Annotated in this window: 54 protein-coding genes (1 of these 54 only partly in view); 28 read left to right on the top strand and 26 right to left on the bottom strand. The window is 70.6% G+C overall.

Annotated features, from left to right (window positions below; genetic code table 11):
• Positions 1–673, top strand: partial view of a LysR family transcriptional regulator gene (locus AB6A69_RS08670; RefSeq protein ID WP_371037491.1) — the 3' portion only. Its footprint begins 209 nt before the window's first position; the window shows 673 of its 882 coding nt (coding positions 210–882); its start codon lies off the left edge, out of view; it ends in the stop codon at positions 671–673.
• A 54-nt stretch (positions 674–727) separates the two neighbouring features.
• On the opposite strand, the gene AB6A69_RS08665 is transcribed toward AB6A69_RS08670, so the two are convergent.
• Complete coding sequence (locus AB6A69_RS08665) at positions 728–2,818, bottom strand: 3-hydroxyacyl-CoA dehydrogenase NAD-binding domain-containing protein (protein WP_371060475.1); 2,091 nt, start codon at positions 2,816–2,818, stop codon at positions 728–730.
• A 127-nt stretch (positions 2,819–2,945) separates the two neighbouring features.
• On the opposite strand from AB6A69_RS08665, the gene AB6A69_RS08660 reads away from it, so the two are divergent.
• The 10 genes from AB6A69_RS08660 to AB6A69_RS08615 all read left to right on the top strand — a co-directional run bounded on the left by AB6A69_RS08660 (position 2,946) and on the right by AB6A69_RS08615 (position 11,815).
• Complete coding sequence (locus tag AB6A69_RS08660; protein ID WP_371060474.1) at positions 2,946–3,713, top strand: SDR family NAD(P)-dependent oxidoreductase; 768 nt, start codon at positions 2,946–2,948, stop codon at positions 3,711–3,713.
• Between the two features lie 83 nt (positions 3,714–3,796).
• Complete coding sequence (locus AB6A69_RS08655) at positions 3,797–4,513, top strand: ABC transporter ATP-binding protein (protein ID WP_371060473.1); 717 nt, start codon at positions 3,797–3,799, stop codon at positions 4,511–4,513.
• Positions 4,510–6,873, top strand: a complete 2,364-nt coding sequence (locus AB6A69_RS08650) for an FtsX-like permease family protein (RefSeq protein ID WP_371060472.1) — start codon at positions 4,510–4,512, stop codon at positions 6,871–6,873. The genes AB6A69_RS08655 and AB6A69_RS08650 overlap by 4 nt, the downstream gene beginning before the upstream one ends.
• A gap of 4 nt (positions 6,874–6,877) precedes the next feature.
• The gene (locus AB6A69_RS08645) at positions 6,878–8,113 is read left to right on the top strand and encodes an efflux RND transporter periplasmic adaptor subunit (protein WP_371060471.1); all 1,236 of its coding nucleotides are present in this window, start codon (positions 6,878–6,880) and stop codon (positions 8,111–8,113) included.
• Positions 8,114–8,137: 24 nt separating this feature from the next.
• Positions 8,138–8,557: a 4-carboxymuconolactone decarboxylase gene (gene pcaC, locus AB6A69_RS08640; RefSeq protein ID WP_371060470.1), complete on the top strand. Its 420-nt coding sequence runs from the start codon at positions 8,138–8,140 to the stop codon at positions 8,555–8,557.
• A complete protein-coding gene (gene pcaH, locus AB6A69_RS08635) occupies positions 8,554–9,282 on the top strand; it encodes a protocatechuate 3,4-dioxygenase subunit beta (protein WP_371060469.1) in 729 nt (242 codons plus the stop codon). The genes pcaC and pcaH overlap by 4 nt, the downstream gene beginning before the upstream one ends.
• Position 9,283: 1 nt before the next feature.
• Entirely contained in the window at positions 9,284–9,910 is a 627-nt protein-coding gene (pcaG, locus tag AB6A69_RS08630) for a protocatechuate 3,4-dioxygenase subunit alpha (protein ID WP_371037483.1), read from the top strand.
• Between the two features lie 7 nt (positions 9,911–9,917).
• Complete coding sequence (locus tag AB6A69_RS08625; protein ID WP_371060468.1) at positions 9,918–10,763, top strand: 3-keto-5-aminohexanoate cleavage protein; 846 nt, start codon at positions 9,918–9,920, stop codon at positions 10,761–10,763.
• Positions 10,763–11,359, top strand: a complete 597-nt coding sequence (locus AB6A69_RS08620; protein WP_371060467.1) for a peroxiredoxin — start codon at positions 10,763–10,765, stop codon at positions 11,357–11,359. Before AB6A69_RS08625 ends, AB6A69_RS08620 begins: the two co-directional genes overlap by 1 nt.
• Before the next feature lie 75 nt (positions 11,360–11,434).
• Positions 11,435–11,815, top strand: a complete 381-nt coding sequence (locus AB6A69_RS08615) for a PAS domain-containing protein (RefSeq protein WP_371060466.1) — start codon at positions 11,435–11,437, stop codon at positions 11,813–11,815.
• 3 nt (positions 11,816–11,818) lie between these two features.
• Here AB6A69_RS08615 and AB6A69_RS08610 read toward each other — a convergent pair whose 3' ends face one another.
• The 13 genes from AB6A69_RS08610 to trpS all read right to left on the bottom strand — a co-directional run bounded on the left by AB6A69_RS08610 (position 11,819) and on the right by trpS (position 23,927).
• Positions 11,819–12,577 (bottom strand): TIGR02186 family protein, encoded by a 759-nt coding sequence (locus AB6A69_RS08610; RefSeq protein WP_371037479.1) that lies wholly within the window; start codon positions 12,575–12,577, stop codon positions 11,819–11,821.
• Positions 12,577–13,497, bottom strand: coding sequence for a sulfite exporter TauE/SafE family protein (locus AB6A69_RS08605; RefSeq protein ID WP_371037478.1), 921 nt, complete (start codon positions 13,495–13,497; stop codon positions 12,577–12,579). Before AB6A69_RS08605 ends, AB6A69_RS08610 begins: the two co-directional genes overlap by 1 nt.
• A 160-nt stretch (positions 13,498–13,657) precedes the next feature.
• A complete protein-coding gene (locus AB6A69_RS08600) occupies positions 13,658–14,623 on the bottom strand; it encodes an ABC transporter permease (RefSeq protein ID WP_371055080.1) in 966 nt (321 codons plus the stop codon).
• 1 nt (position 14,624) lies between these two features.
• Entirely contained in the window at positions 14,625–15,716 is a 1,092-nt protein-coding gene (locus tag AB6A69_RS08595; protein ID WP_371060465.1) for an ABC transporter permease, read from the bottom strand.
• Entirely contained in the window at positions 15,709–17,316 is a 1,608-nt protein-coding gene (locus AB6A69_RS08590) for an ABC transporter ATP-binding protein (protein WP_371060464.1), read from the bottom strand. Before AB6A69_RS08590 ends, AB6A69_RS08595 begins: the two co-directional genes overlap by 8 nt.
• A gap of 70 nt (positions 17,317–17,386) precedes the next feature.
• Entirely contained in the window at positions 17,387–18,382 is a 996-nt protein-coding gene (locus AB6A69_RS08585) for a BMP family protein (protein WP_371060463.1), read from the bottom strand.
• Positions 18,383–18,507: 125 nt separating this feature from the next.
• Positions 18,508–18,939 carry a GNAT family N-acetyltransferase gene (locus tag AB6A69_RS08580; protein WP_371060462.1) on the bottom strand — a complete coding sequence of 144 codons (432 nt, stop codon included), beginning with the start codon at positions 18,937–18,939 and terminating at the stop codon, positions 18,508–18,510.
• On the bottom strand, positions 18,929–19,519 hold the full coding sequence (gene tsaB / locus AB6A69_RS08575) for a tRNA (adenosine(37)-N6)-threonylcarbamoyltransferase complex dimerization subunit type 1 TsaB (protein WP_371060461.1): 591 nt from the start codon (positions 19,517–19,519) through the stop codon (positions 18,929–18,931). Before tsaB ends, AB6A69_RS08580 begins: the two co-directional genes overlap by 11 nt.
• 4 nt (positions 19,520–19,523) lie before the next feature.
• On the bottom strand, positions 19,524–20,087 hold the full coding sequence (locus AB6A69_RS08570) for a NifU family protein (protein WP_371037471.1): 564 nt from the start codon (positions 20,085–20,087) through the stop codon (positions 19,524–19,526).
• A gap of 91 nt (positions 20,088–20,178) precedes the next feature.
• Positions 20,179–20,634: a universal stress protein gene (locus AB6A69_RS08565; RefSeq protein ID WP_371037470.1), complete on the bottom strand. Its 456-nt coding sequence runs from the start codon at positions 20,632–20,634 to the stop codon at positions 20,179–20,181.
• Between the two features lie 80 nt (positions 20,635–20,714).
• Positions 20,715–21,578, bottom strand: a complete 864-nt coding sequence (locus tag AB6A69_RS08560) for a branched-chain amino acid aminotransferase (protein ID WP_371060460.1) — start codon at positions 21,576–21,578, stop codon at positions 20,715–20,717.
• 251 nt (positions 21,579–21,829) lie between these two features.
• Positions 21,830–22,894, bottom strand: a complete 1,065-nt coding sequence (locus tag AB6A69_RS08555) for a hypothetical protein (protein WP_371060459.1) — start codon at positions 22,892–22,894, stop codon at positions 21,830–21,832.
• Position 22,895: 1 nt separating this feature from the next.
• Positions 22,896–23,927: a tryptophan--tRNA ligase gene (trpS, locus tag AB6A69_RS08550; protein WP_371037468.1), complete on the bottom strand. Its 1,032-nt coding sequence runs from the start codon at positions 23,925–23,927 to the stop codon at positions 22,896–22,898.
• A gap of 81 nt (positions 23,928–24,008) precedes the next feature.
• On the opposite strand from trpS, the gene AB6A69_RS08545 reads away from it, so the two are divergent.
• A complete protein-coding gene (locus tag AB6A69_RS08545; protein ID WP_371037467.1) occupies positions 24,009–24,695 on the top strand; it encodes a rhomboid family intramembrane serine protease in 687 nt (228 codons plus the stop codon).
• A 9-nt stretch (positions 24,696–24,704) separates the two neighbouring features.
• Here AB6A69_RS08545 and murJ read toward each other — a convergent pair whose 3' ends face one another.
• The 3 genes from murJ to AB6A69_RS08530 are packed head-to-tail and all read right to left on the bottom strand — an operon-like array spanning position 24,705 to position 30,191.
• Positions 24,705–26,249: a murein biosynthesis integral membrane protein MurJ gene (gene murJ / locus AB6A69_RS08540; protein WP_371055070.1), complete on the bottom strand. Its 1,545-nt coding sequence runs from the start codon at positions 26,247–26,249 to the stop codon at positions 24,705–24,707.
• Entirely contained in the window at positions 26,246–29,026 is a 2,781-nt protein-coding gene (locus AB6A69_RS08535) for a [protein-PII] uridylyltransferase (protein WP_371060458.1), read from the bottom strand. Before AB6A69_RS08535 ends, murJ begins: the two co-directional genes overlap by 4 nt.
• Positions 29,013–30,191: a penicillin-binding protein activator gene (locus tag AB6A69_RS08530; protein ID WP_371060457.1), complete on the bottom strand. Its 1,179-nt coding sequence runs from the start codon at positions 30,189–30,191 to the stop codon at positions 29,013–29,015. Before AB6A69_RS08530 ends, AB6A69_RS08535 begins: the two co-directional genes overlap by 14 nt.
• Before the next feature lie 87 nt (positions 30,192–30,278).
• On the opposite strand from AB6A69_RS08530, the gene rsmI reads away from it, so the two are divergent.
• The 4 genes from rsmI (at position 30,279) to AB6A69_RS08510 (ending at position 33,455) form a co-directional block, all read left to right on the top strand.
• Entirely contained in the window at positions 30,279–31,139 is an 861-nt protein-coding gene (rsmI, locus tag AB6A69_RS08525) for a 16S rRNA (cytidine(1402)-2'-O)-methyltransferase (RefSeq protein WP_371060706.1), read from the top strand.
• Positions 31,136–31,525, top strand: coding sequence for a YraN family protein (locus AB6A69_RS08520; RefSeq protein WP_371037463.1), 390 nt, complete (start codon positions 31,136–31,138; stop codon positions 31,523–31,525). The genes rsmI and AB6A69_RS08520 overlap by 4 nt, the downstream gene beginning before the upstream one ends.
• 86 nt (positions 31,526–31,611) lie before the next feature.
• Positions 31,612–32,556, top strand: a complete 945-nt coding sequence (gene gshB / locus AB6A69_RS08515; protein ID WP_371060456.1) for a glutathione synthase — start codon at positions 31,612–31,614, stop codon at positions 32,554–32,556.
• Between the two features lie 38 nt (positions 32,557–32,594).
• Positions 32,595–33,455, top strand: a complete 861-nt coding sequence (locus AB6A69_RS08510) for an alpha/beta hydrolase fold domain-containing protein (protein WP_371060455.1) — start codon at positions 32,595–32,597, stop codon at positions 33,453–33,455.
• Here the strand turns inward: AB6A69_RS08510 and AB6A69_RS08505 are convergent.
• Complete coding sequence (locus AB6A69_RS08505; RefSeq protein ID WP_371060705.1) at positions 33,425–34,936, bottom strand: YifB family Mg chelatase-like AAA ATPase; 1,512 nt, start codon at positions 34,934–34,936, stop codon at positions 33,425–33,427. The genes AB6A69_RS08510 and AB6A69_RS08505 overlap by 31 nt on opposite strands.
• A 266-nt stretch (positions 34,937–35,202) precedes the next feature.
• On the opposite strand from AB6A69_RS08505, the gene AB6A69_RS08500 reads away from it, so the two are divergent.
• The 6 genes from AB6A69_RS08500 to AB6A69_RS08475 all read left to right on the top strand — a co-directional run bounded on the left by AB6A69_RS08500 (position 35,203) and on the right by AB6A69_RS08475 (position 41,895).
• A complete protein-coding gene (locus AB6A69_RS08500) occupies positions 35,203–36,081 on the top strand; it encodes an RNA polymerase factor sigma-32 (protein WP_371055066.1) in 879 nt (292 codons plus the stop codon).
• A complete protein-coding gene (locus AB6A69_RS08495; protein ID WP_371060704.1) occupies positions 36,069–36,878 on the top strand; it encodes a ChaN family lipoprotein in 810 nt (269 codons plus the stop codon). Before AB6A69_RS08500 ends, AB6A69_RS08495 begins: the two co-directional genes overlap by 13 nt.
• A 162-nt stretch (positions 36,879–37,040) precedes the next feature.
• Entirely contained in the window at positions 37,041–38,237 is a 1,197-nt protein-coding gene (gene coaBC / locus AB6A69_RS08490; protein WP_371060454.1) for a bifunctional phosphopantothenoylcysteine decarboxylase/phosphopantothenate--cysteine ligase CoaBC, read from the top strand.
• A 67-nt stretch (positions 38,238–38,304) separates the two neighbouring features.
• The gene (gene dut / locus AB6A69_RS08485) at positions 38,305–38,766 is read left to right on the top strand and encodes a dUTP diphosphatase (RefSeq protein ID WP_371060453.1); all 462 of its coding nucleotides are present in this window, start codon (positions 38,305–38,307) and stop codon (positions 38,764–38,766) included.
• A complete protein-coding gene (locus tag AB6A69_RS08480; protein WP_371055064.1) occupies positions 38,766–39,845 on the top strand; it encodes a ThiF family adenylyltransferase in 1,080 nt (359 codons plus the stop codon). Before dut ends, AB6A69_RS08480 begins: the two co-directional genes overlap by 1 nt.
• A 28-nt stretch (positions 39,846–39,873) precedes the next feature.
• Positions 39,874–41,895, top strand: a complete 2,022-nt coding sequence (locus AB6A69_RS08475; RefSeq protein ID WP_371060452.1) for a M3 family metallopeptidase — start codon at positions 39,874–39,876, stop codon at positions 41,893–41,895.
• A gap of 58 nt (positions 41,896–41,953) precedes the next feature.
• Here the strand turns inward: AB6A69_RS08475 and AB6A69_RS08470 are convergent, their stop codons facing one another.
• The gene (locus AB6A69_RS08470; RefSeq protein ID WP_371060451.1) at positions 41,954–42,943 is read right to left on the bottom strand and encodes a TraB/GumN family protein; all 990 of its coding nucleotides are present in this window, start codon (positions 42,941–42,943) and stop codon (positions 41,954–41,956) included.
• Between the two features lie 242 nt (positions 42,944–43,185).
• On the opposite strand from AB6A69_RS08470, the gene groES reads away from it, so the two are divergent.
• The 3 genes from groES (at position 43,186) to AB6A69_RS08455 (ending at position 46,458) form a co-directional block, all read left to right on the top strand.
• Positions 43,186–43,497 (top strand): co-chaperone GroES, encoded by a 312-nt coding sequence (groES, locus tag AB6A69_RS08465; protein WP_371037454.1) that lies wholly within the window; start codon positions 43,186–43,188, stop codon positions 43,495–43,497.
• 52 nt (positions 43,498–43,549) lie between these two features.
• The gene (gene groL / locus AB6A69_RS08460; RefSeq protein WP_371037453.1) at positions 43,550–45,190 is read left to right on the top strand and encodes a chaperonin GroEL; all 1,641 of its coding nucleotides are present in this window, start codon (positions 43,550–43,552) and stop codon (positions 45,188–45,190) included.
• A 143-nt stretch (positions 45,191–45,333) separates the two neighbouring features.
• On the top strand, positions 45,334–46,458 hold the full coding sequence (locus AB6A69_RS08455; RefSeq protein WP_371060450.1) for a hypothetical protein: 1,125 nt from the start codon (positions 45,334–45,336) through the stop codon (positions 46,456–46,458).
• Here the strand turns inward: AB6A69_RS08455 and AB6A69_RS08450 are convergent.
• Positions 46,455–46,904, bottom strand: a complete 450-nt coding sequence (locus AB6A69_RS08450) for an NUDIX domain-containing protein (protein ID WP_371060449.1) — start codon at positions 46,902–46,904, stop codon at positions 46,455–46,457. The two genes, AB6A69_RS08455 and AB6A69_RS08450, sit on opposite strands and share 4 nt — an antisense overlap.
• A 108-nt stretch (positions 46,905–47,012) precedes the next feature.
• Here AB6A69_RS08450 and AB6A69_RS08445 point away from each other — a divergent pair, with 108 nt between their 5' ends.
• The gene (locus AB6A69_RS08445) at positions 47,013–48,149 is read left to right on the top strand and encodes an alpha-D-ribose 1-methylphosphonate 5-triphosphate diphosphatase (RefSeq protein WP_371060448.1); all 1,137 of its coding nucleotides are present in this window, start codon (positions 47,013–47,015) and stop codon (positions 48,147–48,149) included.
• A gap of 10 nt (positions 48,150–48,159) precedes the next feature.
• On the opposite strand, the gene AB6A69_RS08440 is transcribed toward AB6A69_RS08445, so the two are convergent.
• Genes AB6A69_RS08440 through AB6A69_RS08430 form a run of 3 tightly spaced genes read right to left on the bottom strand, consistent with a single transcriptional unit; the run spans position 48,160 to position 49,997 of the window.
• Positions 48,160–49,242, bottom strand: coding sequence for a 5-(carboxyamino)imidazole ribonucleotide synthase (locus AB6A69_RS08440; protein ID WP_371060447.1), 1,083 nt, complete (start codon positions 49,240–49,242; stop codon positions 48,160–48,162).
• On the bottom strand, positions 49,235–49,723 hold the full coding sequence (gene purE / locus AB6A69_RS08435; RefSeq protein WP_371060446.1) for a 5-(carboxyamino)imidazole ribonucleotide mutase: 489 nt from the start codon (positions 49,721–49,723) through the stop codon (positions 49,235–49,237). The genes AB6A69_RS08440 and purE overlap by 8 nt, the downstream gene beginning before the upstream one ends.
• A 49-nt stretch (positions 49,724–49,772) precedes the next feature.
• Complete coding sequence (locus AB6A69_RS08430) at positions 49,773–49,997, bottom strand: YdcH family protein (protein ID WP_371037447.1); 225 nt, start codon at positions 49,995–49,997, stop codon at positions 49,773–49,775.
• Positions 49,998–50,155: 158 nt separating this feature from the next.
• Between AB6A69_RS08430 and AB6A69_RS08425 the strand changes: the two genes are divergently transcribed.
• Entirely contained in the window at positions 50,156–50,578 is a 423-nt protein-coding gene (locus AB6A69_RS08425; protein ID WP_371037647.1) for an Hsp20 family protein, read from the top strand.
• Complete coding sequence (locus tag AB6A69_RS08420) at positions 50,575–50,802, top strand: DUF1150 family protein (RefSeq protein WP_371037446.1); 228 nt, start codon at positions 50,575–50,577, stop codon at positions 50,800–50,802. The genes AB6A69_RS08425 and AB6A69_RS08420 overlap by 4 nt, the downstream gene beginning before the upstream one ends.
• A 16-nt stretch (positions 50,803–50,818) precedes the next feature.
• Here AB6A69_RS08420 and AB6A69_RS08415 read toward each other — a convergent pair whose 3' ends face one another.
• From AB6A69_RS08415 to trxB, 3 genes are all read right to left on the bottom strand, one after another.
• Positions 50,819–51,514: a hypothetical protein gene (locus AB6A69_RS08415; protein ID WP_371060445.1), complete on the bottom strand. Its 696-nt coding sequence runs from the start codon at positions 51,512–51,514 to the stop codon at positions 50,819–50,821.
• A 9-nt stretch (positions 51,515–51,523) separates the two neighbouring features.
• Positions 51,524–53,230 carry a bifunctional sulfate adenylyltransferase/adenylylsulfate kinase gene (locus AB6A69_RS08410; RefSeq protein ID WP_371060444.1) on the bottom strand — a complete coding sequence of 569 codons (1,707 nt, stop codon included), beginning with the start codon at positions 53,228–53,230 and terminating at the stop codon, positions 51,524–51,526.
• Between the two features lie 159 nt (positions 53,231–53,389).
• A complete protein-coding gene (gene trxB, locus AB6A69_RS08405; protein ID WP_371037443.1) occupies positions 53,390–54,361 on the bottom strand; it encodes a thioredoxin-disulfide reductase in 972 nt (323 codons plus the stop codon).
• Positions 54,362–54,510: the final 149 nt, after the last annotated feature.

Raw genomic sequence — 54,510 nt, 5'->3', positions numbered from 1 at the left:
CCTGCCGATCGTGCGCGAGGCGTTCGACCTGCTCGCCCACGGCACGCGGGCCTTCACCGGCGGCGACCGGGGCCGGCATCTCGTGGTGCAGTGCAACATGGGCTTCTCGGTGTTCTGGCTCGCCCCGCGCTTGCCGCGGCTCTACGCGGCGCATCCCTGGCTCGTGCTCAACATCGTGACGCCCATCTGGGACCCGGAACGCAACGCGGCGCAGGCCGCGCTCGAGATCCGCTTCGGGCGGGCGGGCGACATGTCGGCCCATGCAAGGCGGCTGACGCAGGATCGCTTCTACCCGGTCTGCGCCCCGGGCTACCAGGAGGGCGCGGTGACGCTCGACACGGCGGCGCTCTTCGACTGCGCCGGCGTCACGGGCAGCTGGGAGGCCTGGTTCGCCACGCAGGGCCGGCCGTTCTCCCGAAGCGAAGAGGTCAACCGCGCCTCTACCTACGTCATCGCGATCAACGCGGCGCTCTGCGGGGCCGGCGTCGCCATGGGCCACGACACGCTGGTCCGCGATCTGATCGCCGAAGGGCGCCTGGTGCGGCCCTTCGACCATGCGCCGCCGCTCAGCGAGGGCTATTTCCTGCTGCCGCCGCCAAGCCACGCCGACACGCCGGCCTCCCGCGCCTTTCTCGACTGGTTCGAGGAGGAAGCCGCCACCGGCCCGGATTGATCGGCCGGCCGCGCGGGCCGGCCTCACCCTCCGGCGTCCCGGGGAAGCCGGCGCTTAGGAGTTCAGATCGGCGAAGCGCCCATCCTCGTCCGCGAGCTTCCGCAGAAGTGGCGGCACCTGCCAGAAATGCGCGTCCTGGGCGGCGTAGCCCTCGATGCGCCGAACCAGCTCCGGCAGGCCCACGCTGTCGGCGTAGTGCATCGGTCCGCCCCGGAAGCGCGGGAAGCCGTAGCCGAAGAGCAGCACGGCATCCACGTCGATGGGGCGTAGCGCCGTGCCGTCCTCGACCACGCGCGCGGCCTCGGCGATCATCGCGGCCATGTAGCGGGCGACGATCTCCTCGTCGGTGAAGCTGCGCGGGGCGATCCCGGCGCGGGCGCGCTCCCCGGCCACGATCGCCTGCGCGTCGGGGTTCGGACGGGTGTCGCCGTCCTCGTGAAGGTAGTAGCCCCGGCCCGCCTTGCGGCCGAACCAGCCCTCCTGGCAAAGCCGGTCCCCGATGGCGACGTAGCGCTCTTCGGGCGGGCGCGTGGCGGCGTGGCGCTTGCGGTAGGTCCAGCCGATGTCGAGCCCAGCGAGATCCTGCACGCGGAAGGGCCCCATGGCGAAGCCGAACGCCTCGAGCGCGGCGTCGATCCGGTCGAAATCCGCGCCGTCGAGCAGCATGTGATCGGCGGCCTTGCGGTAGTGCTGCATGATGCGATTGCCGATGAAGCCGTCGCAGACGCCGCTGCGCACCGCGACCTTGCGAAGCGTCTTGCCGAGCGCGAAGCCCGTGGCGGCGACCTCGGGGGCGGTCTTCGCCGCGACGACCACCTCCAGAAGCTTCATGACATGGGCGGGCGAGAAGAAGTGCAGGCCGAGCACGTCCTCCGGCCGCGAGGTCGCCGCGGCGATCTCGTCGATGTCGAGGTAGGAGGTGTTCGTGGCCATCACCGCGCCCGGCTTCAGCACGCGGTCGAGCGTGCCGAAGATCTCGGTCTTGACGCCCATCTCCTCGAAGGCGGCCTCGACGACGAGATCCGCATCGGCGAGCGCGGAGAGGTCCGTCGCCGTCTCGAGCCGGGTCAGCGCCTCGTCCCGCCCCGCCTCGGTCAGCTTGCCGCGCGTCACCGCGCCGGCGAGGTTCTTCTCCACCGTCCCGCGCCCGCGCGCGAGCGCCTCGGGGTTCACCTCCGCCAGCGTGACGGGACAGCCCGCGAGCAGCAGCGCCGTGGCGATGCCCGAGCCCATGGTGCCAGCGCCGATCACGCCCACGCGGCCGATCTCGCGGGCGGAGTGGGCGGCTTCCGGCACCTTGGCCACCGCGCGTTCGGCGAAGAAGGCGTGCACCAGCCCGGCGCGCTGCGGGCTCGCCTGGCATTCCTCGTAAAGCGCGCGCTCGATCGCGAGCCCCTCCTCGATGGGCTTCGTGCAGGCGGCCACGGCGTCCACGCATTTGTGCGGCGAGAAGAGCAGGGGATGGCGCCGGGCCATGCGCGCGCGCATCTCGGCGATGGCGGCGTCGTCGGGCGCCACCTCGAGCGTGCCGGTGCGCCGCGTTTCGATCCGCCCCTCGAGCGCCTCGGCGCCCGCCGCGAGGGCGATGTCGCGCGGCTCGCCTGCGCGGATCTCGTCGATGAGCCCGGCCTCCAGCGCCTCCTCGGCGGGAACCTGGCGGCCCGAGGTGATCATCTCGAGCGCGAAGGCGATGCCGGCAAGCCGCGGCGCGCGCTGGGTGCCGCCGGCGCCCGGCAGGATGCCGAGCGTCACCTCCGGCAGCCCGACCTTGAGGCCCGGAACGCCGATCCGGTAGTGGCAGCCGAGCGCCACCTCGAGCCCGCCGCCGAGCGTGGTGCCGTGCAGCACCGCGACCACGGGCTTCGCGCAGGCTTCGAGCGCGTTGCACACGGCCGGCAGCCAGGGGTCCTCGGGCGGGCGGCCGAACTCGCGGATGTCGGCGCCGGCGATGAAGGTGCGCCCGGCGGCATAAAGCGCGATGGCGCGCACGTCCATGTCGGCCTCCAGCGCGGCGATGGCGGTCGTCAGCCCCTCGCGTACGGCGTGGCCCGCGGCGTTCACGGGCGGGTTGTCGATGCACACGAGCGCGACCGGCCCCGCGCGTTCCACCGTGATCACGTCGTTGACCGCCTCGATTTCGCTCATGTCCCGCCTCCCCGCTCGATGCGGCGAGACGGTAGCCGGGGGGTCGGGAAGGGTCAACGCGCCGGGCCTCGCCGGTTGACACCGCCATGCCGGGACGGAAAACAGGCGCCGGAGCGAGGAGGGTGCCATGCAGATCGGACAGGACACGGTGGCGGTCGTCACCGGCGGGGCCTCGGGCCTCGGCGAGGCGGTGGCGCGGGGGCTCGCGGCCGCCGGCGCGCGGGTCGCGCTTTTCGACCGCGACGCGGAGAAGGGCGAACGGGTCGCCGCCGAGATCGCCGGCCGCTTCCACGCGGTGGACGTGAGTGACGCCGAGAGCGTCCGCGCGGGCTTCGCGGCCGTTGTGGACGGCGCGGGCGCGCCGCGCATCCTGGTCAATTGCGCGGGCATCGGCCCGGCGGCGAAGACGGTCTCGAAGGGCGCGGCGCACGATCCCGCGCTCTTCGCGCAGGTGATCGGGGTGAACCTCGTGGGCAGCTTCCAGTGCGCCTCGCAGGCGGCGGCGCTGATGGCAGAACTCGCGCCCCTCGGCGCCGACGGCGAGCGCGGCGTGATCGTCAACACCGCCTCCGTGGCCGCCTACGAGGGGCAGGTGGGGCAGGTGGCCTACGCCGCGTCGAAGGGTGGCATCGTCGGCATGACCCTGCCCATGGCGCGCGATCTCGCCGGCCACGGCATCCGGGTCTGCACCATCGCGCCGGGACTGTTCCTGACGCCGCTTCTCAAGGGGCTGCCGCAGGAGGTCCAGGACAGCCTCGGCCGGCAGGTGCCCTTTCCCCCGCGGCTGGGCGATCCGGTGGAGTTTGCCGCGCTCGCCCGGCACATCGTCGAGAACCCGATGCTGAACGGCGAGGTGATCCGCCTCGACGGGGCGATCCGGATGGCGCCACGGTAGCGCCGGCCGCTGCGGGCGGCATTGTTCGGGCCCGCCCGTCGGTGATATCCTGCAGCCGCAGCGCAGAACTGGGGGCGGGATCCGTGGGCGCAGATCCGGAACTGGCCTACGACGCACGCGGGGTGACGCGTGTCTACGGCGAGGGCCGCGCGGCGGTGCACGCGTTGCGCGGTGTCGACCTCGAAATCCCGAAGGGCGAGATGGCCGTCCTTCTCGGCCCGTCGGGCAGCGGCAAGTCCACGCTTCTCAACATCCTCGGCGGCCTCGACCGGCCCAGCGAGGGCGAGGTGTTCTTCGAAGGCCGCGCGCTGCACGAGATGTCCGACCGCGACCTGACACGCTACCGGCGCGATCACGTGGGCTTCGTGTTCCAGTTCTACAACCTGATGCCGAGCCTCACGGCGGAGGAGAACGTGGAACTCGTGACCGAGATCGCCCGGAATCCGCTCGATCCGGGCGAGGCGCTGGGCCTTGTCGGGCTTTCGGAGCGGCGGGAGCATTTCATCAGCCAGCTCTCCGGCGGGGAGCAGCAGCGGGTGGCGATCGCGCGCGCCGTGGCGAAGCGGCCCGACGTGCTCTTCTGTGACGAGCCCACCGGCGCGCTCGACAGCACCACCGGGCGCGCCGTCCTGCGAGTCCTGCGCGACGTGAACGCGCGCCTCGGCACGACGGTGCTGATCGTCACTCACGCCGCGGCGACGGCCGCCATGGCGGACCTGGTGCTGCATTTCCACGATGGCCGCATCGCCGAGCGGACCCGCAACGCCGAAAAGGCGGACCCCGAGGAGATCGAGTGGTGAGCCCCCTCGACCGAAAGCTCCTGCGCGATCTCTGGGCCGCGAAGGGCCAGGTGGCCGCCATCGCCGCGGTGATCGCGGTGGGGGTCATGGTGCTGGTGATGTTCACCGGGCTCGTGCTGTCGCTCGACGAGACGCGGCGCGCCTATTACGAACGTCACGGGCTGGCCGACGTGTTCGCGCCGCTCGAGCGCGCGCCGCGCGCCGTCCTCGACGATCTCGCGGAGCTGCCGGGCGTCGCGCGCGCCGAGGGACGGATCCGCGGCGCGGCGCGCATCGACCTGCCGGGCCGGGCGCTGCCGGTGCAGGCGGTGGCGCTTTCGCTGCCGCAGGACACGCCGGCCGCGCTGAACGGCCTGCGCCTGGCCGAAGGCGGCCGCCCCGCGCCGGGGCGCAACGACGAGGTGCTGGTGCTGGAAAGCTTCGCGCGGGCGAACGGCCTCGGCCCCGGCGACCGGCTCTCCGCCACCATGAACGGCACGCGCCGCAGCTTCGTCATCGCCGGGCTCGCGCAGTCGCCCGAGTTCCTCTACACGACCCCGCCCGGAGAGCTGGCGCCGGACGACGCGCGCTTCGGGGTCATCTGGATGCCGCACAAGGCGGTCGCGGCGCTCTACGACATGGAAGGCGCGTTAAACGAGGCCATCCTGAGCCTGCAGCGCGGCGCGCGGGCGCCACCGGTGCTGGACGCGGTGGACCGGCTTCTCGAGCCCTATGGCGGGCAGGGCGCCTATCCGCTGGCCGAGCAGACGTCGAACCGCTTCGTCAGCGAGGAGATTCGCGGGCTGGAGATGATGTCGCGGGCCGTGCCGCCGGCCTTCCTCGCAATCGCCGCCTTCCTTCTCTACATCGTCGTCTGGCGCATGGTGCAGGCCGAGCGCGAGGAGATCGGCCTGCTGAAGGCGTTCGGCTACACCGACGCCGAAGTGGCGGGACACTACGCCAAGTTCGTGCTCGCCATCGCGCTCGCGGGCGCGCTTCTCGGCGCGCTGGCCGGTCTGGCGCTCGGGCGGGCGACGGTGTCGCTCTACATCCAGTACTTCAAGTTCCCGTTCCTCGTCTTCCGCCTCGACCCGGCGGCGGTCGTGCTCGGCGGAAGCGTCAGCGTGGCCGCGGCGGCGGCGGGCGGGCTCGTCGTGCTGCGCCGCGTCTTCCGGCTTCAGCCCGCCGAGGCCATGCGCCCGCCTGCGCCGCCCGACTACAGCCGCTCGGGACGGATCGGGGCCGGCCTCGCTGCGCGCCTCGACCAGCCCACGCGCATGGTGCTGCGCCGGCTCACCCGCCAGCCGCTGCGCATGGGCGGCGCGGTCGCCGGCATCGCCGTGGGCATGGGGCTCTGCGCCGCCATGATCACCATCCACGCGGGCTTCGAGCGCACGGTGCGCCTCGGCTTCGAGGTGGTGAACCGCAGCGACGTGACGGTCACCTTCACCCACCCGCTTTCCGAAGCGGCCCTTTACCGGATCGACCGGATGGAGGGGGTGCGGGCGGTCGAGCCCCAGCGGCATGTCCCCGTGGCGTTCCGGCACGGGCTCGAGACGCATCGCGGCGCCATCTCGGGCCTCGTGGAGCGGCCCGAGCTGTTCCGCGCGCTCGACGAGGAGGAACGCGCCGTCGCGCTGCGCGCCGACGGCCTCGTTCTCGGCGACGCGCTCGCCGATATCCTCGGCGCGGCGCCCGGCGACGTGATCGAGGCCGAACTGCGCGAGGGGGCGCGGCCGGTGCTGCGCCTGCCGGTGGCGGCGGTGGCCGCGTCGGCCATCGGGACGCCGGCCTATCTCGAACTCTCGGCGCTAAACCGCGCGCTGGGCGAGGGGTTCCGGGCAAGCGATGCGCTGCTCACCGTGGACGCGGCGCAGTCGGACGCACTCGTGCAGGCGCTCGCGGAGATGCCTTTCGTGGCCGGGGCGAGCAGCAAGGCGGAGGCGCGCGCCGCGCTTCAGGAGCTGATGGACTCGGGCATGGGCACCATGCGCTTCATCAACATGGCGCTCGCCTTCATCGTGGCCTTCGGCGTGGTCTACAACGCGGCCCGCATCGCCTATGCCGAGCGCGCGCGCGACCTCGCCTCGCTGAGTGTCATGGGGTTCTCGCGCGGCGAGGTGACCTTCGTGCTCCTGGGCGAGCTCGTCGTCGTGACGCTCCTTGCCTTGCCGATCGGATCGGCGGTGGGCTACGGGCTCACGCTGGTGATCGCGGCGGCCTTCTCGAACGAGCTTTACCAGGTGCAGGCCCTGTTCAGCGCCGCCAGTCATGGCTATGCCGCGCTTGTGGTTCTCGCCGCATTGCTGGTGTCCGGCCTGCTGGTACGGCGCGACATCGCCCGGGCCGACATCCTGGCGGTGCTCAAGACGCGGGAGTGAGCGCATGGCGAAACGAAGGATCGGCCGGGGCGTCCTGGCACTCGCGGCGGCGCTGGTCGTCGGCGGGCTTCTGGCCGCCGCGTTCTGGCCTCGGCCCATGCTCGTCGATCTGGATCGCGTGACACGCGGCCCCCTGGAGGTGCGGATCACCGAGGAGGGCCGCACACGGGTGCGCGACAGCTACGTGGTCTCCGCCCCGGTCGGGGGCAGGCTCTCCCGCGTTTCGGTCGAGCCGGGCGACCCGGTCGAGCGCGGCGCGACCGTCGTCGCGCGGATGAGCCCGGTCAACCCCGCGGCCTATGATCTGCGCAGCCGCGAGCAGGCCGTCGCGGCGCTCGACGCCGCGCGGGCCGCGCTTCGCGTCGCCGAGGGCGAGCGCCGTGCCGCAGAGGCCGCGCTGGAACTCGCCGAAGCCGAGCGGACGCGCGCGGAGCGCCTTGCCGAGCAGGGCAACGCGAGCGAGCAGGCCGTCCAGCGCGCCGTGGCAGAGGCGCGCGCGGCCGCCGCGCGGCTGGAGACCGCGCTCGCCGCCATCGCCATGCGCGAGGCCGAACTCGGCACCGCGCGGGCGCAACTCATCGGGTTCGACGGTATCGCGGGCGATCTCCGGGAAAGTGCCACCGACCGCGAGGATGACATCCCCCTTTACGCGCCCATCGACGGGGTGGTTCTGCAGGTCTTCGAGGAGAGCGAGACCACCCTCGGCGCCGGTGCGCCCATCCTGGAGATCGGCGATATCCGCCGCGACCTCGAGGTCGAGGCGGAGCTTCTGTCGGCCGACGCCGTGCAGGTCGAGGTGGGCGATCCCGTGGTGATCGACGACTGGGGCGGTGCGCCGCTTGCCGGCCAGGTGCGGCGGATCGCCCCCTTCGGCGTGACGAAGGTGTCCGCCCTCGGCGTGGAGGAGCAGCGCGTGCGTGTCCGCATCGCCTTCGACGATCCGGAGGCGCGGGAGGCATCGCTGGCCCACGGCTACCGCGTCGAGGTCAACATCGTCGTCTGGCGGGGCGAGGACGTGGTGCGCGTGCCCGCCGCGGCGCTGTTCCGCGACGGCGACGGCTGGGCGGTGTTGGTGGCGCGCGACGGCCGCGCCACGCTTCGGCCGGTGGGCATCGGCCGCAGGAACGCAGAGGCGGCCGAGGTGACGCAGGGGCTGGCGCAAGGCGACCGGGTCGTGCTTTACCCGGCCGCGGGGCTGGAGGACGGCGCACGGATCGCCGAACGGCCCGAGGGCGGCTGACCGCGCCCGTCCGGTGGACTTCCGATGCCGTTCCGGCCTAGCTGTTGCCATGGGGAGGAAAGGGTGAGCGAACGCTACGATCAGGGCATGGCGACCCGGCGCGAGGTGCTGGGCGACGCACATGTGGACCGCGCCGAAGCGGCCAGGACGTCCTTCGACGCGCCGTTTCAGGATCTAATTACCGAGGCGGCCTGGGGCCATGTGTGGTCCCGCGAAGGCCTCGCACGCCGCGACCGGTCGCTTCTGACGCTGGCGCTGCTGGCCGCGCTCGGCAACGACGCGGAGCTTGCGATGCATGTGCGTGCCACGGCGCGCACCGGCGCACGCCCCGAAGAGGTGATGGAGGCGATGCTGCACGTGGCGATCTACGCGGGCGTTCCGCGCGCCAACCACGCAATCCGCATCGTGAAGGAGACCTACGCCGAGATGGGGGTGGAGACATGAGGCGCCACGACGGAGAATTCTTCCAGCGCGACCGGCAGCGGCACCCGCCCGCCCACGCGCCGCGATACAAGTCCTCCGTGGCGCGCAGCCCGCGTCTGGCCGCTCTCGCCATCGAGAACACGCGGAGCGAGATCACCGGCCCGATCTTCCGGCCCGACGACGTCCAGGAGATCGACCGCGACCTGATCCTGAACTACGCCAAGGACGGCGAGCCGGTGGGCGAGCGCATCATCGTGCATGGCCGCGTCCTCGACGAGGAGGCGCGGCCCGTCCCGAACACGCTGGTCGAGATCTGGCAGGCGAACGCCGGCGGGCGCTACCGCCACCGGAACGACAGCTACCTCGCGCCCATCGACCCCAATTTCGGGGGCTGCGGGCGCACGCTCACCGATGCGGAGGGCTACTATTTCTTCCGGACCGTGAAGCCCGGGGCCTACCCGTGGCGCAACTGGGAGAACAACTGGCGCCCCGCGCACATCCATTTCTCGGTGTTCGGCACGGGCTGGGCGCAGCGGCTCATCACGCAGATGTATTTCGAGGGCGACCCGCTCATCCCGAAATGCCCGATCGTGCAGACGATCCCGGATCCCGCGGCCATCGAGCAGCTCGTCGCCGCGCTCGACATGAACGCCTCGGTGCCCTTCGACTGCCTCGCCTACCGCTTCGACATCGTGCTCCGCGGGCGGCGCTCCACGCTTTTCGAGAACCGGCTGGAGGGCAATTGAGATGGTGCAGAAGCTTCATTACCTGCGGGAAAGCCCGTCGCAGACCGCGGGGCCCTACGTCCATATCGGCCTCGCCCCCGGCGCGGCGGGCTTCGACATCTACGAACGCGAGCTCGGCCACGACATCGCCGGCCCCGAGGCGGCGGGCGAGCGCATCCGGGTCGAGGGCCTCATCCTCGACGGGACGGGCGCGCCCGTGCGCGACGCGCTGATCGAGGTCTGGCAGGCCAACGCCGCGGGCATCTACGCCCACCCGGAAGATCCCCGCCACGGCGAGGTGGAGCCGGGCTTTCGCGGCTGGGGGCGCGTCATCACCGATTTCGAGACCGGTCTCTTCTCCTTCGAGACGGTGAAGCCCGGCCCGGTGCCAGGGCGCTCGGGCCGGGTGCAGGCGCCGCATCTGTCGCTCTGGATCGTGGCGCGGGGCATCAATCTCGGGCTCAACACCCGCGCCTATTTCTCCGACGAGGGCGACGCGAACGCCGCCGACCCGGTGCTGGGGCTCGTGGAGCAGGCGCATCGCCGCGACACGATGGTCGCCAAGCGCGAAGAGCGCGACGGCCAGCCGCTCTACCGCTTCGACATCCGCCTTGCCGGCGCGCACGAGACCGTCTTCCTGGATATCTGAGAACATCATGACCAAACCCTGCATCATCTGCGTGGCGATCACGGGCTCCGTGCCCACCAAGGCCAACAACCCGGCCGTGCCGATCACCGTCGAGGAGCAGATCGAATCGACTCAGGCGGCCTTCGAGGCGGGCGCCGCGATCTGCCATGCGCATGTGCGCAACGACGACGAGACGCCGAGCTCCGACCCCGAGAAATTTGCGCGCCTGAAGGAGGGTCTGGAGAAGCACTGCCCCGGCATGATCCTCCAGTTCTCCACGGGCGGGCGCTCGGGCGCGGGCAAGGCCCGGGGCGGGATGCTGCCGCTGCGGCCCGACATGGCCTCGCTCTCGGTGGGCTCCAACAACTTCCCCACCCGCGTCTACGAGAACCCGCCCGATCTGGTGGACTGGCTCGCCGCCGAGATGCGGGAGTACGACATCAAGCCGGAAATCGAAGCCTTCGACCTCTCCCACATCTTCCAGGCCGCGAAGATGAACCGCGAGGGAAGGATCCCCGGGCAGCTTTACGTCCAGTTCGTCATGGGGGTGAAGAACGCCATGCCGGCCGACCGGGACGTCTTCGACTACTACATCCACACGGTGAAGCGCCTTGCACCCGACGCGGAATGGTGCGCGGCCGGGATCGGGCGGCACCAGCTCGAGGTGAACGAGTGGTGCATCGCCGCGGGCGGGCACACGCGCACGGGGCTCGAGGACAACGTGCGCCTCGATCGCGACAGGCTCGCCCCGTCGAACGCCGCGCTGGTCCAGCGCACCGTGGAGCTTTGCGAAAAGCACGAACGGCCCGTGGCGACATGGCGCGAGGCGCGCGAGATCCTCGGGCTGCGCATGCCTGCCACCGAGGCCGCCTGATGTCCCTGACCGAGGTCGACTGGTCCGCCATCCCCGCGCCCGAGGACGACGGCGCCGCGGCGCATCTCGAGGGCATGGCTTTGCCGGCGGTCGCGTTGCCCGCGACCTCGGGCGGAACGGTCGATCCTTCGCGGCTCGAGGGGCGGGTCGTTCTCTACGTCTACCCGCGGACCGGACGGCCGGGCCGGGCGCTGCCCGAAGGCTGGGACGAGATCCCCGGTGCGCGGGGATGCACGCCGCAGACCTGCGCCTTCCGCGATCATTTCCGGGAGTTGCGCGCGGCCGGGGCGGACCACGTTTTCGGCCTGTCCACCCAGGATACGGAATACCAGCGCGAAGCCGCGGCGCGGCTCGACCTGCCGTTCCCGCTGCTTTCGGACGTAGATCACCTGTTCGGCGCCGCGCTCCGGCTGCCCTCCTTCGAGGTCGAGGGCGCGCTCTTGTGGAAACGCCTCGCCCTCATCGCCGAGGCCGGGCGCATCGTGAAGGTCTTCTACCCGGTCTTCCCGCCCGACCGGAATGCCCGCGACGTGCTGGACTGGTTGACGTATCGGCAAGGCGGCGGCTTGGCGCTGGAAGGAATCTCCCGCCCCTGATACGACCGGGGTTGCGGTCGTGCGCGAAGGTCCGCGGCCCGATCCTGTCCGTGATGCCGCCAGGGAAAACGCCCGATGAACGATCCTGCGTTCGACGACGCCTATCTGCGCTCGCTTCTGGAAGAGGACGAGCATGAAATGAGCGTCGTCTTCTCCGACCCGTTCCAGCCGCAGAACCCGATGATCTTCGTGAGCGAGGAATTCGAGCGCCAGACCGGCTATGCGCCCGAGGAGGTGATCGGCCGCAACTGCCGCCTGCTGCAGGGACCGAACACGGATCCGAACGCGATCGCGGCGATCAGCCACGCGCTCCGGGCCGAGACTCGGTTCTCGATCGATATCCTGAACTACCGCAAGGACGGGACACCCTTCCTCAACCGGCTGCGGATCCGGCCGATCTACGACCAGGACGGGGCGCTGCTGTTCTTCGCCGGGGCGCAGAACCCCGTGGAATGAGCCCTAGCCCGGCCTGAAGATGCGGAACGCCGCGGAGGCGCCCCAGCCCGCGGCGATGGCGATGGCCAGCGACATAAGCCCGTAGACCAGCGGCTGCTGGCGCGAGAGCGTGTAGAGAAAGCGCTCCAGCCCGACCTTGCGCACCTCGATCTGGGTTTCGAACGCGGCGACGACCTCGCCCCCGCGCGTCAGGAAGATCCGCGTGGCGTAGGCGCCTTCGGTCAGGTCCGCGGGCATCGCGATGGCGGTCGAGAAGAGCGTCTGGTCCGTCACCTCCACCGCGCCCTCCAGAAGCTGGTAGAGACCCTCGCGCGTCCGGATCCGGATCAGCGCGTCGGTGAAGGTCTGCGCGTCCTGCACGTCGGGCGGCGCGCCCACCGACCGGATCGCGCGCGGCACCGAGACCTTGCGGCGCAGATCTTCGGTCTCGGTGAGCACCTCCTCGAGCGGGGCGCTCGTCGCCACCGCGTAGAAGGATGGCGCGCTGTCGATCGTGACCGACGCGGTGTTGGCCCAGATCCCCAGAACGCGCTCCTTCCGGCGCACCGTGACGGGTGCGGTCGGCCCCGAGACGGTGATCGCGACCTCGAGCGGAGGGGAGGTGGGGGCGGGCGTCTCGCGCTTCACGGCGCCGAAGATCAGGATCTCCGAGCCTTCGAAGTTGGTGCTGATGGAAACGGTGTCGCGGCTCAGCCCCAGCACGACTTCCTCGGCCCGGACGGGCAGGGCGAGCAGCACGAGCGCGAGCACGAGGCGCAGCATCAGTGACCCTCCGGCACGGCGACGGAATAGAGCTCCGAGGGCTGGATCAGCAGGTCGAGCGCAAGCTTGCCGCAGACCGCGAGCACCATGAGCGCCAGCAGGACGCGAAGCTGCTCTGCCTTGAGCCGCGTGCCGAGCTGCGCGCCCACCTGCGCGCCGATCACGCCGCCCACGAGCAGCAGCACGGCAAGCACCATGTCCACCGTGAAGTTGGTGACCGCGTGCAGAAGCGTGGTGAAGGCGGTGACGAAGATGATCTGGAAGAGCGACGTGCCCACCACGACCTTGGTCGGCATGCCGAGCAGGTAGATCATCGCCGGCACCATGATGAAACCGCCGCCGACGCCCATGATGGCCGCGAGAATGCCCACGAGAACGCCCACGATGAGCGGTGGAATGACCGAGATGTAAAGGCCCGAGGTCCGAAACCGCATCTTGAAGGGCAGGATGTGCACCCAGCCGCGTTGCCGTTTCCGTCGCGGTGGCGGGCTGCCGGTGCGCGCCTTGCGCATCGCGCCGAGGCTTTCGACGAACATCAGGCCACCCACGACGCCGAGAAACAGGACATAGCAGAGCCGCACCAGCAGATCGACCTGCCCCTGCGCCTTCAGGATGTTGAAGATCCAGACCCCGAGCGCGGCCCCGAAAAGGCCGCCCACGAGCAGCACCACCCCCATCCGCAGGTCCACGGTGCGCCGCCGCAGATGCGCGAGCACGCCGGAAAAGGAGGAGGCGACGATCTGGTTGGCTTCGGTGGCGACCGCGACGGCCGGCGGGATGCCGATGAAGAACAGAAGCGGCGTCATCAGGAAGCCGCCGCCCACGCCGAACATGCCCGAGAGCACCCCCACCAGCCCGCCGAGCCCCAGAAGCAGGAAGGCGTTCACCGAAACCTCGGCGATGGGGAGGTAGATCATCATGACCTTTCCTAGCCCTCCCGCTGGCGGCTTGGCAAGTTGCTGGCGCGTGGCGACGCGGGGCAGCGGGGCGCTGGTCTTGCCGGCAGGGCGTTGCCGGGGACGCTGCCGCGGCGGCCGGTGCGAGGCTGCGCGCGGGCGCCCCGGATGCGGCCCCGATGCCTCATCTTTCCTTCACGTATGGCTCTCCGCCCGCCCGCGGGGGGATCGCACGACCGACGAAGCCGGCCAGGATCACGACCGTGAGGATGTAGGGCAGCGCGTCCATCAGTTGCACCGGCACCACGAAGACGCCGAGGTCGATATTCTGGTAGCGCAGGGCGACGGCCTGCAGGAAGCCGAAGAGCAGGCAGGCGCCGAGCGCGTGCCAGGGCCGCCACTTGGCGAAGATGAGCGCGGCGAGCGCGATGTAGCCGCGGCCCGCCGTCATGTCCTTCACGAAGCCGGCCTGGAGCCCGGTGGCCAGATAGGCGCCGGCGATCCCGCACAGCACACCGCAGATCGCGACCGCGGCGTAGCGCAGCCCGATCACCGAGATGCCGGCCGTGTCCACCGCCTCGGGCGCCTCGCCCACCGCGCGCAGCCGCAGCCCGAACCGTGTGCGGAACAGCACCCACCAGGTGAGCGGCACCATCAGGAGCGCGACATAGACGAGAACGGAGTGGCCCGAGACGAGCTCGGCGTAGATCGGCCCCAGCACCGGCACGCCCGCCAGCGTCTCGGCCAGGGGCAGGCTGACCGCCTCGAACCGCGCGCCGCCCACCAGCGACGGGGTGCGCCCGCCCTGGCTGAACCAGTTCTGCGCGATCAGCACGGTCAGCCCCGCGGCGAGGAAATTGATTGCCACCCCCGAGATGAGCTGGTTGCCGCGAAAGGTGATCGCGGCGAGCCCGTGCAGGGCCGACAGCGCGATCGAGGCCGCCATGCCCGCCAGCAGCCCCAGCCACACCGATCCGGTGGCGAAGGCCACCGCGGCCGAGAAGAAGGCCGCGGCCAGCATCTTGCCCTCCAGCCCGATGTCGAAGATCCCCGCGCGCTCGGAGAAGAGCCCGGCGAGACAGGCCAGCAGCAACGGCGTGGCAAGGCGCAGGGTGCTGTCGAGCACTTGCAGGACGGTCGCGAAATCCATCTCAGCAGCGCCTCCGGCGCCCGGCGAAGGCCCGCTCGAGCGGCATCCGCACCATGTTGTCGAGCGCGCCGGTGAAGAGGATCACGAGCGCCTGGATCACCACGATGAGTTCGCGCGGAATGTCGGTCCAGAGCGCGAGTTCCGCGCCGCCCTGGTAGAGAAAGCCGAACAGCAACGCCGCCAGGAACACGCCCAGCGGGTGGTTGCGGCCCATCAGCGCCACGGCGATCCCGATGAAGCCCGCCCCTTCGGTCGAGTTCAGGATCAGCCGCTCGGCCTCGCCCATGGTGGCGTTGATGCCCATCAGCCCCGCCAGCGCGCCCGAGATCAGCATCGTCACCACGACCACGCGCACCGGGTTGATCCCGGCATAGCGCGCGCCCGTCTCCGAAAAGCCCAGCGCCCGGATCTCGTAGCCGAGACGCGTGCGCCAGATCAGAAGCCAGACGGCGATGCAGGCAGCGATTGCGACGAAGAACGTCACGTTGGCCGGGGCGCCGCGGAAGAGCGCCGTCCCGGCGGTGGAAAACATGTCCTCGAAGGTTGGCAGGTGCACCGCTTCGGGGAAGCGCGCCGAGGCCGGGTCCATCGAGCCCGCGGGCTTCAGCACGTTCACCAGCAGGTAGTTGAGCAAGGCCGCGGCGATGAAGTTGAACATGATCGTGGTGATCACGATGTGGCTGCCGCGCGTGGCTTGCAGCCAGGCCGGGACGACCGCCCAGAGCGCGCCGAAGGCCGCCGCGCCCAGGCTCGCCGCGGCCAGCGCCAGGGTCCAGTGCGGCCATGGGATGGACAGGCAGACGAGCGCGACACCGAGCCCGCCCAGCATGGCCTGGCCTTCGCCGCCGATGTTGAAGAGCCGCGCGTGGAAGGCGACTGCCACCGCGAGGCCGGTGAAGACGAAGTTGGTGGCGTAGTAGAGCGTGTAGCCCCAGCCCGCGCTTCGCATCAGCGCGCCGTCGACCATCAGGCGAAATGCCGCCAACGGGCTTTCGCCGATGGCGAGGATGACGAGCGCCGAAAGCGCCCCCGCGAGCAGCAGCGACACCAGCGGCACGAGCACGGCATCGGCCCAGGCCGGCATCCTATCCATGGCGTGCGGCCTCCTCCTCGGCCTCGACCTTCTCGATCTGCTCGTCCACCGCCTGCCAGTCCGGCTTGTCGGGCTCGCCCTCGATACCGGCCATCAGCAGGCCCAGCTCGCGCTCGTCGGTGGCCTGCGGATCGCGCTCGCCCATGATCCGGCCGTCGAACATCACGACGATCCGATCGGAGAGCGAGAAGATCTCGTCGAGCTCCACCGAGACGAGCAGGATCGCCTTGCCCGCGTCGCGCAGGCGCACGATCTCCTGGTGGATGAACTCGATCGCGCCGATGTCCACGCCCCGGGTGGGCTGCCCGACGAGGAGGAGGTCGGGGTTGCGGTCCATCTCGCGGGCCAGCACGATCTTCTGCTGGTTGCCGCCCGAGAAGTTGCGCGCCTTGAGCCGGCAGTCGGTCGGGCGGATGTCGAAACGTTCGATCTTGCCTTCCGCGTCGCGGCGGATCGCGTCGTTGTCCATGAACGGTCCGCGATTGTATTCGGGCGCCCGGTGATAGCCGAAGACGCTGTCCTCCCAGGCGGTGAACTCCATGATGAGCCCGGCGCGCTGGCGATCCTCGGGGACGTGGCTGATGCCGCGGGCGCGGCGCGACCCGGCATCGGCGCGGCGTCCGGCAAGCGCGATGTCGGTTCCGTTGACGCGCACGCGGCCGGCGGCCTCCCGCATGCCGCCCAGCACCTCGAGCAACTCGGACTGGCCGTTGCCGGCCACGCCCGCGATCCCCACGATCTCGCCCGCGCGCACCGAGAGATCGACGCCCTTGAGCCGTTCGACACCCTTCTCGTCCACGACGCGCAGCTTCTCGGCCTCCAGGACGACTGCGCCCGGCCGGGCGGGCGTCTTGTCCACCCGCAAGAGCACCTTGCGCCCGACCATCAGCTCGGCGAGCGCCTCGGGGCTGGTTCCGGATGTCTTGACCGTGGCGGTCATCTCGCCGCGCCGCATCACGCTCACCGTGTCGGTGATTTCCATGATCTCGCGCAGCTTGTGGGTGATCAGAACGATGGTCTTCCCCTCGCGCCTGAGCCCGGCGAGGATGCGGAAGAGGTGGTCCGCCTCGGCGGGCGTGAGCACGCCCGTGGGCTCGTCGAGGATCAGGATGTCGGCCTGGCGGTAGAGCGCCTTCAGGATCTCCACCCGTTGCTGGTGGCCGACCGAAAGCGTTTCCACGATGGCGTCGGGATCGACGTTGAGCTCGTAATCCGCCGCGAGCTGCCTGAGCGCCGCGCGGGCCTTCGCGAGCGAGGGTTTCAGCAGCCCGCCCTCCTCGGCGCCGAGGATGACGTTCTCGAGCACGGTGAAGTTGGGCACCAGCTTGAAGTGCTGGAACACCATTCCGATGCCGGCCGCGATCGCGGCCTGGCTGTCGGGGATCTCGGTCCGCTCGCCGTGTATGAAGATCTCTCCGGCATCGGCCTTGTAGAAGCCGTAGAGGATCGACATGAGCGTGGACTTGCCCGCCCCGTTCTCGCCGATGATCCCGTGGATCGTTCCGGGCGCGACGGCGATGTCGATGTCCCTGTTGGCCTGCACCGGGCCGAAGGCCTTGGAGATGCCGCGAAGTTCGATAGCGGGCGGCGCGTCTGTCATCAGGCCCTCTCGGCTGCGGAAAGGCCGCGCCCACGGCGCGGCCTTCTGGACGGTGGGCGGCGCGCGGTCCTCAGAAGCTGAGGGCCGGGCAGCTGTCGGTTTCGGTATAGTCGTGCACCTCGAGATCGCCGCTGGCGATGGCGGCCTTCGCCTCCTCGACCCGGGCCTGCATCTCGTCGGTCACGAGCTCGGCGTTGAACTCGTCCATGGCGTAGCCGACGCCCTCGTTGTCCACGCCCATCACGACGATGCCGGTCTCGAGATCCTCGCCCTGTGCCATGGCGTCCTCGACGGCGTTGTCCACGCGCTTGACCATGGAGGTCAGCACCTGGCCCGGGTGCAGGTAGTTCTGGTTGCTGTCCACGCCGATGGACAGGATGCCCTCGTCGGCGGCCGTCTGCAGCACCCCCACGCCGGTACCGCCCGCCGCGGCATAGATCACGTCCGCGCCCTGGCTGATCTGCGCCTGAGCGAGTTCGGATCCCTTGACCGGATCGTTCCAGGCCGCCGGCGTCGTCCCCGTCATGTTGGACAGGACCTCGGCGTCGGCGTCCACGGCCTTCACGCCCTGCGCGTAGCCGCAGGCGAACTTGCGGATGAGCGGGATGTCCATCCCGCCGATGAAGCCCACCGTGCCGCTTTCGGAGGCCATCGCGGCCAGCATGCCCACGAGGTAGCTTCCCTCGTGCTCCTTGAAGATCACCGACCGCACGTTCGGCTCGTCGACGACGGCGTCGATGATGGCGAATTTCGTGTCCGGGTAGTCCGGCGCCACCTCGGAGAGGACGTTGCCGAAAGCGAAGCCGGTCATCACGATGGGGTTGAGACCGGCCTCCGCGAAGCGGCGCAGCGCCTGCTCGCGCTGGGCTTCGGACTGCATCTCCACCTCGCGGTAGCTGCCGCCCGTCTCCTCGGCCCAGCGCTGCGCGCCGGTGTGGGCGGCCTCGTTGAAGCTCTTGTCGAACTTGCCGCCGAGGTCGAAGATCAGCGCGGGTTCGGCGAGCGCCGCGCCGGCGGTAAGCGCAAGCGCCGCGGCGGCGCCGGAGAGGGGCTTCATCAGGGTCATCTCGGTCTCCCAGTCAGGTGGCGCGCGGCTCTTCGGGGCGCGGGGGACGCCTGGCGCGGGCCGTCTCGATCTTTGTTGATCGCGTGCAGTTTAGGCCGCAGCGCGCGAGCACGGTCAACCGTTTTTCACACGCTCCCGGCCGCGGTTCCGAGGCATCTGGTCAGCACAAGCGCGGCCGCCGGCGCGGCCGTGCCGCGCGGGTAGTAGGCGGGCCGCCGCCCGGCCTCGGCATAGCCCGCCGCGATGTAGAGCGCGCGCGCGGCCGGATTGTCCTCGGCGACCTCCAGAAAGGCCGTCGCGGCGCCGCGTGCCCGTGCCTCGGCCTCGAAGCGTTCGAGCCGGTCGCGCGCGAGGCCCCGGCGCCTGTGGCCGGGATCGGTGACGATGGTGAGAAGCTCGGCCTCGCCGGCGAGCGCGCGGCCGAGGGCGAAGGCGGTGCCGTCGCCCACCACGAAGACGTGGGGGCTGTCGAGCAGGGCAGCGAACTCCGCCGCGCGCCAGGGGCGCCCGGTGTCGAAGCCGCGGGCATGAAGCGCCGCGCAGGCCTCAGGCGTCATCGAGCAGCCGGGGCGGTGCGTCGCGCGCCGGCGCCGCGTCCGCCGGCCGCACGTAGAGGGGCGCGGGGGGCGGCGCGGCGCCATGCGCCTTCGCGGCGGCGATTCGGGCGATCGCGGCGGCGAGCTCGGCCGCGGGTGGCGGAAATGCGAACGGGCGGGCCGGATCCTCGGGCGTTTCGGACGGGATCAGCCGCGGCATCCCGCCCGGCGCGGCCGCGTAGAGCTGGTCGCGCGGTGCGGGCAGCACGGCGAGATGGGCGTCGCACCGATCGAGCCCGATCGCCTCGAAACCGGTCACGCCGATCGCGGGGATGTCGAGCGCCAGCGCAAGGCCCCGGGCGGCGGCGACGGCGATGCGGATGCCGGTGAAGTTGCCCGGTCCCACGCCCACCCCGATGACCGCAAGGTCGCGCCATGCCCGGCCGTGGCGCGCGAGCAATTCCTCCAGCAGCGGCATGAGCCGCTCCGCCTGGCCGCGGCCCATCTCCTCGGCGGCGGCGTCCAGGACGCGCCCCTCCGAGACGAGCGCGGCCGCGCAATGCGCGGCCGAGCAGTCGAAACCGATCGCGAGGTCGCTCACACGGTCACACCCCGACGGGCCGCACCTCGGTCACTTCGGGGATGTAGTGGCGCAGCAGGTTCTCGATGCCCATTTTCAGCGTGAGGGTCGAAGACGGGCAGCCCGCGCAGGCGCCCTGCATGTGCAGGTAGACGACGCCCTTCTCGAAACCGTGGAAGGTGATGTCGCCGCCGTCCTGCGCCACGGCCGGGCGCACCCGCGTGTCGAGAAGCTGGACGATCTGCCCGACGATCTCGGAATCCTCGCCCTCGTGCACGGCATGGCCCGAAGGGGCCTGCGCCGCCCCCGCCATGACCGGCTGTCCGGACTGGAAGTGATCCATGATCGCGCCGAGAACGGCGGGCTTGATGTGGTCCCATTCCACGTCCTCGCCCTTGGTGACGGTGACGAAATCGGACCCGAAGAAAACGCCGGAGACGCCCGGCACGCCGAAGATGCGCTTGGCGAGCGGGGACGCGTCCGCGCCCTCCGGCGAGGGGAAATCCGCCGTGCCCGTCTCCAGCACGGTCTGGCCGGGCAGGAATTTGAGCGTGGCCGGGTTCGGTGTCGACTCGGTCTGGATGAACATGGCGAAGCCCTCTCGATCTTTGAATGAGAAATGCGCTTCGGCCGCCGGGGTGTCAAGGTTTGGAACGGTTCTAAGTTCGCCGAGGCGCGGTTCACGTGATCGCCTGCAGCCGGTCCTTCGACATGTCGCCCGGCACGATGGTGATCGGAACGGGAAGCGAGCCTGCATTCTTGGTCAGCTGCGTGACCAGTGGCCCCGGCCCCTTGGCGCCCGTCGCCGCACCCAGCACGACGACGCCGACGTCGGGGTCATCCCTGACCTGCGCGAGGATCTCGGGCACCTGCTCGCCTTCGCGGATCACCAGTTCCGGATCCACGTTCTGCTTGTCGCGCATCCACTTGGCGAACACCTCGAAATGGGCGTGAATGCGCTCGCGCGCCTCCTCCCGCATGACCTCGCCCACGCCGATCCAGTGGTTGAACTCGTCGGGAGCGATGACGGCCAGGACCTCGACGCCGCCGCCGGTGTTCGCCGCGCGCATGGCCGCGAAGCGCATCGCGTTCAGGCACTCTTGGCTGTCGTCCAGAACGACAAGGAACTTGCGCATGGCCAGGCTCTCCTCGCTGTGACCGGCATCATGACGGCTGCGCCGGGGTCAGGCAATGCGTCTGTCCCGGCGCGCGCCCCTCATGCAGAGGACGCCGCCCAGTCCCAGTAGAGCTCGCGCACCCGGCGGGTGACCGGCCCCACCTGGTACCGCGTGTCGTCGAAGGCCGTCACGGGCGTCACCTTCATCAGGTTACCCGACAGGAATACCTCGTCCGCATTGCGGAAATCGTCGAAGCTCAGCACCGCCTCGCGAACCTCGATCCCGTCGGCGCGCATGTTGGCCATGTGCCGCGCGCGGGTGATCCCCGCGAGGAAGGTGCCGTTGGCGATGGGGGTGAAGGCCACGCCGTCCCGGACCATGAAGACGTTCGCGGTGGCGGCCTCGGCCACGTTACCGAGCGCGTCGGCCACGAGCGCGTTGCCGAAGCCTTTCGCCCGCGCCTCAGCCAGCATCCGTGCATTGTTCGGATAGAGGCAGCCGGCCTTGGCGTTCACCACGGCGTCCTCCAGCACCGGGCGGCGGAAGCGGGTGGTGGTGAGCGTGGTGGCCGCGTCGGGTGCGGCCATGGGGATCTCCTCCAGCGAGATCGCGAAACCCGTCGCGCCCTTCTTCGGCACGATGCCCAGATAATCGCCCTCGAGCGCCCAGTACATCGGGCGGATGTAGATGGCGGCCTCCTTCGGGTAGGCCCTCAACCCGTCGCGCACGATTTCCACCATGTCCTCGGCGGTGACCGTGGGCTCGATCATCAGCGCCTCGGCGGAGCGGTTCACCCGCGCGCAATGCGCGTCGAGATCGGGCGCGATCCCGTTCACGTAGCGCGCCCCGTCGAAAACCGTCGTGCCGAGCCAGGAACCGTGGTCGGCGGCCTTCATCACGGGGATGTCGCCGTCATGCCAGCGCCCGTCGAAGTAAGTCCTGATATTCGTGCCGGTGGCCATGGCCGAAAACGCCTCCCCTCGTTCGGATCGCGCGCGACCCTAGGGGCGGCGCCGGAGGAGGTCCAGACCGTAATCACCCCCGGCCGAGGGCAGCCGAGGGCGATCGGGCGCCGGGCGAAGAGGGCGGCACCGGACCGCGGTGCGACAGGGAGACCGGCACCGGGGGCGAACGAGTCGCCAGCATCGGACGTTAGGTCAAGCAGGAGTCGGTTTTGTGACAGCGCCGCGCCGCAGCGGCCCCGGGCCGGATCTCAGCGGAGTGCGCGCCTCGCGGCCCGGATCGACGCATTCGTGCCTGCCGAGAGGACGAGCCCCGCCAGCGCGGCGAGCGCAGTCGCCAGCGATATCGCCAGCGCGACGGCCTCGTCCGAAAGGCGCACCGCGGCGCGCAGAAGGCGGCTCCGGCCGACGAGTTCCGCCAGCCCGACCGACCGGTCGTCCACGGCATCGGAGATGCGCGCCATCCGCGACAGGTCGCGCGCGTCGGCGGTCTTGCTGATAAGGTAGAGACCGCCCGCCGGCCCCGCATTCTTCACCACGCGCCCCGCGTCGTCGAGCATGATCACGGCGGGGCGCAGCAGTGCGGGCCGAGCGAGCGCGGCGAGGTCGTCGAACCCACGCACCCTAGGCAGGCCGGCCCAGTCGTAGCCATGCCGCGCCGCGTCCGAGAGGGTGCGCGCCATCCAGCCCGGCATCGCGCCCATGCGCCGGGCGAGCTTCCCGAGGCCCGCGCCGCCCTTGACCGCCATGGAACTGCCTCCGGTCGCGACGACGAGCGCCGTGGCGCTCAGGCCGATGGCGGAGAGCGCGAGGTCCACATCGTCCACGTCGCCGCCGCGCACATAGGCCGTGCCCGCGCGGACCAGTCCGGTGAGGTCACCGAGCGGCGAGATCTCCACGGGCGCGCGGCAGAGCATCGCGAGGTCGAAGCCGCACGCCTCGGCGGACCATGTGCAGGCCAGGCACCGCTCCGTCCGGGCCATCCACGAGAAATCCGCGTCGTGCGCGGCGTCGATCCGGTCCGTCAGCCCGGGGGGAAGCGCGATTTCCGCCCGCCGGGCTTCCTCGAGCAGCGCATCGAGCGCAAGCCAGTTGCGCGGGCCGGCGGCGAGATGGGCTTCCACGCGCGATGCGACGGCTTCGGTGGTGGCGTGCCGCGCGATCTGCCGATCCAGCTCGGCGGCGATACGGTCTGCCTGGCGATCCACCCAGAGGCGCGCGACCCCGCCCTCGAAGAGCTGCGCGGTCGAGACCGCGCTCCAGCAGAGCGATACGATCAGAAGAGCCCCGAGACCGGTCCGGAGCGCGCGGCGCATCTCAGGCCCCGACCATCCCAACGATCTCGTAGGTGCGTTTCAGGATCGGCGCCGCGATGACGCGGGCGTGGGCAGCGCCCTGGGCAAGAATGGCGTCGATCTCCTCGGGCGCTTCCATGAGCCGCGCCATCTCGCCGGAGATGGGTGCGAGCGTCTCGACGGCGAGTTCGGCGAGCGCCGGCTTGAACTCGGAAAACTGCCTGCCGCCGTGTTCGGCCAGGACCGTCTCGACCTCCATGTCGGCGAGCGCCGCGTAGATGTTCACGAGGTTGCGCGCCTCGGGCCGCTCCTCGAGCCCGGCATGGTCCGAGGGCAGGGGCTGCGGATCCGTCCGCGCCTTGCGGATCTTCTGCGAGATCGCGTCGGCGTCGTCGGTGAGGTTGATCCGGGACATGTCGGAGGGATCGGACTTCGACATCTTCTTCGTGCCGTCCCGCAGCGACATCACCCGCGTCGCCGCGCCCTCGATCACCGGCTCGGTGAGCGGGAAGAATTCCACCCCGTAATCATGGTTGAACTTCGCCGCGATGTCGCGGGTGAGTTCGAGATGCTGCTTCTGGTCCTCGCCCACGGGCACATGGGTCGCGTGGTAGACGAGGATGTCGGCCGCCATCAGCGCGGGGTAGGCGAAGAGGCCCAGGCTCGCCTCCTCCTGGTTCTTGCCGGCCTTGTCCTTCCACTGGGTCATGCGCTTCATCCAGCCCATGCGCGCGACGCAGTTGAAGATCCAGGCAAGCTGCGCGTGCTCGGGTACCTGGCTCTGGTTGAAAAGGACCGATTTCTTCGGGTCGAGCCCCGCGGCGATGAAGCCCGCGCAAAGCTCGCGGGTGGCGCGGGTGAGCTTTCCGGGATCCTGCCAGACGGTGATCGCGTGCATGTCCACCATGCAGTAGATCGTCTCGATCCCCTGGTCCTGCATGTCCACGAAACGCTTCATCGCGCCCAGGTAGTTTCCGAGCGTGAGCCCGCCCGAGGGCTGGATGCCCGAGAACACGCGGGGCGTGAAACCGGCGAGGGGGTCCGCGTCGGGCATCGGAATTCTCCGTCTGGCGTTGGCGTCCGCGGTCGCTTACCCATGGGGGCGAGAGCCGTCAAGAAGCCCGCCGGAGAGCCCATGAGCAGCCCCGACCCCAACGCGCCCGTGAACCCGCTTCCGCCTTTCGTGGTGGCGCTCTTCCTTCTCGTGGTCGGCATCGAGGCCGCCTTCACGCTCGGGGCGCGCGGACTGCTGGGCGGACCCGGCGCGGTGGGCTGGCGCCTCGCGGCGTTCGAGAGCTACGGCCTCAACAGCGAGATGCTGGGCTGGATGATGGCCACCGGGAACTGGCCTGCCGATTTCCTCAAGCGGTTCGTGACCTACCAGTTCGTTCACGGCAGCTTCACCCACGCGCTCTTCGCCGCGGTGATGCTGCTCGCGCTGGGCAAGATGGTGGGCGAGGTCTTCGGCGCCGCGGCGACGCTCGGCGTGTTCTTCGTGTCGGGGCTTGTGGGCGCGCTGGCCTTCAGCCTGTTCGTGCCGGGATCGAACTGGCTCATCGGCGCGTTCCCGGGCGTCTACGGGCTGATCGGCGCCTTCACCTATCTCCTCTGGATGCGGCTCGGGCAGCTGGGCGAGCGGCAGGTGCGCGCCTTCACCCTGATCGGGGTGCTGCTGCTGCTGCAGCTCGTCTTCGGCGTCTTCTTCGGAATGCGCACCGACTGGCTGGCGGACGTGGCGGGGTTCGTCGCAGGGTTCGTCATGTCGTTCTTCGTGAGCCCGGGGGGATGGTCGCGGATCCGGGCGCGGCTCCGGCACGACTGACGCGGGCGGTCAGCCGCCCCGGCGCAGCGCGGTGCGCATCTCCGACAGGCGCAGCGCGCCGGTGACGTGGGCCGCGGCGAGGTAGACGAGCGCGCCGCCCGCCACCAGCGCGGCCAGCGCCGCGTAGCGCCAGCCCGGCAGGTAGAGCGCCGCGCCGAGCGCGCGATCCCCGGCGACGAGGGCCGCGCCCATCACGCCCGAGGCCAGCAGGATGCGCCAGAGCCGCGTGGCGAACCGCGCGTCGAAGCGCGCGACCTCGCCCATCGGGCGCGTGCCCGCGACGAGCAGCGCCACCATCACCCAGGCCGCTGCCGAGGTGGCGATCGCCGAGGCGATCCAGCCGATGAAGGGCGCGAGCCCGACCGCGACGACGGCGTTCACCACCATGGCCCAGACCGCGTAGCGGAAGGGCGTGCGCGTGTCCTCGCGCGCGAAATAGAGCGGCTGGAGCACCTTCTGGAGCACGAAGGCGGGCAGGCCCAGCCCGTAGATCGCCACGGCGAGGGCGATGGCCGCGCTGTCCTCGGGACGGGTCGCGCCGCGCTCGAACAGAACCGAGACGATGGGCAGCGGCACCGCCACCAGCGCCACGGCGCAGGGCACGGTGAGTGCGAGCGAGATCTCGCCCGCCCGCGACAGCGCGTGCCGCCCGCCCGTGTCGTCGCCGGCCTTGAGCCGCCGCGAGAGGTCCGGCAGGAGCACGATGCCGATGGCGATGCCCACCACGCCGAGCGGCAGCTGGTAAAGCCGGTCCGCCGCGTAGAGCCAGCCCACCGCGCGGTCGAAGTAGCTTGCCACCTGCTGGCCCACGAGCAGATTGACCTGCACCACGCCCCCGGCGAGCGCGGCGGGGATCGCGATCTTCACCAGGCGGCGGAGTTCCGGTGAAAGGCGCGGGCGCTGGAAGGTCATGGTGAAGCCCGCGCCGCGGGCGGCCCAGCCCACCAGCAGCAGTTGCGCGACGCCCGCCGCCGGGATGGCCCAGATGAGCGCGCGCGCGACATCGCCGCCCAGCCAGTGCGCCCCCGCCATCGCCGAGACGAGGATGACGTTGAGCAGCACCGGCGCCGCCGCGGCGGCGGCGAAGCGCCCCGTCGCGTTCAGCACGCCCGAGAGCAGCGCGGCCAGCGAGATGAAGAGGATGTAGGGAAAGGCGATACGCCCGAACTCGACCGACAGACCGAATTCCTCCCGCCCCGCGAAGCCGCTGGCCATGGCCAGGATGAGCCAGGGCATGGCGAGTTGCGCGATCAGGGTGAGGGCGATCAGCACGCTGGCGAGCCCCGCGAAGGCCTCTCGCGCGAAGGCCCGCGCGTCTTCCTCGCCCTCGAGCTTCTTCGAGAACATCGGCACGAAGGCCATGTTGAAGGCGCCCTCGGCGAAGAAGCGGCGGAACATGTTGGGCAGGCGGAAGGCGACGACATAGGCCTCGTAAAGCGGGCCGGTGCCGAGAAAACCCAGGATCAGGACGTCGCGCAGGAAACCGAGGACGCGGCTTGCCAACGTCCACACGCCGACCGTCAGGAACCCCGCCATCAGCCGGATGGGCTTCAAGAATTGGCCCTCTCGACGCCCGCCGTGATCGCCTGGCGCAGCTTCTTCTCCAGCGCCTTCTGCCGCGCCTCGGAATGGAACTTCAGCCCGAACATGTCCTTGACGTAGAAGCTGTCGACCACCTGCTCGCCATAGGTCGCGATCACCGCCGAGGCGATGTAGACGTGGTTGTCGGCCAGAACCCGCGTCAGGTCATAGAGAAGCCCCGGCCGGTCGCGCGTGTCCACCTCGATGATCGTGTAGATGTCCGACCCGTCATTGTCGAAGGTGATCGAGGTCGGCACCCGGAACGCCTTTTCACGCTTCTTCATGCGGTCGCGCGGCTTCATCGCCTCGCGGGGCACGACCTCGCCCTTGAGGGTTTTCTCGATCGTCCGCTCGAGCCGGGGCAGCCTGTCGGCCTCGTAGGGGCTGCCATCGGCGTCCTGCACCCAGAAGGCGGCGGTCGCGAAGCCGTCCTTGGTGGTGTAGGTGCGCGCGTCCACCACGTTCGCGCCCACGAGCGCCAGCGCGCCCGCGAGGCGCGAGAAGATGCCGGGATGATCGGCGAGCGCGAAGCAGACCCGCGTCGCGTCCCGGTCCTCGTCGGGGTGCAGGTCGATGCGGATGTCGCTTTCGCCGATGTCGTGCAGAAGCCGCGCGAAGACCTCGTGGGCGGTGACGTGCAGGCCCTGCCAGTAGGCCGGGTAGTGGCGCTGCGTCTCGCGCCGGATCTCGGTCTTGTCCCAGTCCTTGAGGCGCTTGCGCAGCAGCTTCTTGGCCTCCGCGCCGCGGTTCTCGCGGTTGAGCGCCTCCATCCCGTCCTTGAGCGCGCGGCGCGTCTGCCGGTAGAGCGCGCGCAGAAGCGCGGCCTTCCAGTTGTTCCAGGTGCCCGGGCCGACGCCCCGGATGTCGCACACGGTGAGCACCGTCAGAAGGTCGAGCCGCTCCACCGTCTTCACCGCCTTGGCGAAGTCGCGCACCGTGCGCGGATCGGCGATGTCGCGCTTCTGCGCCATGTCGGACATGAGCAGGTGGTAGCGCACCAGCCATTCGACGGTCTCGCATTCGGATTTCTTCAGCCCGAGCCGCGGCGCGATCTTGCGGGCGAGCCGCGCGCCGAGAACGGAGTGATCCTCCTCCCGCCCCTTGCCGATGTCGTGGCAGAGAAGGGCAACGTAGAGAACCCGCCGGTTTATGCCCTTCTCGATGATCTCGGAGGAGACGGGAAGCTCCTCGCCGAGTTCGCCGCGCTCGATCCGGGCGAGGTGGCTGATGCACTGGATGGTGTGTTCGTCCACCGTGTAGTGGTGGTACATGTTGAACTGCATCATCGCCACCACGGGGGCGAATTCGGGGATGAAGGCGGCCAGCACGCCGAGCTCGTTCATCCGCCTGAGCGCGCGTTCGGGATTGCCGTGCTTGAGCAGAAGATCGACGAAGATGCGCCGGGCCTCCCGGTCGCGGCGCATCCCGTCGTCGATCAGGTGGAGGTTGGCGCGCACGAGGCGCATCGCGTCCGGGTGGATCAGAAGCCCCGTGCGCAGCCCTTCCTCGAAAAGCCGCAGGATGTTGAGCTTGTCGTCGAGGAAGGTGGCGTCGTCCGCGATCGCGAGGCGGCCGTGGACCACCTCGTAGCCCGGCTTGGTCCTGGGGGTGCGGCGGAAGATGCGCTCCAGAAGCGGCGTCCCGCGGGAATGGTCCGCCTCGAGCGCGGTGAGGAAGATCCGCGTCAGATCGCCCACGGCGGTGGCGTGCAGGAAGTAGTCCTGCATGAAATGCTCCACCGCGCGACGTCCGGCGCGGTCGGCGTAGCCTAGGCGCTCTGCCACCTCGACCTGAAGGTCGAAGGTGAGTTGCTCCACCGCACGTCCGGCAAGCAGGTGCATGTGGCAGCGCACCGCCCAGAGGAAGGCCTCGGCACGGGCGAAGCGCTGGTATTCCTCGGGCCGGAACACGCCGATGGGCACGAGATCCGCGGCATTGTCGACGTGGTGGACGTATTTCGCGATCCAGTAGAGCGATTGCAGGTCACGCAGCCCGCCCTTGCCCTCCTTCACGTTGGGCTCGACCATGTAACGCTGGCCCTGCTTCTTGTGGCGCGCGTCGCGCTCGGAAAGCTTGGCCTCGATGAACGCGCGCTCGCTGCCCGCGAAAAGCTCGGCCTCGAGCCGGGTTTCCAGGATGGCGGCAAGCGACCGCTCGCCGCAGAGAAAGCGGCTTTCCAGAAGCGCGGTCCGGATCGTGAAATCCTCTCCGCCGAGCTTGAGGCAGTCCTTCACCGTGCGGGTGGCGTGGCCCACTTTCAGCTTCAGGTCCCAGAGGATGTAGAGAACGGTCTCGATCACCTGCTCGCAGAACGGATTGGACCCGCCGGGCGTGAGAAAGAGCAGATCCACGTCCGAGAAGGGTGCCATCTCGCCCCGCCCGTAGCCACCGACGCCGAGCACGGCCATGCCCGGGGTGTCGGGCTTCCCTTCGGGCGGGGGCACCAGCCGCTCCGCGGCGAACCGCCATGTGGTCCGCACGATCTCGTCGGTGAGGTGGGCGTAGGCGCGCACGGCCGCCCGCGCCTCGAAGGGGCGCGCCACGAGAGCCTCCGCGATCGCGTCCCGCCCGCGCGCCCGCGCCTCGCGCAGGACGGCCACGGCCTGCGCACGGCGATCGTCCGCCTCCGCGGACGCGGAAAGCGCCGCCTGCACCGCCCTCGCGTCGAAGATCGCGTCGGGCGGACAGATCAGCGCGTCGGGTGCGGGCCGTTCGGCGGCGGGTGCGAGCGCGGCCTCAGGACCCGGCACCGGCGAAACTTCTCGGGGCGGGGTCGAGGATGACGACCTGCCGGTCGCGGATCGTCGCCACGGCAAGGGCGCGCTCGTTGGTGCCGTCGGGGCGCAGGCGGAAGGCACCGCCGGTCCCCGCGAAGCCCCGCGAGCGGGTGAAGCTCTGCGGGCTCAGCGCGTCGCGGCTGCCGCTTCGGGCAAGCGCGCCAATGGCGGCGATGCCGTCATAGGCGAGGCCCGCCAGCGGATGCGGCGCTTCGCCGTTCGCGGCCTGGTAACGGGCGCGGAACTGCGCCTGCAACGCCTCGTCGGGACGGGCGAACCAGCCCCCCTCGAGCCCGGGAAGCTCGAGCGTCTGGGGCGGCACGTCCCATCGCGCGAGACCGATGTATTGCGTCACCTCCGGATCGATACCGCGTTCGGGGATGAGCTGGGCGAGCAGCGGAAGCGCGCCCGCGGAATTCGAGGTGAGAAACACCGCGTCGGCGTCATTCGCGCGCACGGTCTGCGCGACCTGCGACGCCGCCGAGATCGCGCCCTGCTCGGTGAAGGGAAAGGACACCTCGCCCGCAACGGCGATCCCGTTCGACACCGCGGCCGACCGTATCGCGTTCCGCCCGAACTGCCCCTCGACGTTCGCGGGGTGGACGGTCACGAGGCTGCGCTTGCCCTGCCGCGACGCGTAACGGGCGAGCCGTTCGGCCGTGTTCTCGAAGGTGGGGCCCAGGACGAAAAGATTGCCGCCGGCGATGGAGGTGTTGTTGGAGAAGCTCAGCACCGTCACGCCATCGTCGGCCACCGCCACCGCCGCGGCATTGGCCGCGTCGCCGAAGAGCGGGCCGAGGATCACGGCCGCGCCCTCGTCGGCGGCCTGCTGGGCGACCTGCGCCGCGCGCGCGGAACTGCCGGCCGTGTCGTAGACGCGCAGTTCGATCGTCACGCCGCTCAGATCGGCCACGGCGAGCCGCGCCGCCGCCTCGAGGCTTCGCGCCACACCGGATGCGCCCTCCGAGCTTCGTGGAACGAGAAGCGCCACCGGCACCGGCCGGTCTTGGTCGACGGGACGCCCCGTCGCCAGCGGCGCGCCGGGCGCCGTCACGTCGCAGGCGGCGAGCCAGAACAGCGACAGGACGGCGATGAGCCGGGCGGCGGGCTTGCGGGCGGCGCTGAAAACCGAAAACATTGGATCGCTCCCTTGGCGGCGCCTGTCGCGGCGCGCGTGGCGTGGCGGGGTCGATCATAACCACCAGGAAAGGCGGGTCCAGTGTCGATTGGACGGGAAAGCGGGCTGGCGCCGGGACTGTATCTGGTCGCCACGCCCATAGGGAACGCGCGCGACATCACGCTGCGCGCGCTCGACGTGCTGCGCGACGCCGACGTGCTGGCGGCCGAGGACACCCGGAGCCTGCGCAGGCTGATGGAGATCCACGGCCTTGCGCCGGGGGGGCGGACGTTCCTCGCCTACCACGACCACAATGGCGCAAAGATGCGTCCGCGGCTGCTTGCCGAGCTCGCGGCGGGCCGCTCGGTGGCCTATGCCAGCGAGGCGGGAACGCCGCTTGTGGCCGATCCCGGCTACCAGCTGGTGCGCGAGGCGGTGGCCGCGGGCCATGCCGTGACCGCAGCCCCCGGACCCTCGGCGGCGCTCGCGGCGCTCACCGTGGCGAGCCTGCCGACGGACCGTTTCCTTTTCGCGGGCTTCCTGCCGCCCGCGGCGGCGCAGCGGCGCCGGTCGCTGGGCGAACTGGCGCCGGTTCCCGCGACCCTCGTCTTCTACGAATCGCCCCGCCGCCTCGCCGCGATGCTGGCCGACGCGGCGGCGACGCTGGGGCATGATCGCCCCGCGGCGGTCTGCCGGGAACTCACCAAGCGGTTCGAGGAGTGCCGTCGCGCGCCATTGGGAGAGCTTGCCGAGACGATGGCCGCGACGCCGGTGAAGGGCGAGGTCGTGGTCGTCGTCGGGCGCGGGCGTTCGGAAACCGTTAGCGACTCGGTGCTAGACGAGAAGCTCGAGGCGGCACTCGGCACGATGTCGGTGCGCGACGCGGCCGACACGGTCGCGCGCGAAACCGGCGCGCAGCGCCGGCATGTCTACCAGATGGCGCTCAGGAAGGAGCGGGGCGAACGATGACAGGGCCGGTCCATGCTGCACAGCGCGCGACGCGGGGCGGACGGGCCCATCTTTCCGGACAGGCGGCGGAAGAGGCGGCGGCGCGGCGCTATGCGGGCGCGGGCTGCGCGATCCTCGACCGGCGCTGGCGCGGCGCGGCCGGCGAGATCGATCTGGTGGCACGGGACGGCGCGACGATCGTCTTCGTGGAGGTCAAGCGTGCGGCGAGCCATGCGCGGGCGGCCGAGCGGCTGACCGCGCGCCAGCGCGGACGGCTCTGTGCCGCGGCGGAAGAGTATCTCGGGCGGATGTCGCACGGCCTGCTCACCGAGATGCGGTTCGACGTGGCGCTGGTGAACGGCACGGGCGAGGTCGCGGTGCTCGAGAACGCCTTCGGCGCGGCCTGACCGCGACCGGGGCCCGGCACGGGCGTTGCGCCCCGGCGGGGGCTGCGCCATGAAGGGGCGCCGCCACAACGCCGGAGCCGCGCATCATGCGAGTCGCCTTCCAGATGGATCCGATCGGTGCGATCGACATCGACGCCGACAGCACCTTCCGCCTCGCCGAGGAGGCGCAGGCGCGGGGTCATGACCTCTTCTACTACACGCCCGGAACGCTCGCCTACGAGGAGGGTCGGATCACCGCGCGGGGCCAGACGCTAAAGGTGCGACGGGTCCGCGGCGATCATGCCGTGCTGGGCGAGATGGAGACCGTGACGCTCGATGAGTTCGACGTCGTCTGGCTGCGCCAGGATCCGCCCTTCGACATGCACTACATCACCACGACCCATTTGCTGCAGCGCCTCGCTCCCGGCACGCTGGTCGTGAACGACCCGTTCTGGGTGCGAAACTTTCCCGAGAAACTCCTCGTGCTGGATTTCCCGGATCTCACCCCGCCCACGGCCATCGCACGGGATCTCGCCACCATCCGCGCCTTCAAGGACGGCCATGGCGACGTGATCCTGAAGCCGCTTTACGGCAATGGCGGGGCGGGCGTCTTCCGCCTCGACAGGAACGACCGGAACCTCTCGGCGCTCTACGAGCTTTTCACCGGCTTTTCGCGCGAGCCGCTCATCGTGCAGAAGTTCCTGCCGGCCGTCTCGGAGGGCGACAAGCGGGTGATCCTGGTCGACGGCGAGGCCGCGGGCGCGATCAACCGCGTGCCCGCGGCGGGCGAGACGCGCTCCAACATGCATGTGGGCGGCCGGGCCGAGCCCGCGGAGCTCTCCGACCGCGACCGGGAGATCTGCGCGGCGATCGGCCCGCTCCTGCGCGAGCGCGGCCAGGTCTTCGTCGGCATCGACGTGATCGGCGGGCATCTGACCGAGATCAACGTGACCTCGCCCACCGGCCTGCAGGAGCTGGAGCGTTTCGACGGGGCGAACGTCGCGGCCCGTATCTGGGAGGCGATCGAGGCGCGCCGCGCCGCGGGCCGGTGACGAGCCGGCGGCTCGCCCTTCTTGCGGCCGGGCTTCGCGTGACGGCGAAGCCATGGCTCGCCCGCACCGCGACGCCGGAGCAGGCGGAGCGGGACTTCGAGCGCGCGGCAGCCCTTTTGCGCCAGCCGCCCAACCTGCGCCTGCTGCGCCGCGGCGCGCCGCGGCTCGCGTGGATTTCGGCCGGCCCCTGCGTGCCGCGCCGCGTCGTCCTGTGGTTTCACGGCGGCGCCTATATTGCCGGCAGCGCGCGCACGCATGGAGGAATGCTGGGCTGGCTGTCGGCGCTTTCCGGCGTCGAGATCTGCGCGCCGGAATACCGTCTCGCGCAGGAGGCGCCGTTTCCGGCCGCCTTCGAGGACGCCTGCGGGGCATGGGAAGCCCTGGCGGCGCTGGGCTACGCGCCGGATGACATCCTTCTGGGCGGGGACAGTGCGGGGGGCGGGCTTGCGCTGGCGCTCATGGCGCGGCTTTTGCGCGAAGGCGTGCGCCCGCGCGGCCTCCTCGCCTTTTCGCCCTGGACGGACCTGGCGCTCACGGGCCCGTCGCTGGCCGAGAACGCCCGGGCCGATCCGCTGCTGCCGGTCCACCGGATGGAGGAGGTCGTCGAGATCGTGCGCGCGGAGGCGGATCCGCGCGATCCGCGCCTGTCGCCGCTCTACGCGCGGTTCGAGCGTCCTCCCCCGGCGTTCTTCCAGGTGGGCGACACGGAGATCCTGCGCGACGATACCCTGCGCATGGCCGCGGCCCTGCGCGCGGCGGGCGGGGAGGTGGAGACCGAGATCTGGCCGGGCGTGCCCCATGTCTGGCAGATCTTCGACGGCTGGCTGCCCGAGGCGCGCGCCGCGCTGAAAAAAGCCGCGCGCTTCGTTCAGAGTTCCTTCGCCGCGACGATGCGATAGCTCACCGCTTCGGCGACATGCGGCCCGCGCACGTCTGCCGCGCCCTCCAGGTCCGCCAGCGTGCGCGCCACGCGAAGGACGCGGTGATAGCCGCGCGCCGATAGCCCGAAGCGTTCCGCCACGCGGACGAGAAGCGCGCGGCCCTCGCTGTCGGGCGTGGCGATCTCTTCGAGCGCCGCGCCTTCCGCGTCCGCGTTCTGCCGCAGCGGGGAGCCATCGAAACGCGCCGCCTGGCGCGCGCGCGCCTCGGCCACGCGGGCGGCGACGGGCGCGGTGGGCTCGCCGCGCGCGGGCAGGTCGAGGTCGGCGAAGGCGACCGGTGGGACCTCCACGCGCAGGTCGAACCTGTCCATCAGCGGGCCCGAGATCCGTCCGAGATAGTCCTCTCCGCAATTGGGTGCGCGCGCGCAGGCCCGGGCGGGATCGGTCATGTACCCGCATTTGCAGGGATTTGCCGCCGCGACGAGGAGGAACCGGCAAGGATAGCGCACATGGGCGTTCGCGCGCGACACGGTCACCTCGCCCGTCTCGATCGGCTGCCGGAGCGTCTCCAGCACGGCGCGCGGGAATTCCGGGAACTCGTCCATGAAGAGCACGCCGTTGTGCGCGAGGCTGATCTCGCCGGGCTTCGCGCCTTTCCCGCCGCCGACGATGGCGGCCATGGATGCGGTGTGGTGCGGCTCGCGGAAGGGTCGCGTGCGCGAGATGCCGCCTTCCTCCAGAAGTCCCGCGAGCGAGTGGATCATCGAGGTCTCGAGCGCCTCCACCGCCGAGAGCGGCGGCAGCAGGCCGGGCATGCGCGCGGCCAGCATCGACTTCCCCGATCCGGGCGTGCCGATCATGATGAGGTGATGCCGTCCCGCGGCGGCGATCTCGAGCGCGCGCTTGGCGCGTTCCTGCCCCTTCACGTCTGCAAGATCGCGGCCCGGGGGCGGGCGGGCGATCTCTCCGGGCTCGGCGGGGCTGATCGGCGCCTGTCCGGTGAAGTGGCGCACGACGTCGCCCAGGCTTGCCGCCCCGATGACCTGGGCGCCGCCGACCCAGGCTGCCTCCGCCCCCGAGGCGCGCGGACAGAGCAGCGCACGGTGATCCTCCGCGGCGGCGAGCGCGGCCGGCAGCGCCCCGGGTACCGCCATGAGCCGCCCGTCGAGCGCCAGTTCGCCGAGCGCGATCGTGCCATCCGCCGCGTCGGCCGGCACGATCTCGAGCGCGGCGAGCAGCGCCAGGGCTATGGGAAGATCGAAATGCGAGCCCTCCTTGGGCAGGTCGGCGGGGGCGAGATTCACGGTGATGCGTTTGGACGGCAGCGCGATCGCCATCGCCGCGAGCGCGCCGCGCACCCGCTCGCGCGCCTCGCTCACCGCCTTGTCGGGCAGCCCCACCACCGAAAAGGCGGGCAGCCCGGGCGCCACGGCGCACTGCACCTCCACGCGCCGCGCCTCCACGCCTTCGAACGCGACCGTATGGGCCGTGGCCACCATTGCACCTTCCAAGCCGGAAATCCTCGTTAACGAATATGTGAAGACCGGTTTCAAAAGAGTTAACGCGGCCGCGCGCCGGTCGGAAAAGACCCTTGCAACACAAGGCCGCTGCGCCTCTGAGCGGCGGTCAGGGCGCGCGGAGGCGCTGTCCGCCGGCGCGGGGCCCAGACAATTGCATGCAACTCGTGCGTGATCCGGTTCGGAGTGGCGTGCGTAATGCTAAACAAAGACAAGTCAACCAAGGCGTCACTGAAAGGGGAGCGATCATGTCCCTTCACACCGAAACTGACACCAGCCTGTCGCGGAAGGCCATGAAGGCCGAACTGCTCGATGCCGAGACCGAGTTGCAGCTGGCCTATGCATGGCGCGACCACCGCGACGAGAAGGCGCTGCACCGCCTGATCACGGCCTACATGCGCCTCGCGATCTCCATGGCCTCCAAGTTCCGCCGCTACGGCGCCCCGATGAACGACCTGATCCAGGAAGCCGGGCTCGGGCTGATGAAGGCCGCCGACAAGTTCGATCCCGACCGGGGCGTGCGGTTCTCCACCTACGCCGTCTGGTGGATCAAGGCCTCGATCCAGGATTACGTGATGCGCAACTGGTCGATGGTGCGCACCGGCTCCACCTCCTCGCAGAAATCGCTGTTCTTCAACATGCGCCGTGTGCAGGCGCGGCTGGAGCGCGAGGCGGCGCAGAACGGGGTGGAACTCGACCGCCACCAGCTGCACCAGCTCATCTCCACGGAGATCGGCGTCCCGCTTGCCGACGTGGAAATGATGGAAGGGCGCCTGTCCGGAAGCGATTTCTCGCTGAACGCCACGCAGTCCGCCGACGACGAGGGGCGCGAGTGGATCGAGACGATCGAGGACGACAGCGCGCAGGCCTCCGACCTCGTCGAGGACAGCCACGACATCGCCCAGCTTCGCGGCTGGCTCGTGGAGGCCTTGCAGGGTCTGAACGAGCGGGAGCGCTTCATCGTGCGCGAGCGGAAACTGCGCGAGGAGCCGCGCACGCTGGAAAGCCTCGGCAACGAGCTCGGCCTGTCGAAGGAGCGTGTGCGCCAGCTCGAGGCGGCGGCGTTCCAGAAGATGCGCCGCGCGCTGGAGACGCAGTCGCGCGAGGTGCACTCATTCCTCGCCTGACGCTCGCCGCGCTCGCCCTTGCGGCCTGGACGGTTCCGGGCGCCGCCGATGAGGCGACGCCCGGGCAACTTGCCCAGTTCCCCCCGGCAGAGCTGCTGATCCTGGGCGAGGTGCACGATAACCCGCGCCACCATGAAACGCAGGCCCGGATCGTGGCACAGGTGGCCCCCGCCGCGCTCGTCTTCGAGATGTTGACGCCCGCGCAGGCCGCGCGGGTGACCCCGGAGTTGATGGCCGACGAGACCGCCCTGCGAGACGTTCTGGGCTGGGACCAGTCGGGCTGGCCCGATTTCACGATGTATTATCCGATCTTCGCCGCCGCCCCCGAGGCGGCGTTCTACGGTGCCGCGGTGCCACGGGAGGACCTTCGCGGCATCGTGGCGGGCGACGACCCCCTTCCGGAAGATGCCGCGCGCTTCGGGCTCGACCGCCCGCTGCCCGACGATCAGCAGCGCGTGCGGGAGGCCATGCAGATGGCGGCCCACTGCGACGCGCTGCCCGAAGAACTCCTGCCCGGCATGGTGCGCGCGCAACGCGTGCGCGATGCGGCACTGGCCCGCGCAGCCCTCGCCGCGCTCGAGGACACGGGCGGACCGGTGGTGGTGATCACCGGCAACGGTCATGCCCGCACGGATTGGGGCGTGCCGTCGAAGATCGCGCGGGCGGCGCCGGGGGTCGCGGTGCTGTCGCTCGGCCAGCTCGAGGCCGCGCCGGCGGAGGGCGAGGCGCCCTACGATCTCTGGGTGGTGACGGAGCCCGTCGACCGGCCGGACCCGTGCGAGGCTTTCGCGGAGTAACGGCGCCGGCCTTGCCACGGCGCGTCCCCCGTCCGGCCGCGCCGATACCGTCGAAGACCAAGCGGCACAGGGGGGCCGCCGCGAGGCCGAGCGGCTTTCGGCGGCTCCCTTGTCTCGGTCTTCCCGGCACCCTAGAACGAAGCTGGCAGCGCGGGGAACGACATGCTGGCGGGCAAGCGCATCCTTCTGATCATCGGCGGCGGCATCGCGGCCTACAAGGCGCTGGAGACGATCCGACGGCTGCGCGAGGCCGGCGCGTCGGTCACGCCCGTGATGACGCGGGCGGCGGGCGAATTCGTCACGCCGCTTTCCGTGGCCTCGCTGGCCGGCGCGAAGGTCTATACCGAGCTCTTCGACCTGACCGACGAAGCTGAGATGGGCCACATCCAGCTGTCGCGGGTGGCCGACCTCGTCCTGGTCGCACCCGCCACCGCGGACCTGATGGCGAAGATGGCGCAGGGCCATGCAGACGACCTGGCCTCGACCCTGCTGCTGGCCACGGACACGCCGGTGATGATCGCCCCGGCGATGAACGTGCGCATGTGGGAGCATCCCGCGACCCGGCGCAATGCCGAGATGCTTGCCGGGGACGGGGTGCGCCTCCTAGGACCCGAGGAGGGCGGCATGGCCTGCGGTGAATGGGGCCCGGGACGGATGGCCGAGCCTGCCGGGATCGTGGAGGCCGTCCGGTCCGCACTCGCGGCGGGGCCGCTCGCCGGACGGCGGGTCGTCGTGACTTCGGGGCCCACCCACGAGCCCATCGACCCGGTACGCTACATCGCCAACCGCTCGTCCGGCGCGCAGGGCGCCGCGCTCGCCCGCGCGCTGGCCGCGCTGGGCGCGGAGGTGGTCTTCGTCACCGGGCCCGCGACCGCGCCGCGCCCCGCAGGCGTCGAGGTGGTGGAGGTCCAGACCGCACGGGAGATGCTGGCGGGGGTGGAGGCCGCGCTTCCCGTCGATGCCGGGATCTTCGCCGCCGCGGTGGCCGACTGGCGCGTGGCCGATGCCGCGGCACAGAAGATCAAGAAGGCGCCGGGGGGCGACGCGCCGACGCTAGCCTTCGTGGAGAACCCCGACATCCTCGCGGCGGTCGCCCGGCGCGCGGCCGGGCGCCCGCGCCTCGTGGTGGGGTTCGCGGCCGAGACGACGGATGTGGTGGCGAACGCCACGGCCAAGCGCGCGCGCAAGGGCTGCGACTGGATCGTGGCCAACGACGTGTCGCCGGACACGGGCATCATGGGCGGGGCCGAGAATGCGGTCACGCTGATCACGGACGCGGGCGCCGAGAGCTGGCCGCGCATGTCGAAGGACGAAGTCGCGCGGCGTCTCGCGGGACGCATCGCCGAGGCGCTGGAGTGACGGAACGCGCCTGCGGCGCGTGCCTCCGGCGGGAGTGTTTGAGCCAAGAAGAAGGATCGGGAAAGCGATGGTCGTTCTGCGCGTGATGCGCAGCGGGGAAGCCGACCCCGCTGTGCCGCTGCCCGCCTACGCCACGGAAGGCTCCGCGGGCGCGGATCTTCGGGCCAATTTTCCACCCGGAGCGCGCGAGGGCGTGACGCTCGCGCCCGGGGCGCGGGCGCTCGTGCCGACGGGCCTTCGTCTCGAGATCCCGGAGGGCCACGAGGTGCAGATCCGTCCGCGCTCGGGGCTCGCGCTCGGTCACGGCATCACCCTTCCCAACGCGCCGGGCACCATCGACAGCGATTATCGCGGCGATCTGGGCGTGGTTCTCATGAACGCGGGCGAGGCGCCGTTCCACGTCGCGCATGGGGCGCGGATCGCGCAGATGGTCGTGGCGCCGGTGACGCGCGCCCGGTTCGAGCTTGCGACGGCGCTCTCGGCGACAGCGCGCGGCGCGGGGGGCTTCGGCTCCACGGGAGAGCGCTGATGCTTCTGGTTCTCGCGCTCGGCGCCGCGATATGGTGGGCGGGCAAGGCGCTCGGCGTGCCGCGCCAGGCGCGGTTTCTCTTGCTCGGCCTGCTTTATGTCGCGGTGCTCATGGTGCAGGTCGCGCTGCCCCGGGGACATGGGCTGCGCGAGGCGACGGGCGGCTCTCCGGCGCTCTGGCTCATTCTCGGCGGTTTCGTGGCGCTGACGATCGCGTACCGGGCGGTGCTGGCGCGGCTTCGGGCGCGGGCTGGCGGCGGCGTCACGGATGCCGGGACGGCCGCCTCGCCGGCGCGCCCGGGCGAAGGCCCGATGGGCGAGGCCGAGCTGGAGCGCTATGCCCGCCACATCGTGCTTCGCGAGATCGGCGGGCCGGGACAGCAGGCGCTGCGCCAGGCGCGGGTGCTGGTGGTGGGCGCGGGCGGCCTGGGCGCGCCGGCGCTTCAGTATCTGGGCGCGGCCGGGGTGGGCACGCTGGGCGTGATCGACGACGATACGGTGGAAAACGCCAACCTCCAGCGGCAGGTCATCCATCGCGATGCCGATATCGGGATGCCGAAGGTGTTCTCGGCGCAGGCCGCGGTTCAGGCGCAAAACCCCTTCGTCACGGTGCGGCCCTACCGCCGCCGGCTGGATGGGGAGGTCGCGGAGGCGCTTTTCGCAGACTACGACGTGATCCTGGACGGGTCGGACAATTTCGCCACCCGCGAGCTTGTGAACCGCGCCGCCGTGGCGGCGGGAAAGCCGCTCGTCTGGGGCGCTCTCTCGCAGTGGGAGGGGCAGGTTTCGGTCTTCGATCCGGCGGAGGGCGCGCCCTGCTACGCCTGCGTCTTTCCGGAGCGCCCGGCGCCGGGCCTTGCGCCCTCCTGCGCGGAGGCGGGCGTGCTCGGGCCGCTTCCGGGCGTCATAGGCGCGATGATGGCGGTGGAGGGGGTGAAGCTCGTCACCGGCGCGGGGGCGCCGCTGCGCGGGCGGCTCGCGCTTTACGACGCGCTCTGGGGCGAGACGCGGCAGGTGGCGGTCAAGCCGCGCCCGGGCTGCGCCGTCTGCGGGGCTGGCGCCGGCCGCGGACCGGCATAGATCACACTGGACCCGAAGGGAGATTGCGATGACCAATCCGCTGCTCGCGCCGTTCGACACGCCTTACGGCCTGCCGCCCTTCGACCGGATCGAGGATGCGCATTTCGCGCCGGCCCTCGAGGCGGCGCTCGCGGAGGCGCGCTCCGAGATCGAGGCGATCGCGGCGGATCCCGCCCCACCGGATTTCGCCAACACCGTGCAGGCTCTCGAGGGCGCGGGCGGGGCGCTGGACCGGGTGCTCGGCGCCTTCTTCGCGGTGGCGGGCGCGGACGCCACGCCCGCGCGTCAGGCGCTTCAGCGCGATTTCTCGCCGAAGCTCGCCGAATTCGCCTCGGATCTCTACGGCAACCGCGCGCTCTGGGAGCGGGTGCGCGCGGTGTGGGAGGTGCGCGACACGCTCGACCTCGACGGGCAGGACGCGCGTCTGCTCGAACTCAGCCATCGCGGTTTCGTCCGCGCCGGCGCGGCGCTCGAGGGCGCGGCGGCCCGAAGGATGCGCGAGATCAAGAGCCGGCTTGCGGTGCTTGGCACGCAGTTCACGCAGAACCTGCTGGCGGAAGAGGCGGGATGGCGGCTCGATCTTTCCGAGGCGGATCTCGAGGGGCTGCCGGCGTTCGTGGTCGCCGCGGCGCGGGCGGCGGGGGCCGAGGCGGGCGCGCCCGGGCCGGTGGTCACGCTGTCGCGCTCGCTGATCGTGCCCTTCCTGCAATTCTCGCCCCGGCGCGACCTGCGCGAGCGGGCGTGGCGGGCGTGGACCTCGCGGGGCGCCAATGGCGGGGAGACCGACAACCGCGCCATCGCCGCCGAGGTGCTGGCGCTGCGGCAGGAGCGCGCGCGGCTGCTGGGCCATGCGAGCTTCGCCCACTGGAAGCTCGAGACGGAGATGGCGGGCAGTCCCGACCGGGTCCGCGATCTGCTGATGGAGGTGTGGGAGCCTGCGCGGGCACAGGCCGAGGCGGACGCCGCGGCGCTGACCGCCATGATGCACGCGGAAGGGGTGAACGGGGATCTGGAGCCATGGGACTGGCGCCATTACGCCGAGAAACGCCGCCAGGCGGAGCATGAGATCGACGAGGCGGCGCTCAAGCCGTATCTGCGGCTGGAACGCATGATCGAGGCCGCCTTCGACACCGCCGGCCGACTTTTCGGGCTCGAGTTCCGGGAGGTCGACGCGCCGCTCTATCATCCCGATGCCCGGGCCTGGGAGGTCACGCGCGACGGCCGGCACATGGCGCTATTCGTGGCCGATCATTTCGCGCGGGCGACGAAACGCTCCGGCGCCTGGTGCAGCACGATCCACGGCCAGCGCAACTGGCCCGAGGCGCGCCGCGCGGTGGTGGTCAATGTCTGCAACTTCGCGAAGCCGTCGCCTGGCGCGCCCGCGCTGCTGAGCTATGACGACGCGCGCACGCTGTTCCACGAGTTCGGCCACGCGCTGCACCACATCCTCTCGGACGTCCGTTACGGCTCGATGGCGGGCACGTCCGTGGCCCGTGACTTCGTCGAGCTGCCGAGCCAGCTCTTCGAGCACTGGCTCGAGGTGCCCGAGGTTCTGGAGCGTTTCGCCACCCATGCCGAGACCGGCGCGCCGATGCCGCGCGAGATGCTGGAGAAGATGCTCGAGGCGGCGAATTTCGACACGGGCTTCCAAACGGTGGAATACGTCGCCTCGGCGCTCGTCGACCTGGAGTTTCACGCGGGCGACGCGCCAGCAGATCCGATGGCGCGGCAGGCGGACGTGCTGGGCGGGATCGGGATGCCGCGGGCGATCGGGATGCGCCACGCCACGCCCCATTTCGCCCATGTCTTCGCCGGCGACGGCTATTCGGCGGGCTATTACAGCTACATGTGGTCCGAGGTGATGGACGCCGACGCGTTCGAGGCGTTCCGCGAGGCCGGCGGCCCCTTCGACGCGGAGGTCGCGCGGCGGCTCGAGCGCGAGATCCTCTCGGCCGGCGGGGCGGCGGAGGCGGAGGCGCTCTACACCCGGTTTCGCGGTCGGATGCCGGGCGTCGCCGCCCTGCTGCGGGGCCGGGGGCTTGCCGCGTGACGCGGGCCGGCGCCACGAAAGCGGACCGGGCAAGGCGCCTCGAAGCGCCTTCGCCCGCTCAGAACGGAAGGCGGGCGATGGTGTAGCCTTCGCTCTGCAGAAGGGCGAGGACGCCGGCCTCGCCGAAGAGATGGGCCGCACCGAAGGCGAGGAGGAGCCTGTCGCCCTCGGCCGCCTCGATCACGTCGATCCACGCCCTGTTGCGCTCGTCTAGAAGCCGTGTCTCCATCTCGGCGAAAACGGCGTCGATCTCCTCGGCGGGAAGGTCGAGCGTGCGCCGCGCCACCACCCGCGCCATCTGCCAGCCCTCGGCGTGGGTCTCGTCGAAATAGGCTTCGATGGTGGTGGTGAAGGCGTCCTCGGTCGCCTCGGCGGGCATCATGCCGAGCAGCAGCATCTTCACCTGCTCCTCGAGCGGAGCCTGGCCGAAAAGCGCGAAGAGCGTGTCGACCGGTTCGAGCGAGCGCACCGGTACGCCCCCGGCCCGGGCCGCCTCGATCACGCGGTGGTCGAGGCCGCGCGCGCCCGCGACGATTTCGGGCATGGCGCAAGGCGGGATCGCGAGCTGGAGCGAGAGGTACCAGGGCTGCATCCGCGCCGCCATCGCGGGCGGCAATCCGCGCGCCCGGATCGCGTCCGACAGGGTCTGCCAGGTCGCGTCGTCCATGAACCCCGGAAGCGTCTCGGTGCCCGGCAGCAGCAGGCGCCCCGGGTCGGCCGCGATCTCCGACTGGAGCGCGGCCTCGTCCTCGTCCGACAGCTCGACCAGCACGAGATCGGCCGCCGCCACGGCGGGGGCGAGTCGTTCCATCACCGGATCGAGCCGGGGGTCGGACAGGTGGATCGTGCCCACGATGTCGATCACCCGCGCGCCGCGGGTGGCGCGCCACCGGTTGCCTTCGGGGTAGGGGGTGGCCGCGACGGCGCTGGCGAGCGCGGCGCGGTCTTCCGGCGAAAGTGTGCCGCGCAAGTCCTCGCCTGCGCAGCGCGCCGAGGCGGCGCCGGCGCTGAAGAGCACGAGAAGAAGGCTTGCAAGAAGGCGTGTCATGATCGGGTCGGCCGCTGTTGTTGCATCCTGCTCATGTCCCGGATACCCGCCCCGCGGACCGGCGACAACGGCGCCCGGCGTCGCGATGACAAAACCGCGAGGGGGTCGTGAAGAATCCTGCCGGCCCAGGATTGACAGCGCCCGGGCTTGTGTCTATTTCCCGGCTGCTAGCACTCGGGATAGACGAGTGCTAACGCCCCAAGCGAGGGGTAACCGTAACTTTGAGCCAAGGAGACTCAAGGATGGCATTCAAACCGCTTCATGACCGCGTGCTCGTCCGCCGCGTGGAAAGCGACGAAAAGACGGCCGGTGGCCTGATCATTCCCGACAGCGCCAAGGAAAAGCCGCAGGAAGGCGTCGTTGTCGCCGCCGGTGCCGGCGCGCGGGACGACGATGGCGACCGGATCGCCATGGACGTCAAGGAAGGCGATCACATCCTGTTCGGCAAGTGGTCGGGCACCGAGGTGACGATCGATGGCGAGGAACTGCTCATCATGAAAGAGAGCGACATCCTCGGCATCATCGAGGGCAAGTCCGAAGCGAAGGCCGCCTGAGCCACCATCCCGCCCCTGTCTGACTGACAACCGAATACTGGGAGAAGCACACATGTCTGCAAAAGACGTGAAATTCGACACGAATGCCCGCGACAAGATGCTCAAGGGCGTGAACGTCCTCGCCGACGCCGTGAAGGTGACCCTCGGTCCGAAGGGCCGTAACGTGGTGATCGAAAAGTCCTTCGGCGCCCCGCGCATCACCAAGGACGGCGTCACCGTCGCCAAGGAGATCGAGCTCGAGGACAAGTTCGAGAACATGGGCGCGCAGATGGTCAAGGAAGTGGCCTCGCGCACCAATGACGAAGCCGGCGACGGCACCACCACGGCCACTGTTCTGGCCCAGGCCATCGTCAAGGAAGGCATGAAGGCGGTCGCCGCCGGCATGAACCCGATGGACCTCAAGCGCGGCATCGACCTCGCTGTCGAGAAGGTCGTGGCGCACATCAAGAGCGCCGCCCGCAAGGTCGAGAACTCCGATGAGGTCGCGCAGGTCGGCACCATTTCGGCCAACGGCGAGGCCGAGATCGGCCGCCAGATCGCCGACGCGATGCAGAAGGTCGGCAACGAGGGCGTCATCACCGTCGAGGAGAACAAGGGCCTCGAGACCGAGACGGACGTGGTCGAGGGCATGCAGTTCGATCGCGGCTATCTCTCGCCCTACTTCGTGACGAACTCCGAGAAGATGATCGCGGAGCTCGACGACTGCCTCATCCTGCTGCACGAGAAGAAGCTCTCGTCGCTCCAGCCGATGGTGCCGCTGCTCGAGCAGGTGATCCAGTCGCAGAAGCCGCTCCTCATCATCGCCGAGGACGTGGAAGGCGAGGCGCTGGCCACGCTCGTGGTCAACAAGCTGCGCGGCGGCCTGAAGATCGCGGCCGTCAAGGCGCCCGGCTTCGGCGATCGCCGCAAGGCCATGCTGCAGGACATCGCGATCCTGACCGGCGGCCAGGTGATCTCGGAAGATCTCGGCATGAAGCTCGAGAACGTCACGATGGACATGCTCGGCTCGGCCAAGACGGTCAACATCACCAAGGACGAGACCACCATCGTCGACGGCCACGGCGAGAAGTCCGAGATCGAGGCCCGCGTCACCCAGATCCGTCAGCAGATCGAGGAGACCACCTCGGACTACGACCGCGAGAAGCTGCAGGAGCGGGTGGCCAAGCTCGCCGGCGGCGTGGCGGTCATCCGCGTGGGCGGCATGACCGAGGTCGAGGTGAAGGAGCGCAAGGACCGCGTCGACGACGCGCTGAACGCGACCCGCGCCGCGGTGCAGGAAGGCATCGTCGTGGGTGGGGGCGTGTCCCTCGTTCAGGGCGCCAAGTCGCTCGAGGGCGTCACCGGCGCGAACCCCGACCAGAATGCCGGGATCGCGATCGTGCGCCGCGCGCTCGAAGCGCCGCTGCGCCAGATCGCGGAGAACGCGGGCGTCGACGGCTCGGTCGTAGCGGGCAAGATCCGCGAGACCGACGACCTCAAGTTCGGCTACAACGCCCAGACCGACGAGTACGGCGACATGTTCAAGTTCGGCGTCATCGACCCTGCGAAGGTCGTCCGCACCGCGCTTCAGGATGCCGGATCCGTGGCAGGTCTGCTGATCACCACCGAGGCGATGGTGGCCGACAAGCCGCAGAAGGAAGGTGCCGGCGCCGGTGGCGGCGGTGGCATGCCCGACATGGGCGGCATGATGTAAGCTTCCGGGCAACCGGAAACGCAAGGGGAGGGGCCGCCGGCGTGCGGCCCCTTTTCCGTTGGGCGGGATCGTTGATGCGACGCATTTCCGCCGGCCCGTCTCTGGCCTAGCCTCCGGGCGAACGCCGAATCGGGGAGAGGTCCATGCGCCGCCATCTGATCATTCTGACCCTGTGGCTCTGCGCCGCGGCGGGGGCCGCCCCGGCCGCCGATGTGGGGCTCGACATTGCCGGCGACCGGTTCCGCGCCGCGGCCGTGGCGGTTCACGAAGGCGCGCCGGCCGACGACGTGCTGATGGCGGGCGAGGCGGTGCGCGTTCTGGCCGACGTGGCGGGCGACGCGCTCCTGGCCGCGCGGCGGCTCGACATCGACGCCCCCGTGGCGGGCGATCTCTATGCCGCGGCGATGGATGTCGCGGTGCGCGCGGCCGTGGGCGGCGATGCCACGGTCTTCGGCTACGACGTGACGCTCGGCGCGGTCGGGGGCGATCTGCGTGCCTCTGGCGCGCGGGTGTCGCTTCTGGGCGATGTCGGCGGCTACGCGCTCGTCGCCGCGGACGACCTGCGCGTGGAGGGCGTGATCTCGGGCCCCGCGCACCTCAGCGCCAAGGATGCGAGTTTCGGGCCGGGCGCGCGCATAGACGGCCCGCTGGTGCTTTACGAGAGCCGCCCGGGGCGGATCCGGGTGCCCGAAAGCGTCGCCCCCGAGGACCGGATCGAGCGCCGCACCCGGTCCGAGTTCGAGGCCGAAACCCGCCCGATCCGGGGCCCCACGCTGGGCGAGGTCGTAGCGGGCTTCCTGATTGGCGTGGCCGCGGTGGCGCTTCTTGCCACGCTGGCCGCGGCGCTCGCGCCCGCGACGATGGCGGCGCTGCGCGCGCGCATCCTCGCCCGGCCCTTCGCATCGCTCTGGCAGGGGTTTCTGGCGCAGTCGGTGCTGATCGGCGGCGGGCTGGTCGTCGCGCTGACGCTGATCGGGCTGCTGGTCACGCCGGTCGCGTTCCTCGTCGCGGTGCTGGGCGGGGTCGCTGGCTATGTCGTCGGCGCCTATGCCCTCGGCGTCGGGCTTCTCGGGGCCGCGGGCCGGTCCGAGCCCGCGACGCTTCTCCAGCGCGCGCTCGCCGCGTCGACGGGGGCGGTGGTGGCCGCGCTCGTCGGGCTCATCCCGTTCGTGGGCTGGCTCTTCGTGCTGGCGCTCGCGCTCACCGGCGCGGGGGCGATCGCCGCGCGGATCGTCGGGCCGCGCTTCTTCGCTGCGCCGGCCGGCTAGCGGCAGATCGTCTCCAGCGGGTCGTAAAGCCCCCGCGCGTCGCCCCAGGCGGCCTCGGGCAGGCTGTCGGGCTTGTAGCGCAGGCCGGCCATCTCCGCGCGCGTGACGAAGCGGCGCTCCGTCACGATCCCCTCGGGATCGCGCCAGTCGGACGCGAGCGTGCCGGACAGAAGCCGGCAGCGGAAGAAGACCTCGACCTGGTGATAGCCGCTTTCGGGGTCGTGGAACTCGTTGACGAGGCAGGGCGGGCCGACCGAGACGGCGAGACCCGTCTCCTCGTGCACCTCCCGGCGCAGCGTGGCGGTGAGCGCCTCGCCGCGCGAGACGCCCCCGCCCGGCGCGGCCCAGAGGTCGGACTGCCCCGAGGGCCAGGCGTTCACGAGCAGAAGTCGGTCCTCGTGCAGCACGATCGCGCGCACGGCAAGGCGGGGCGAGGGATCGGTCATGGCGCGCGCTCTCCGGTACGGTCGGGGCTTTCCTAGCCGCGGGCGGGCGCATATCTCAAGCGACATGCCGTTATCGCACACCCCTTCACGCCAGCCCGGGGGCCGGCCATGAGTCTCGCGCTCACGCTTCACGGGGCGGAGGTGCTGTGGCCGGACGGCGCGGGGCCCGGACCCGTCGGCATCGCGGGCGGGCGGATCGCGCCGCCGGGGCCGGGGCGGCAGGTGGATCTCTCGGGCTATCTTGTCCTTCCGGGCATCGTGGACGCCCACGGCGACGGGTTCGAGCGGCACCTCGCGCCGCGCCGCGGCGCGATGCGCGACCTGGGTGCGGGGCTCGCCGCCGCGGAGGCGGAGCTTGCCGCGAACGGGATCACCACGGCCGTGCTGGCGCAGTTCTACAGCTGGGAGGGCGGGCTGCGCGGCCCGGACTTCGCCGCCCGCGTGCTCGAGGGCTGGTCGGCGCGACGCGGCAGCGGGACGGATCTGCGCATCCAGCTTCGCTTCGAGACGCACATGCTGGACGACTATCCCGCCTTCGAGGCGCTCGTGGCGCGACACGGGGCAGGCTACGTCGTCTTCAACGATCACTTGCCCCACGATCGGCTTTCCCAGGGGCGCAGGCCGTCGCGCCTGACGGGCCAGGCCTTGAAGTCGGGCCGCTCGCCCGAGGCGCATCTCGCCATCATGGAGGCGCTGCACGCCCGGCAGGCGGAGGTGCCCCAGGCGCTTGCCGGCCTTGCGCAAAGGCTTTCGGCACGCGGCGTGCGGCTGGGCAGCCACGACGACCGCACGGCCGCCGACCGGGCCTTCTGGCGCGGGATCGGCGTGCGGATCGCCGAGTTCCCGGAAACGCGGGAAGCGGCCCTCGCCGCCATCGAGGCGGGCGACCGGGTGGTGATGGGCGCGCCCAACGTGATGCGGGGCGGCTCCCACAACGGCAACGTGCCCGCCGGGGCGCTGGTGGACGAAGGTCTCGTGACGGCGCTCGCCTCCGATTACCACTTCCCGTCCCTGCGCGCCGCGGCTCTGGCGCTCGCCGAACCCATGGGGCTCGCTGCGGCTTGGCGCCTCGTCTCCGAAGGGCCGGCAGGGCTTCTGGGGCTTGCAGACCGGGGCCGCATCGCACCTGGGCTGCGCGCCGACCTCGTCGTGCTGGAGCGCGAGACGGGCCGCGTGGCCGCGACCTTCGCCGGCGGCGCGCTGACCTTCATGGGCGGCCCCGTGGCGGCGCGTTTCCTCGACTGAGCCGCGCCCGTCAGCGCCCCTGCGCCGGGCCGGTGACGCGGTTGACATGGCCCATCTTGCGCCCTGGCCGCGCCTCGGCCTTGCCGTAGAGGTTGAGGCTCGCCGCCGGGTCCTGCGCGATCTCGGGCACGCGGGCCACATCGTCGCCGATCAGGTTCTCCATGTCCACGTCGGAATGGCGCGAGCCGTCGCCCAGAGGCCAGCCGGCCACGGCGCGGATGTGCTGTTCGAACTGGTCCACCGCACAGCCCGCCTGCGTCCAGTGGCCGGAGTTGTGCACCCGGGGCGCGATCTCGTTCACGAGGAGCCCGTCGGGCGTGACGAAAAGTTCCACGCCCATCACGCCCACGTAGCGGAGCTTGTTCAGGATCCTGCCCGCCAGAAGCGCGGCGTCGGCGCGCTGGGCGGCGCTCAGCCGCGCGGGGACGCGCGTGGTGCGCAGGATGCCTTCGCGGTGGACGTTCTCGCCGGGATCATAGGCTACGACCTCGCCCGAAAGCCCACGCGCGGCGATCACCGAGACCTCTTGCGAGAACGTGACGAATCCTTCGAGGATCGCCGGCGCGCCCCGCATCGCGGCGAGCGCCGCCTCCGCGTCATCGGGCCGGTCGATCCGGGCCTGGCCCTTGCCGTCGTAGCCCAGGCGCCGCGTCTTGAGGATCGCGGGCAGCCCGATCTCCGCCATCGCCTCGGCGAGGTCCTCGGCGTCATCCACCGCCGCGAAGGGCGCCGTGGCGAGGCCGAGATCCGACAGGAACGCCTTTTCCACCAGCCGGTCCTGGCTGACCCTCAGCGCGCGCCGGTCGGGCCGCACCGGGCGAAGCGGGTCCAGCACGTCGAGCGCCGCGGCGGGCACGTTCTCGAACTCCAGCGTGATGGCATCCACCGTCTCGGCAAAGGCGGAAAGGGCGCCCGTATCCTCCCACGCGGCCGTGGTCACGGCATGGGCCACGTCGCCCGCGGGCGGGGCGGGGGCGGGATCGTAGATGTGGCAACGATAGCAGAGCCGCGCGGCGGCCACCGAGAGCATCCGGCCAAGCTGCCCGCCGCCAAGGATGCCGATCACGGATCCGGGGGCGAGCGGCTCAGTCATCCTGCGGCTCCTCGGGGATGGAGGCGGTCAGATCGGCGCGCCAGCGCGCCACGCGTTCGGCCAGCGCCGAGTCGGAAAGGGCCAGGATCTGCGCAGCGAGAAGCCCGGCATTGGCCGCGCCCGCCGCGCCGATCGCCATCGTGGCCACCGGATAGCCGCGGGGCATCTGCACGATGGAATAGAGGCTGTCCACGCCCGCGAGCGCCCGGGTCTGCACCGGCACGCCGATCACCGGAAGCTCCGTCTTGGAGGCCATCATGCCCGGCAGATGCGCCGCGCCGCCCGCGCCGGCCACGATCACCTTCAGCCCGCGCCCCGCGGCCTCGCGCCCGTAGGCCCAGAGCCGGTCGGGCGTACGGTGGGCGGAGACGATGCGCGTCTCGTGGCCCACGCCGAGCGCGTCGAGGATGTCCGCCGCCTCGCGCATGGTCGGCCAGTCGGACTGGCTGCCCATGATGATACCCACCTGCGTCTCGGCCATGCGCCGCCTCCTCGGCTTCGGGAAGCGGCACTATAACTTCGGGCGCGGCCTACGCAATGATGTCCGGGAGCAGTCTGTCCGCGATGTAGGAGATCCGGTCCTTGAGCTGGAGCTTCTTGCGCTTGAGCCGCTGCAGGGTGAGCTGGTCACCGGTCCCCTTCTCGGACAGCGCGGAGATCGCGTCGTCGAGGTCGCGGTGCTCGCGGCGGAGAACCTCGAGCTCGACGCGCAGAACCTCCTCGGTCTGCATGGACAGGTCACTGGGCGCGTTCATCGGGCACCTCGTTCTTCTTGACAGGGAAGCAACATACCAAACCCGGGGCGATGCCGCAAAGGTCTTGCCGCCCGTGGGTGGCACCCCCATATTTCCCTCAGACGGTCGCCGCCACGGGGCCGTTCCACATGACTGTCGCTTTCGTGAAGGACGTGTCGATGACGAAGATGAGTTTGGGGACCTATCCCCACATGCTGGGGTTCGAGCAGCTGGAGCGCCTGCTGGAGCGCACGGCGAAGACCGGCAATGACGGTTATCCCCCCTACAACATCGAGCAGACCTCCGAGCACTCCTACCGGATCACGCTCGCGGTTGCCGGGTTCACACCGGATCAGCTTTCGATCACGGTGGAGGACAACCAGCTCGTGATCCGCGGGCGCCAGGAGGAAGACGCGGAGCCGCGGGTCTTCCTGCATCGCGGGATCGCCACCCGCCAGTTCACGCGAAGTTTCGTTCTCGCGGACGGTGTCGAGGTGGGCGAAGCGGTGATGGAAAACGGGCTTTTGCACGTGGACCTGGCGCGCGCCCGGCCGGAAACCGTGGTGCAGACCATCGAGATCAAGACAGGGGGAAGCAGATGAATACCAAGTTCGATTTCGCAGAGGCCGGCGAACGGCCGATCGTCTATGTGCGCTCGGTCAAGGTGGCCGAGCTGCCGGAGGAGCTGCGCGAGCAGGCCGAGGGGCTCGAGACGCTCTACGCCGTGTGCAACATGGAAGGTGAGCGCCTCGCGCTAGTGCAGGACCGCGACATGGCCTTCGTGCTGGCCCGGCAGAACGACCTCGCCCCGGTGACGGTGCACTGACACTGCGCCGCCCGCGTCAGCGGGGCGGCCAGATCCCGTAACGGCGATGGATGAGCCGCGCGCAGGCGTCATTCGCCTGCGCGCGGCTCAATCCGTTGACGTGGCTGTCTTGCAGCTCCGGGCCTGGCAGGTCGCGCGGCGCGCAGGCGGCCCGCGCGGCGGGGCGCGACCGAACGGCGAGACCCGCGCGGGCGTAATGGCCCGAAAGCCATATGTCGTCGACCGGCCAGGCCGCGTCGGGAATGTCGAAGGCGTCCCCGTGCAGCATTTCCGGCCGGATCGCCACGCCGGCGAAGCCCTGCGCGATGTCGGTTTCGCCCGCGGCGGGGCGATCCGCACGCCGGCGCAGCGCGGTCACGGAGAACCCCGCGCCGGCCAGCACGGCCTCTTCCGGCCCCTCGGCGAGCGCGGCAAGCCATCCCGGCCCGTAGATCCAGTCGTCGTCGCAGTAGACGAGCCGCGCGCCTTGCCCTTCGAGGGCCCGCGCCGCCGCGAGCGCCTTGGTGGCGGGGCCGAAATCCTCGTCCGACCAGACGACCTCGACCCCGTCGGGCAGCGGGGGCAGGGCCACCGGCCCCGGAAAGCGCCGGTAGCGTCGCGGCAGGCACAGCAACACCCGGTCGGGCCGCGGAAATTGTCCCTGGATCGAGGCGAGCGTCGCCCCGATCCGCGGCAGGCGCGGCGGGATCGAGGTGAGCGAGACGGCGAGCATGCGCCCCGGTCAGCCCGCGATCAGACCCATGGATTCGAGCTTGAGCAGCACCTGGTGGGCGCAGTTGTCCACTTCGACGCCTTCGGTGTTCACGCGTAGCTCGGGCGCTTCGGGCTCGTCATAGGGGTCCGAGATGCCGGTGAACTCCTTGATCTTGCCCTCGCGGGCCAGCCTGTAGAGACCCTTGCGGTCGCGCCGTTCGCATTCCTCGAGGCTGGTGGCGACATGCACCTCGACGAAGGCACCGTACTGCTCGATCTCCTCGCGCACGGCGCGCCGGGTGGCGGCGTAGGGCGCGATGGGCGCGCAGATCGCGATGCCGCCGTTCTTGGTGATCTCGGAGGCGACGAAGCCGATCCGGCGGATGTTTAGGTCGCGGTGCTCCTTCGAGAAGCCGAGCTCGGACGACAGGTTCTTGCGCACCACGTCACCGTCGAGAAGCGTGACGGGCCGGTCGCCCATCTCCATCAGCTTGATCATCAGCGCGTTGGCGATGGTGGACTTGCCCGAGCCCGAGAGGCCGGTGAAGAACACGGTGAAACCCTGCTGGCTGCGCGGCGGGTAGCGGCGGCGCAGTTCGCCGACCACCTCGGGGAAGGAGAACCAGTCGGGGATCTCCAGCCCCTCCCGCAGACGCCGGCGCAATTCCGTGCCCGAGATGTTGAGGACCGTCGCGCCCTCCTCGATCTCGTCGGCGGCCTCGTACTGCGCGCGGTCCTGCACATAGACCATCTGCTTGAAGTCGACCATTTCGAGACCGATCTCCGCCTGGTGCTCGCGGAAGAGGTCCTGCGCGTCGTAGGGGCCGTAGAAGTCGTCTCCGGCGCTGTTCTTGCCCGGCCCCGCGTGATCGCGGCCGACGATCATGTGGGTGCAGCCATGGTTGCGCCGGATGATCCCGTGCCAGACCGCCTCGCGCGGGCCCGCCATGCGCATGGCGAGGTTCAGAAGGCTCATCGTGGTGGTGGCGGCCGGGTACTTGTCGAGCACGGCCTCGTAGCAGCGCACGCGCGTGAAATGATCCACGTCGCCAGGTTTCGTCATGCCGACGACCGGGTGGATGAGCAGGTTCGCCTGCGCCTCGCGCGCGGCGCGGAAGGTCAGTTCCTGGTGCGCGCGGTGCAGCGGGTTGCGCGTCTGGAAGGCGACGACGCGGCGCCAGCCCAGCTTGCGGAAGAGCGCGCGCAGTTCGTTCGGCGTGTCGCGGCGCGCCTTGAAGTCGTAGTGCACCGGCGGCTGGATGCCGGTCACGGGCCCGCCAAGGTAGACCGGGCCGGCGCTGTTGTGCAGGTAGTTGACGGCCGGATGCGCGATGTCGTCGGCGCCGAACACGCGTGCCGCCTCGCGGGCCTTGTCGGGCGTCCACTTGTCGGTGACGGTCATGGTGGCGAGGATCACGCCCTCCTGGTCGCGGAGCGCGATGTCCTGCCCGGGCTCGACGCCCTCGGCGAAGCCGGACGAGACGTCGAGCGTGATCGGCATCGGCCAGAGCGTTCCGTCGGCCAGCCGCATCCGCTCCACCACGCTGTCGTAATCCGCCTGCGACAGGAACCCCTTGAGCGGCGAGAAGCCGCCGTTCATCAGCAGCTCCAGGTCGCAGACCTGCCGCGGGGTGAGGTCCCAGCTCGGCAGTTCGCCCGCCTCGATCTTCAGCTTCTGGGCCGACTCGTGGGAGACGAAGAGTTCTGGGATCGGGGCGAGGTTGGGACTCATCATGGCTGTCTCACGAAATGGCTGAAGGTGGCGAATGGAAACGGGCGCCCGGCGCGCGGGCTCGCGCAGTCGCTAGACCGTTCGCCCCGCCGGGCGCAACCCGAGGGAACACAGCGGCCGTGCGGAAGCGGCGGAAAGATGCCATTTTGCCGAGGAAGAGGGTCAGCCGGCCTGTTCGAGGATCCGCTCCTCCGCGTCCAGCGTGGCGATATACTTCTCGGCATCGAGCGCCGCCATGCAGCCCATGCCCGCGCTCGTTACCGCCTGGCGGTAGACGTGGTCGGTGATGTCGCCCGCGGCGAAGACACCGGGAATCGATGTCCGGGTGGAGCCGGGCTCGACCTTGACGTAGCCGCCATGGTGGGTTTCCAGCACGTCCTTGACGAGCTCGTTGGAGGGCGCGTGGCCGATGGCGATGAAGACGCCCTTGCACGGGATCTCGGTGATCTCTCCGGTCTGGACGTGTTTCACCCGCACGCCCTCGACGCCGAGCGGATCCTCGCTGCCCACGACCTCGTCCAGCGTGTGGAACCACAGCGTCTCGATCTTGGGGTTCCGGAACAGCCGGTCCTGCAGGATCTTCTCCGCCCTCAACTCGTCGCGGCGGTGGATCAGCGTGACCTTGGAGGCGAAATTGGTGAGAAAGAGCGCCTCCTCCACGGCCGTGTTGCCCCCGCCGACCACGACGATCTCCTGCCCGCGGTAGAAGAAGCCGTCGCAGGTCGCGCAGGCGGAGACGCCGAAACCCTTGAACTTGTCCTCGGACGGCAGGCCAAGCCATTTCGCGCGCGCGCCCGTGGCCAGGATCACCGCGTCGCAGGTCCAGATCGCGCCGCTGTCGCAAGCCGCGGTGAAGGGGCGCGTGGACAGGTCGAGGTCTGCGACGATGTCCGACACGATCTCGCAGCCCATTTCCCTGGCGTGGGCTTCCATTCGCACCATCAGATCCGGGCCCTGCACCTCGGTGTCGCCCGGCCAGTTCTCGACCTCGGTCGTGGTGGTGAGTTGCCCGCCGGGCTCGATCCCCTGGATCAGCACGGGTTCCAGCATGGCCCGCGCGGCATAGACGGCGGCGGTGTATCCGGCGGGGCCGGATCCGATGATCAGAACCTTGACGTGGCGTGTTTTGGACATTCGGGGATCCTCGCGCAATATGACCGCGGTGTTTCTTCGGGTATATCGCCGCGGCGCCGGGTCGGAAACCCCCGCGCGGTGCGGCCAACGGCCCGGCACATACCGTCGGGACCGGCCGGGCCGTTTTAACAATCTTGCGCCTGATTGAA

Source organism: Rhodosalinus sp. 5P4, from assembly GCF_041365695.1.
Classification (GTDB): domain Bacteria; phylum Pseudomonadota; class Alphaproteobacteria; order Rhodobacterales; family Rhodobacteraceae; genus Rhodosalinus.
Note: the sequence above shows the minus strand (reverse complement) of the source record. Positions and strands in the feature narration are given on the sequence as shown.

Excerpts from the sequence above, each read along its gene's own strand:
- AB6A69_RS08665 (WP_371060475.1), bottom strand. The coding sequence starts at position 2,818 with ATGAGCGAAATCGAGGCGGTCAACGACGTGATCACGGTGGAACGCGCG.
- AB6A69_RS08660 (WP_371060474.1), top strand. The coding sequence starts at position 2,946 with ATGCAGATCGGACAGGACACGGTGGCGGTCGTCACCGGCGGGGCCTCG.
- AB6A69_RS08645 (WP_371060471.1), top strand. The coding sequence starts at position 6,878 with ATGGCGAAACGAAGGATCGGCCGGGGCGTCCTGGCACTCGCGGCGGCG.
- pcaC (WP_371060470.1), top strand. The coding sequence starts at position 8,138 with ATGCCGTTCCGGCCTAGCTGTTGCCATGGGGAGGAAAGGGTGAGCGAA.
- pcaH (WP_371060469.1), top strand. The coding sequence starts at position 8,554 with ATGAGGCGCCACGACGGAGAATTCTTCCAGCGCGACCGGCAGCGGCAC.
- pcaG (WP_371037483.1), top strand. The coding sequence starts at position 9,284 with ATGGTGCAGAAGCTTCATTACCTGCGGGAAAGCCCGTCGCAGACCGCG.
- AB6A69_RS08625 (WP_371060468.1), top strand. The coding sequence starts at position 9,918 with ATGACCAAACCCTGCATCATCTGCGTGGCGATCACGGGCTCCGTGCCC.
- AB6A69_RS08620 (WP_371060467.1), top strand. The coding sequence starts at position 10,763 with ATGTCCCTGACCGAGGTCGACTGGTCCGCCATCCCCGCGCCCGAGGAC.
- AB6A69_RS08615 (WP_371060466.1), top strand. The coding sequence starts at position 11,435 with ATGAACGATCCTGCGTTCGACGACGCCTATCTGCGCTCGCTTCTGGAA.
- AB6A69_RS08610 (WP_371037479.1), bottom strand. The coding sequence starts at position 12,577 with ATGCTGCGCCTCGTGCTCGCGCTCGTGCTGCTCGCCCTGCCCGTCCGG.
- AB6A69_RS08605 (WP_371037478.1), bottom strand. The coding sequence starts at position 13,497 with ATGATGATCTACCTCCCCATCGCCGAGGTTTCGGTGAACGCCTTCCTG.
- AB6A69_RS08600 (WP_371055080.1), bottom strand. The coding sequence starts at position 14,623 with ATGGATTTCGCGACCGTCCTGCAAGTGCTCGACAGCACCCTGCGCCTT.
- AB6A69_RS08595 (WP_371060465.1), bottom strand. The coding sequence starts at position 15,716 with ATGGATAGGATGCCGGCCTGGGCCGATGCCGTGCTCGTGCCGCTGGTG.
- AB6A69_RS08590 (WP_371060464.1), bottom strand. The coding sequence starts at position 17,316 with ATGACAGACGCGCCGCCCGCTATCGAACTTCGCGGCATCTCCAAGGCC.
- AB6A69_RS08585 (WP_371060463.1), bottom strand. The coding sequence starts at position 18,382 with ATGACCCTGATGAAGCCCCTCTCCGGCGCCGCCGCGGCGCTTGCGCTT.
- AB6A69_RS08580 (WP_371060462.1), bottom strand. The coding sequence starts at position 18,939 with ATGACGCCTGAGGCCTGCGCGGCGCTTCATGCCCGCGGCTTCGACACC.
- AB6A69_RS08570 (WP_371037471.1), bottom strand. The coding sequence starts at position 20,087 with ATGTTCATCCAGACCGAGTCGACACCGAACCCGGCCACGCTCAAATTC.
- AB6A69_RS08565 (WP_371037470.1), bottom strand. The coding sequence starts at position 20,634 with ATGCGCAAGTTCCTTGTCGTTCTGGACGACAGCCAAGAGTGCCTGAAC.
- AB6A69_RS08560 (WP_371060460.1), bottom strand. The coding sequence starts at position 21,578 with ATGGCCACCGGCACGAATATCAGGACTTACTTCGACGGGCGCTGGCAT.
- AB6A69_RS08555 (WP_371060459.1), bottom strand. The coding sequence starts at position 22,894 with ATGCGCCGCGCGCTCCGGACCGGTCTCGGGGCTCTTCTGATCGTATCG.
- trpS (WP_371037468.1), bottom strand. The coding sequence starts at position 23,927 with ATGCCCGACGCGGACCCCCTCGCCGGTTTCACGCCCCGCGTGTTCTCG.
- AB6A69_RS08545 (WP_371037467.1), top strand. The coding sequence starts at position 24,009 with ATGAGCAGCCCCGACCCCAACGCGCCCGTGAACCCGCTTCCGCCTTTC.
- AB6A69_RS08530 (WP_371060457.1), bottom strand. The coding sequence starts at position 30,191 with ATGTTTTCGGTTTTCAGCGCCGCCCGCAAGCCCGCCGCCCGGCTCATC.
- AB6A69_RS08520 (WP_371037463.1), top strand. The coding sequence starts at position 31,136 with ATGACAGGGCCGGTCCATGCTGCACAGCGCGCGACGCGGGGCGGACGG.
- gshB (WP_371060456.1), top strand. The coding sequence starts at position 31,612 with ATGCGAGTCGCCTTCCAGATGGATCCGATCGGTGCGATCGACATCGAC.
- AB6A69_RS08505 (WP_371060705.1), bottom strand. The coding sequence starts at position 34,936 with ATGGTGGCCACGGCCCATACGGTCGCGTTCGAAGGCGTGGAGGCGCGG.
- AB6A69_RS08500 (WP_371055066.1), top strand. The coding sequence starts at position 35,203 with ATGTCCCTTCACACCGAAACTGACACCAGCCTGTCGCGGAAGGCCATG.
- coaBC (WP_371060454.1), top strand. The coding sequence starts at position 37,041 with ATGCTGGCGGGCAAGCGCATCCTTCTGATCATCGGCGGCGGCATCGCG.
- dut (WP_371060453.1), top strand. The coding sequence starts at position 38,305 with ATGGTCGTTCTGCGCGTGATGCGCAGCGGGGAAGCCGACCCCGCTGTG.
- AB6A69_RS08480 (WP_371055064.1), top strand. The coding sequence starts at position 38,766 with ATGCTTCTGGTTCTCGCGCTCGGCGCCGCGATATGGTGGGCGGGCAAG.
- AB6A69_RS08475 (WP_371060452.1), top strand. The coding sequence starts at position 39,874 with ATGACCAATCCGCTGCTCGCGCCGTTCGACACGCCTTACGGCCTGCCG.
- AB6A69_RS08470 (WP_371060451.1), bottom strand. The coding sequence starts at position 42,943 with ATGACACGCCTTCTTGCAAGCCTTCTTCTCGTGCTCTTCAGCGCCGGC.
- groES (WP_371037454.1), top strand. The coding sequence starts at position 43,186 with ATGGCATTCAAACCGCTTCATGACCGCGTGCTCGTCCGCCGCGTGGAA.
- groL (WP_371037453.1), top strand. The coding sequence starts at position 43,550 with ATGTCTGCAAAAGACGTGAAATTCGACACGAATGCCCGCGACAAGATG.
- AB6A69_RS08455 (WP_371060450.1), top strand. The coding sequence starts at position 45,334 with ATGCGCCGCCATCTGATCATTCTGACCCTGTGGCTCTGCGCCGCGGCG.
- AB6A69_RS08450 (WP_371060449.1), bottom strand. The coding sequence starts at position 46,904 with ATGACCGATCCCTCGCCCCGCCTTGCCGTGCGCGCGATCGTGCTGCAC.
- AB6A69_RS08445 (WP_371060448.1), top strand. The coding sequence starts at position 47,013 with ATGAGTCTCGCGCTCACGCTTCACGGGGCGGAGGTGCTGTGGCCGGAC.
- AB6A69_RS08440 (WP_371060447.1), bottom strand. The coding sequence starts at position 49,242 with ATGACTGAGCCGCTCGCCCCCGGATCCGTGATCGGCATCCTTGGCGGC.
- purE (WP_371060446.1), bottom strand. The coding sequence starts at position 49,723 with ATGGCCGAGACGCAGGTGGGTATCATCATGGGCAGCCAGTCCGACTGG.
- AB6A69_RS08430 (WP_371037447.1), bottom strand. The coding sequence starts at position 49,997 with ATGAACGCGCCCAGTGACCTGTCCATGCAGACCGAGGAGGTTCTGCGC.
- AB6A69_RS08425 (WP_371037647.1), top strand. The coding sequence starts at position 50,156 with ATGACGAAGATGAGTTTGGGGACCTATCCCCACATGCTGGGGTTCGAG.
- AB6A69_RS08420 (WP_371037446.1), top strand. The coding sequence starts at position 50,575 with ATGAATACCAAGTTCGATTTCGCAGAGGCCGGCGAACGGCCGATCGTC.
- AB6A69_RS08415 (WP_371060445.1), bottom strand. The coding sequence starts at position 51,514 with ATGCTCGCCGTCTCGCTCACCTCGATCCCGCCGCGCCTGCCGCGGATC.
- AB6A69_RS08410 (WP_371060444.1), bottom strand. The coding sequence starts at position 53,230 with ATGATGAGTCCCAACCTCGCCCCGATCCCAGAACTCTTCGTCTCCCAC.
- trxB (WP_371037443.1), bottom strand. The coding sequence starts at position 54,361 with ATGTCCAAAACACGCCACGTCAAGGTTCTGATCATCGGATCCGGCCCC.